General features: G+C 60.6%; 38 protein-coding genes and 2 pseudogenes. 20 read left to right on the plus strand and 20 right to left on the minus strand.

Annotated features, from left to right (window positions below; genetic code table 11):
* Positions 1-15: 15 nt before the first annotated feature.
* The 4 genes from AO268_RS11020 to AO268_RS11035 all read right to left on the minus strand — a co-directional run bounded on the left by AO268_RS11020 (position 16) and on the right by AO268_RS11035 (position 4,223).
* A complete protein-coding gene (locus AO268_RS11020; RefSeq protein WP_099168675.1) occupies positions 16-984 on the minus strand; it encodes a FecR domain-containing protein in 969 nt (322 codons plus the stop codon).
* The gene (locus AO268_RS11025; RefSeq protein WP_099168676.1) at positions 981-1,499 is read right to left on the minus strand and encodes an RNA polymerase sigma factor; all 519 of its coding nucleotides are present in this window, start codon (positions 1,497-1,499) and stop codon (positions 981-983) included. Before AO268_RS11025 ends, AO268_RS11020 begins: the two co-directional genes overlap by 4 nt.
* A 97-nt stretch (positions 1,500-1,596) precedes the next feature.
* Complete coding sequence (locus AO268_RS11030) at positions 1,597-2,304, minus strand: 3'-5' exonuclease (protein ID WP_076962275.1); 708 nt, start codon at positions 2,302-2,304, stop codon at positions 1,597-1,599.
* Positions 2,301-4,223 carry a putative nucleotidyltransferase substrate binding domain-containing protein gene (locus tag AO268_RS11035; RefSeq protein WP_099168677.1) on the minus strand — a complete coding sequence of 641 codons (1,923 nt, stop codon included), beginning with the start codon at positions 4,221-4,223 and terminating at the stop codon, positions 2,301-2,303. Before AO268_RS11035 ends, AO268_RS11030 begins: the two co-directional genes overlap by 4 nt.
* Before the next feature lie 248 nt (positions 4,224-4,471).
* On the opposite strand from AO268_RS11035, the gene AO268_RS11040 reads away from it, so the two are divergent.
* A complete protein-coding gene (locus AO268_RS11040; protein WP_076962273.1) occupies positions 4,472-4,918 on the plus strand; it encodes a response regulator in 447 nt (148 codons plus the stop codon).
* Positions 4,919-5,050: 132 nt separating this feature from the next.
* A complete protein-coding gene (locus tag AO268_RS11045) occupies positions 5,051-5,440 on the plus strand; it encodes a hypothetical protein (protein WP_099168678.1) in 390 nt (129 codons plus the stop codon).
* Positions 5,441-5,506: 66 nt separating this feature from the next.
* On the opposite strand, the gene AO268_RS11050 is transcribed toward AO268_RS11045, so the two are convergent.
* Positions 5,507-7,684, minus strand: a complete 2,178-nt coding sequence (locus AO268_RS11050) for a malate synthase G (RefSeq protein ID WP_099168679.1) — start codon at positions 7,682-7,684, stop codon at positions 5,507-5,509.
* 445 nt (positions 7,685-8,129) lie between these two features.
* On the opposite strand from AO268_RS11050, the gene AO268_RS11055 reads away from it, so the two are divergent.
* The gene (locus AO268_RS11055; RefSeq protein WP_076962270.1) at positions 8,130-8,648 is read left to right on the plus strand and encodes a glycine cleavage system protein R; all 519 of its coding nucleotides are present in this window, start codon (positions 8,130-8,132) and stop codon (positions 8,646-8,648) included.
* A gap of 110 nt (positions 8,649-8,758) precedes the next feature.
* Here AO268_RS11055 and rarD read toward each other — a convergent pair whose 3' ends face one another.
* From rarD to AO268_RS11075, 4 genes are all read right to left on the minus strand, one after another.
* Positions 8,759-9,643, minus strand: a complete 885-nt coding sequence (gene rarD, locus AO268_RS11060; protein ID WP_076962269.1) for an EamA family transporter RarD — start codon at positions 9,641-9,643, stop codon at positions 8,759-8,761.
* A gap of 122 nt (positions 9,644-9,765) precedes the next feature.
* Positions 9,766-10,740, minus strand: coding sequence for a serine/threonine protein kinase (locus AO268_RS11065; RefSeq protein ID WP_076962268.1), 975 nt, complete (start codon positions 10,738-10,740; stop codon positions 9,766-9,768).
* 128 nt (positions 10,741-10,868) lie between these two features.
* Complete coding sequence (locus AO268_RS11070) at positions 10,869-11,633, minus strand: TOBE domain-containing protein (RefSeq protein WP_099168701.1); 765 nt, start codon at positions 11,631-11,633, stop codon at positions 10,869-10,871.
* A gap of 65 nt (positions 11,634-11,698) precedes the next feature.
* The gene (locus AO268_RS11075; RefSeq protein WP_076962267.1) at positions 11,699-12,436 is read right to left on the minus strand and encodes a ComF family protein; all 738 of its coding nucleotides are present in this window, start codon (positions 12,434-12,436) and stop codon (positions 11,699-11,701) included.
* Between the two features lie 91 nt (positions 12,437-12,527).
* On the opposite strand from AO268_RS11075, the gene bioB reads away from it, so the two are divergent.
* From bioB to AO268_RS11125, 10 genes and pseudogenes are all read left to right on the plus strand, one after another.
* Entirely contained in the window at positions 12,528-13,583 is a 1,056-nt protein-coding gene (gene bioB, locus AO268_RS11080) for a biotin synthase BioB (RefSeq protein WP_099168680.1), read from the plus strand.
* Positions 13,584-13,739: 156 nt separating this feature from the next.
* Entirely contained in the window at positions 13,740-14,918 is a 1,179-nt protein-coding gene (gene bioF / locus AO268_RS11085) for an 8-amino-7-oxononanoate synthase (protein ID WP_099168681.1), read from the plus strand.
* On the plus strand, positions 14,911-15,642 hold the full coding sequence (locus tag AO268_RS11090) for an alpha/beta fold hydrolase (protein WP_099168682.1): 732 nt from the start codon (positions 14,911-14,913) through the stop codon (positions 15,640-15,642). Before bioF ends, AO268_RS11090 begins: the two co-directional genes overlap by 8 nt.
* Positions 15,635-16,447: a malonyl-ACP O-methyltransferase BioC gene (bioC, locus tag AO268_RS11095; RefSeq protein ID WP_099168683.1), complete on the plus strand. Its 813-nt coding sequence runs from the start codon at positions 15,635-15,637 to the stop codon at positions 16,445-16,447. Before AO268_RS11090 ends, bioC begins: the two co-directional genes overlap by 8 nt.
* Positions 16,444-17,124 carry a dethiobiotin synthase gene (bioD, locus tag AO268_RS11100; protein ID WP_076962262.1) on the plus strand — a complete coding sequence of 227 codons (681 nt, stop codon included), beginning with the start codon at positions 16,444-16,446 and terminating at the stop codon, positions 17,122-17,124. Before bioC ends, bioD begins: the two co-directional genes overlap by 4 nt.
* 107 nt (positions 17,125-17,231) lie before the next feature.
* The gene (locus AO268_RS11105; protein ID WP_076962261.1) at positions 17,232-17,513 is read left to right on the plus strand and encodes a pyrroloquinoline quinone biosynthesis protein PqqE; all 282 of its coding nucleotides are present in this window, start codon (positions 17,232-17,234) and stop codon (positions 17,511-17,513) included.
* A 241-nt stretch (positions 17,514-17,754) separates the two neighbouring features.
* The gene (locus tag AO268_RS11110) at positions 17,755-19,560 is read left to right on the plus strand and encodes a phenylacyl-CoA dehydrogenase (RefSeq protein ID WP_029296902.1); all 1,806 of its coding nucleotides are present in this window, start codon (positions 17,755-17,757) and stop codon (positions 19,558-19,560) included.
* 222 nt (positions 19,561-19,782) lie between these two features.
* A complete protein-coding gene (locus AO268_RS11115; protein WP_099168684.1) occupies positions 19,783-21,075 on the plus strand; it encodes a GGDEF domain-containing protein in 1,293 nt (430 codons plus the stop codon).
* 91 nt (positions 21,076-21,166) lie between these two features.
* Positions 21,167-21,348 (plus strand): annotated as a pseudogene (locus tag AO268_RS11120) (acyl-CoA dehydrogenase); the annotation flags it as partial.
* A gap of 210 nt (positions 21,349-21,558) precedes the next feature.
* Positions 21,559-23,337 (plus strand): acyl-CoA dehydrogenase C-terminal domain-containing protein, encoded by a 1,779-nt coding sequence (locus AO268_RS11125; protein WP_099168685.1) that lies wholly within the window; start codon positions 21,559-21,561, stop codon positions 23,335-23,337.
* Positions 23,338-23,564: 227 nt separating this feature from the next.
* Here AO268_RS11125 and AO268_RS11130 read toward each other — a convergent pair whose 3' ends face one another.
* The gene (locus AO268_RS11130) at positions 23,565-24,485 is read right to left on the minus strand and encodes a LysR family transcriptional regulator (protein ID WP_099168686.1); all 921 of its coding nucleotides are present in this window, start codon (positions 24,483-24,485) and stop codon (positions 23,565-23,567) included.
* Positions 24,486-24,691: 206 nt separating this feature from the next.
* On the opposite strand from AO268_RS11130, the gene AO268_RS11135 reads away from it, so the two are divergent.
* The 4 genes from AO268_RS11135 to AO268_RS11150 all read left to right on the plus strand — a co-directional run bounded on the left by AO268_RS11135 (position 24,692) and on the right by AO268_RS11150 (position 27,123).
* Entirely contained in the window at positions 24,692-25,963 is a 1,272-nt protein-coding gene (locus AO268_RS11135; protein WP_099168687.1) for an aspartate aminotransferase family protein, read from the plus strand.
* Between the two features lie 234 nt (positions 25,964-26,197).
* Positions 26,198-26,563, plus strand: coding sequence for a type II toxin-antitoxin system RelE/ParE family toxin (locus tag AO268_RS11140; protein WP_076962256.1), 366 nt, complete (start codon positions 26,198-26,200; stop codon positions 26,561-26,563).
* Complete coding sequence (locus tag AO268_RS11145) at positions 26,547-26,867, plus strand: helix-turn-helix domain-containing protein (RefSeq protein ID WP_076962255.1); 321 nt, start codon at positions 26,547-26,549, stop codon at positions 26,865-26,867. Before AO268_RS11140 ends, AO268_RS11145 begins: the two co-directional genes overlap by 17 nt.
* A 97-nt stretch (positions 26,868-26,964) precedes the next feature.
* Positions 26,965-27,123, plus strand: coding sequence for a YqaE/Pmp3 family membrane protein (locus AO268_RS11150; protein WP_076962254.1), 159 nt, complete (start codon positions 26,965-26,967; stop codon positions 27,121-27,123).
* 4 nt (positions 27,124-27,127) lie between these two features.
* Here AO268_RS11150 and pqqE read toward each other — a convergent pair whose 3' ends face one another.
* The 10 genes from pqqE to AO268_RS11200 form a co-directional block, all read right to left on the minus strand.
* Positions 27,128-28,279, minus strand: a complete 1,152-nt coding sequence (gene pqqE, locus AO268_RS11155; protein WP_099168688.1) for a pyrroloquinoline quinone biosynthesis protein PqqE — start codon at positions 28,277-28,279, stop codon at positions 27,128-27,130.
* Positions 28,251-28,526, minus strand: a complete 276-nt coding sequence (gene pqqD / locus AO268_RS11160; protein ID WP_099168689.1) for a pyrroloquinoline quinone biosynthesis peptide chaperone PqqD — start codon at positions 28,524-28,526, stop codon at positions 28,251-28,253. The genes pqqE and pqqD overlap by 29 nt, the downstream gene beginning before the upstream one ends.
* Positions 28,523-29,275, minus strand: coding sequence for a pyrroloquinoline-quinone synthase PqqC (gene pqqC, locus AO268_RS11165; protein WP_076962251.1), 753 nt, complete (start codon positions 29,273-29,275; stop codon positions 28,523-28,525). Before pqqC ends, pqqD begins: the two co-directional genes overlap by 4 nt.
* Before the next feature lie 10 nt (positions 29,276-29,285).
* A complete protein-coding gene (gene pqqB / locus AO268_RS11170; protein WP_099168690.1) occupies positions 29,286-30,197 on the minus strand; it encodes a pyrroloquinoline quinone biosynthesis protein PqqB in 912 nt (303 codons plus the stop codon).
* 75 nt (positions 30,198-30,272) lie between these two features.
* On the minus strand, positions 30,273-30,347 hold the full coding sequence (pqqA, locus tag AO268_RS11175; protein ID WP_003194766.1) for a pyrroloquinoline quinone precursor peptide PqqA: 75 nt from the start codon (positions 30,345-30,347) through the stop codon (positions 30,273-30,275).
* Positions 30,348-30,515: 168 nt separating this feature from the next.
* Positions 30,516-32,900: a pyrroloquinoline quinone biosynthesis protein PqqF gene (gene pqqF / locus AO268_RS11180; RefSeq protein ID WP_099168691.1), complete on the minus strand. Its 2,385-nt coding sequence runs from the start codon at positions 32,898-32,900 to the stop codon at positions 30,516-30,518.
* Positions 32,901-32,950: 50 nt separating this feature from the next.
* Positions 32,951-33,745: a carbon-nitrogen hydrolase family protein gene (locus tag AO268_RS11185; protein WP_099168692.1), complete on the minus strand. Its 795-nt coding sequence runs from the start codon at positions 33,743-33,745 to the stop codon at positions 32,951-32,953.
* An 11-nt stretch (positions 33,746-33,756) separates the two neighbouring features.
* Entirely contained in the window at positions 33,757-35,448 is a 1,692-nt protein-coding gene (locus tag AO268_RS11190) for a flavin monoamine oxidase family protein (protein WP_099168693.1), read from the minus strand.
* A 146-nt stretch (positions 35,449-35,594) separates the two neighbouring features.
* A complete protein-coding gene (locus AO268_RS11195) occupies positions 35,595-36,056 on the minus strand; it encodes an Lrp/AsnC family transcriptional regulator (protein ID WP_076962246.1) in 462 nt (153 codons plus the stop codon).
* A 423-nt stretch (positions 36,057-36,479) separates the two neighbouring features.
* Positions 36,480-37,109 carry a hypothetical protein gene (locus AO268_RS11200; RefSeq protein WP_034139560.1) on the minus strand — a complete coding sequence of 210 codons (630 nt, stop codon included), beginning with the start codon at positions 37,107-37,109 and terminating at the stop codon, positions 36,480-36,482.
* Positions 37,110-37,438: 329 nt separating this feature from the next.
* Here AO268_RS11200 and AO268_RS11205 point away from each other — a divergent pair, with 329 nt between their 5' ends.
* The 3 genes and pseudogenes from AO268_RS11205 to AO268_RS11215 form a co-directional block, all read left to right on the plus strand.
* Complete coding sequence (locus tag AO268_RS11205; RefSeq protein ID WP_038443875.1) at positions 37,439-38,425, plus strand: nucleoid-associated protein; 987 nt, start codon at positions 37,439-37,441, stop codon at positions 38,423-38,425.
* The gene (locus AO268_RS11210; protein WP_044271727.1) at positions 38,422-39,861 is read left to right on the plus strand and encodes a hypothetical protein; all 1,440 of its coding nucleotides are present in this window, start codon (positions 38,422-38,424) and stop codon (positions 39,859-39,861) included. Before AO268_RS11205 ends, AO268_RS11210 begins: the two co-directional genes overlap by 4 nt.
* Before the next feature lie 418 nt (positions 39,862-40,279).
* Positions 40,280-40,608 (plus strand): annotated as a pseudogene (locus AO268_RS11215) (transposase); the annotation flags it as partial.

Below are 40,608 nucleotides of genomic sequence, written 5' to 3' on the forward strand. Positions count from 1 at the left end.
CAGGCACCTCAGAACCTAAGGCTTGGCCTTGACCGTCACCCACCACGGCGTACGCTGGCGGATCTGTACTGGCAAGGTTGGCAGCAGCGCATTCAAGGCCAGGTTGGTGTCCTGCAGCGGAAAACTGCCGGTGATGCGCAGGTCGGCCACTTGCGGGTCCACGCCCAGGTAGCCGGTGCGGTAGCGCCCGAGTTCCCCGATCACATCCCCCAGGCGCGCGTTATCGACCACCAACATGCCACGGGTCCAGGCGTCGGTGCCGGGGGTAACGGCCAGCAGCGGGCCAAGGCCGTCACGGCGCATCAGCACCTGCTGGCCTTCCTTGAACACCTGCTCCTGCTGCAAGGCCCCGGGCTGCGCCGCCACGGCCGACCGCAACACGCTGAGCCGCGTGCCGTCTGCCTCGCGCTTGACGATAAAGCGCGTACCCAGGGCGCGCAGGCTGCCTTCGCGGGTCTCGACGACAAAGGGGCGGGCATCGTTGTGGCCGGTTTCGACGAGGATCTCGCCTTCCTGCAACACGATCACCCGGCGCTTTTCATCGAAGCGCACATCAATGGCGCTGTGGGTGTTGAGGTTGACCAGGGTGCCATCGGCCAGTTTCAGCGTGCGCTGTTCACCGGTGGCGGTGCGTTGATCGGCCAGCCAATAGTGGATCGGCACGTAGCGCTGGCCGGCGAACAGCGCCAGGCCGCAGACCAGCACCACACTGGCCAGGCCGCTGCCGAGCTTGCGCACCCGGCGCCGAATGCCTTCGCGCGATTGCAGCAACGCCGCCCGTGCCGGGCCGTTGGCCACGCTGAAGCGCTGGTCGAGCATGCCCAGCTGGCGCCAGGCGCGGGCGTGTTCTTCGCTGCTGGCCAGCCATTGATTGAAGGCTTCATGCTCGACGGCGCCGCCGTCCCCGGAGTCCAGGGACAGTTGCCAGGCAATCGCCGCATCCAGCACCCGCGCGCTGACCGGCCTGGAACTGACCTGGCTCACAGCGGCTGGCCATACAGGGCGATATAGCACTGGCGAATGCCCTGGGCCAGGTACTGCCGCACACGGGGCACGGAAACCCCCAGGCGCTGGGCGATTTCGGCATGGCCCAGGCCGTCGAGGCGGTTATAGAGGAAGGCGGCGCGGGCCTTGCTGGAGAGTTTGCCGAGCAGGCGGTCGATGGCCTTGAGGTCTTCGAGGATCAGGTGCTGCGCTTCTGGGGACGGGTGTTCGCTTTCCGGGAGCAGCATCAGTTCGCTGAGGTATGCCTGTTCCAGCGCGGCGCGGCGGAAATAGTCGAATAACAGGCCCTTGGCGATGGCCACCAGGAATGCCCGGGGTTCGCGGGGTTCGCGCAGTTCTTCACGGCCCAGCAGGCGCATGAAGGTGTCCTGGCTCAGGTCCTCGGCCCGGCTGGGGCAGGCTACGTTGCGCCGCAGCCACGCCAGCAGCCAGCCGCGATGGTCACGGTACAACGTGCCAACGAGCTCACGGTGGGGACTTTGGGCTGACGACAAGGCATCACCAATCGAGATGTTTAAACTAACGAGAATTATTCGCGATTGTGGCAGAGGCAGCGCATGGGTGCAATTGGCGTTGGTCGGCTGATGCTGCCTATAGGGAGGGGGCCTGCTTGCGACGTTTCCACTGGCCCAGGCGCTGCTGCAACGCGCCTGGGCTGTCCAGCCCTTGCTGGCGGGCGCGGCTGAACAGAATCAACATCAGCTCGGCAGTGGCCAGGGCATCGGCGCTGGCATGATGGCGCTCACCCACCTGCAGGTTGAAATGGGCGAGCCAGTCATCCAGGCCCGCTTCGCGGATATGCGCTTGCGGGCACAGCAGCGGCGCCAGGTCCGCCACGTCGAGGAATGGATGAGCCAGGCGATAACCCAGGCTGTCCTTGAGCGCGCGCCCAAGCATGTGTTGGTCGAACGGCGCATGGAACGCCAGCAGCGGGCTGTCGCCGACAAAGGCCATGAAGTCCAGCAACGCCTCGACCGGATCGCACCCGGCGGCGATTGCACTGGGGCCGAGGCCGTGGATCAGTACGCTGGGGCTGAGTTTGGTTTCCGCCCGCTGCAGGGTCCGTTCAAATTGCTGGGAAAAGTCGATGGCGCCGTCTTCGATCACCACCGCGCCAATCGACAGTACCTGGTCGCGATTAAGGTTCAGGCCGCTGGTTTCCAGGTCCAGCACCACCCAGCGCTGCTCGCGCAGACTGTGCTCACCGAGCGCCTTGGGGGCGGCCAGCTGTTGCAGGCGCGCCTGTTGCCGGGCATCCAGGCCTGGCCGGGCAGGGCGCAGCCAATTGAACAGGCTCACAGCTGATACCTCAGGGCCAGGCTGCTTTGCAGGCGTTGGGCCTGGCGCAGGGATTCGCGCAGGATGCGCCGGTCCAGGTGGTTGAGGCTGTCGGGATCGACCCGATTGGAGTACGGCAGGTTCTCGCGGGTCTGCAACTGGTGCTGCTGCATGCGGGTTTGCTGGATAAAGTGGTAGGCCTCTTCATAGGCCGCGCCGTCCAGGCGTTCGATCACCGCGTGATCCACCAGTTGGCGCAAGCGCTCCAGGGTGTTGTTGGCGGCGATGCCATTGGCCAGGGCCAGCAGGCGGGCGCCATCGACGAAGGGCGTGAGGCCTTGCACCTTAAGGTCGAGGGTGGCCTTGTCCGAGCCCTTACGCGTCAGCACAAAGTCGCGGAAACGCCCCACCGGCGGGCGCTGGCGCAAGGCGTTCTCGGCCAGCATCCGTTGGAACAGACGGTTGTCCGCCACCTGCTCAAGAATGCCCTGGCGCAGTTGCTCACAGCCTTGCTCATCGCCCCACACCACCCGCAGGTCGAAGTAGATGCTGGATTTGAGCAGGTTCTCTGGCGTCGCCTCGCGGATCATCGCGGCAAAGCGCCGGGCCCATTCGGCACGGGACAGGCACAGCTCGGGGTTGCCGGCCATGATATTGCCTTTGCACAGGGTAAAGCCGCACAGCGCCAGGCTCTGGTTGATCTGCTGCGCCAGGGGCAGCAGCAGGCCGCGAATCTCGGCGGCATGGGCGGCGTCGCGGGCCTCGAACAGGATGCCGTTGTCCTGGTCGGTATGCAGGGTTTGCTCGCGGCGGCCTTCGCTGCCGAAACACAGCCAGCTGAAGGGCACACCGGGGTCGCCTTTGTCGGCGATGCTCAGTTCGATGACCCGGCACACCGTGTGATCGTTGAGCAACGTGATGATATGGGTGATCTGGGTCGAGGACGCGCCATGGGCCAGCATGCGTTCGACCAACTGGCCGATCTCACCCCGGATCGCCACCAGGTTGTCCACCCGGGGCGCATTACGGATGGTGCGCGCCAGGTGCACCAGGTCGACCCGTTGCAGGGAAAACAGATCGCGCTCGGACACCACGCCACACAGGCGCTGATCCTTGACCAGGCACACATGGGCGATATGCCGTTCGGTCATGGCAATCGCCGCGTCGAAGGCACTGTGATCCGGGCTGAGGAAGAACGGTGCCTGGGTCATATGCTGTGCGATGGCCTGGGTGAAGTCACTAGTGCCGTCGGCCACTACATGGCGCAGGTCACGCAGGGTGAAAATCCCCAGGGGCGCCTTGTGCTCATCGACCACCACAATGCTGCCGACCTGCTGCTCATGCATCTGCGTGACCGCCTCACGCAGCGGCGTCAGCGGGCCGCATGTCACCGGATGGCGCATGGCCAATTCGCCGAGGCGGGTGTTCAGCGAATACTGGGTGCCGAGATTTTCCACGGCTTTCTGCTGGACTTGCTGGTTGACCTGGTCCAACAGGCTGCTGACCCCGCGCAAGGCAAAGTCACGGAACGGGCCGGACAGGGCAAACAGCTTGATAAACGCCGGCTTGTTCAATTGCAGGCAGAAGGTGTCTTCGGCGGCCTTGTGTTCGGTGCGGGTCGCCCGCTCCCCCAGCAGCGCGGCCAGGGGGAAGCATTCGCCGGTGGTGATCTCGAAGGTGGTTTGCGCCGAGTCCGGCCGTTCACCGATCACGCGCCCCTGCTTAACTATATAGAAGTGCTCCACCGGGCCTGCCGATGGCTTGAGAATGCTCTCGCCGGGGCCGTAGAAGCGCAATTGGCACTGCTCCACCAGAAACGCCAGGTGGGCGTTTTCCATCTGGTTGAAGGGCGGGAAGCGTTGCAGGAACTGCAGGGTGCCGTGAATGTTCTGCAACACCGCAGTTTTCCCTGCCTGGGTGAAAGCGTCAGCTTTACTCATAACCATGACCGCAGTTTTTTTGTCGTTATCGTCCCTCATGGTCGGTCCCTACGCGGCGGGTGCCCATTGGACGTAAGTCTAGGTAGCTATCCGGCCTTCAAAAACTAGGGAAAAACCTTACATGAAAATCGTCCCGAACCCGTAGAACGCCCACTAGGAAAACTTTCCGACGAAGTGCACATTGTTCGCCCTTCCGGCGATGTCTGACTTCTGTGCCGGGAGAGTGATAAAAATGACCTGAGAAACGTATGTCCGACGACGATATTTTGAGTGAGGCCGAGCGCGAGGCGCTGAGCGCCGTGATGCTGGAGCCTGATTTGCCGCCGCAACGGGTATTGATCGTGGACGACGATAAAGACTCCTGTGAACTGCTGGCGCAAATTCTCGGGATGGATGGTATTCGTTGCATGACGGCGGCCAGTGGCCAGGCCGCGTGGGATTTGTTGAGCGCCAACACGTCCATCGGTTTATTGATCACCGATCTGCGCATGGCACCCAGCAATGGCCTGGAATTGATTCGCCAGGTGCGCAACTCTCCCCGGGCGGCATTGCCGATCATCATCATGTCGGGGGACGCCGACGCACCGGATGTGATCGACGCCATGCATTTGAGCGTGGTGGACTTTTTGCTCAAGCCGATTGATAGCGTGAAGTTGGCGAAGATGGTCAAGCGTGAGTTGGGGATGGCGCAGTAGGCGGGGGTTGACCGTTGGTCGGCACTGTCAGATTTCACAGTATCGGCGGTTTTGGGGGGGCCTGTTTAATCGTTGGGAGGGTGCTGGTTTGGAATCAGCGCCTCTACTAAATGCAGCGAACAGGAGTTCACCATGACTAATGAATGTAACGGCGTTACAACAGTCGAAGCTAACATCACGGCGCGTGTCGATAAGCAAGATCAACGTTTTTTTCCGGATCAGTTTTCTGGCACTCCATCTGGGGTCTCGCTGGTCGCCAGTAGTGATAGCACGCACCTGAATATTGGCTACGGCCAGCCCCTTGGGCAGGGCACTCACAACTTAACGCACACGCAGTTTCGTATAAATTATCTGGACCCTGCAGGGCGCACTTTTACTCATTCGGTTGCAGGCGCCATCCAGGTGAAAGTTGTCGGTAACGTGCATACGGGCACATTGACCGGCGTAAAAGTTGACGGAACTGGCTCTGGGGCTGGGTCTCAGGCTGAGCTTTCGGGCAATTATGTGATTATTGTCAGTTAAGTCTTGCTACACACCATATAAAAAGCCCCGGCCATATGACCGGGGCTTTTTCATTTCAATGACCCGTTACAAACTATTCCTGGCCTTGAACTCCCGCCGCCGCCGATGCAACACCGGCTCAGTATAACCATTGGGCTGTTTGGTCCCTTCAATCACCAACTCCACCGCGGCCTGGAACGCGATATTGCTGTCGAAATCCGGAGCCAGCGGGCGGTACAGCGCATCACCGGCATTCTGCCGATCCACCACCGGCGCCATGCGCTTGAGGCTTTCCAGCACCTGGGCTTCGTTGACGACGCCATGGCGCAGCCAGTTGGCAATGTGCTGGCTGGAGATACGCAGGGTAGCGCGGTCTTCCATCAGGCCCACATCGTGGATGTCCGGCACTTTCGAGCAACCCACGCCCTGGTCGATCCAGCGCACCACATAACCGAGGATGCCCTGGGCGTTGTTGTCCAGTTCGTTGCGGATTTCTTCCTCGGACCAGTCGGTGTTCTGCGCCAGCGGGATGGTCAGGATATCGTCCACCGAAGCCCGTGCGCGCGTGGCCAGTTCGGCCTGGCGGGCAAACACGTCGACCTTGTGGTAATGCAACGCGTGCAAGGCCGCGGCGGTCGGCGACGGCACCCACGCGGTGTTGGCGCCGGCCAGCGGGTGTGCGATTTTCTGTTCGAGCATGGCCGCCATCAGGTCGGGCATGGCCCACATGCCTTTACCGATCTGCGCGCGGCCTTGCAGGCCGGTGCTCAGGCCGATATCGACGTTCCAGTTCTCGTAGGCGCCAATCCATTTTTCGGCCTTCATCGCGGCTTTGCGCACCATCGCGCCGGCTTCCATGGAGGTGTGGATTTCGTCGCCGGTACGGTCGAGGAAGCCGGTGTTGATAAACACCACGCGCTCGCTGGCCGCCTTGATGCAGGCCTTGAGGTTGACCGTGGTGCGGCGCTCCTCGTCCATGATCCCGACCTTGAGGGTGTTGCGCGGCAGGTTCAGCACGTCTTCGATGCGGCCGAACAACTCGTTGGTGAACGCCGCTTCTTCCGGGCCGTGCATTTTCGGTTTAACGATGTACACCGAGCCGGTGCGGCTGTTCTTGCGGCTGTTGTTGCCATTGAGGCTGTGGATCGCGGCCAGGCTGGTGATCAGGCCATCGAGGATGCCTTCGGGCACTTCATTGCCCTGGGCGTCGAGGATCGCGTCGATGGTCATCAGGTGGCCAACGTTGCGCACGAACAACAGCGAACGACCGTGCAAGGTCACGGCATTGCCATCGACACCGGTGTAGGTGCGGTCGGCGTTCATGGTGCGGGTGAAGGTCTTGCCGCCCTTGGCCACTTCTTCGGCCAGGTCGCCCTTCATCAGGCCGAGCCAGTTGCGGTAGATCACCACTTTGTCATCGGCATCGACGGCGGCCACCGAGTCTTCGCAGTCCATGATGGTGGTCAGCGCGGCTTCCATCAGGATGTCTTTGACGCCGGCGGCGTCGGTCTGGCCGACCGGGGTGCTGGCATCGACCTGGATTTCAAAATGCAGGCCGTTGTGCTTCAACAAGATGGCGATGGGCTGGGCGGCATCGCCCTGGTAGCCGATCAACTGGGCGTCGCTGCGCAGGCCGCTGTTGCTGCCGCCCTTGAGGCTGACCACCAGCTTGCCTTCGACGATCTTGTAGGCGGTGGAATCGACATGGCTGCCGGCGGCGAGCGGGGCGGCTTCGTCGAGGAAGGCACGGGCGAAGGCGATGACTTTGTCGCCACGCACCTTGTTGTAGCCCTGGCCTTTCTCGGCGCCGTTGGCTTCGCTGATGGCGTCGGTGCCATATAGCGCGTCGTACAGCGAGCCCCAGCGCGCGTTGGAGGCGTTGAGGGCGAACCGCGCATTCATCACCGGCACCACCAGCTGTGGGCCGGCCATGCGGGCGATTTCGTCATCGACGTTTTGGGTGGTCGCCTGGAAATCCGCCACTTCTGGCAGCAGATAGCCAATATCTTGCAGGAAGGCTTTGTAGGCCACCGCGTCGTGGGCCTGGCCGGCGTGGGTCTGGTGCCAGGCATCGATCCGCGCTTGGAAATCGTCGCGTTTGGCGAGTAGGGCTTTGTTCTTCGGTGCCAGGTCGTGGATGACCTTGTCGGCGCCGGCCCAGAACTGGTCGGCGGTCAGGCCGGTACCGGGAATGGCTTCGTTGTTCACGAAGTCGAACAGGACTTTGGCGACCTGCAGGCCACCGACTTGAACGTGTTCAGTCATTGCTTGCCTCACTCTGCGGAGCTAATTCGCTTTTCAGCTTTTCAATTTACCAATGAAGCCTCTGGCCATTTAAACCACAAACCCGGCACCAGTACATGCCATCACGGCGGCTGGGTGGTTCCAATCAACGGCGCAAGGCTGGTTGACGGGGTGTTCGGGGTTGCGACGGCGCCTGGGCAGACATCGACCTAACGTTATGTAGTGCGCGCCGAGGCATACTACATGATGAGTTGCGGTTGTGAAAATTAGACTAAATACGTCGTTTAGCGACCCACTTTGGCTGTACGGTCACAGCGGGGTACGGGATGTTCTCAAAAAACCAATGGATTGTTCCAGATAAATATAAAAATGGTACACGATTTGTTTTTCTTCACCGGCCTGCGGTCAAGGTGGGAGCCGGCGTATCTGCCTATACTGGCTAGTCCACAACAAGAGGGCTGTCGCCATGGAGCATCTCGTACTCACTGTTATCGCCGCCGACAAACCCGGCGTGGTTGAACGTGTCGCCCACTGCATTGCCGAGCGCGGTGGCAACTGGCTGGAAAGTCGCATGGCCCATATGGCCGGGCAATTTGCCGGGATCCTGCGGGTCAGTGTGCCGATGGAGAACCGCAGTGAGCTGGTCAGCGCCCTGGAGGACCTGTCCACCCATGGCATCCGGGTGCTGGTGGGCGAGAGCAGCGGCACGCAGGCGTCGGCCAGCAAGCCGATCCTGATGACCCTGGTGGGCAATGACCGACCCGGCATCGTGCGTGAGATCACCGCGCTATTGAGCAAGCAAGGGGTCAACCTGGAGCGCCTGAGCACCGACGTGCGTCCGGCGCCCATGAGCAGTGACCCGTTGTTTCACGCCGAAGCCGCGCTGGCGGTGCCTTCCAGCCTGGCATTGGATGAGTTGCAGGCGGCCCTGGAAACCCTGGCCGATGATTTGATGGTGGAACTGCAACTGCGCAGCGAGGAATAACCCTCCACAGGGTTGTTCATGGAAATCTTGCATGGGCCTGTGGATAAACTGTAGAGAGCCGGCGCCAGGCCACGGCAGCCGTGGCCTGCAAAGCTTTGTACATTATTTGATCAGCGTTTGCGCAGACTGAGCCACGCATCGATGCTGTACACCGCCAGCCCTGCCCAGATAAACACAAAGGCCACCAGGCTGGCGGGGCTCATGTGTTCATCGAACAGCAGCACCGCCTGCAGCAGCACCAGGGTCGGCGCCAAGTACTGTAGGAAGCCGAGGGTGGTGTAGGGCAAATGCCGCGCTGCGGCGTTGAAACACACCAGCGGAATCAATGTCACCGGGCCTGCGGCCACCAGCCACCAGGCCTCGGACGTGCTCCAGAACGCCATATTGGCGCTATGGGCGGCGGGGTTGAGCAGCAGCCATGCCAGGGCAATTGGCACCAGCATCCAGGTTTCCACCACCAGCCCGGGCAGCGCCTTGACCGGCGCCTGCTTGCGGATCAAGCCATAGAAGCCAAAGGTCAGCGCCAGCACCAGCGACACCCACGGCAAACTGCCGACCTGCCACACCTGTTGCATCACCCCCACGGCGGCCAGCCCGACGGCCACCCATTGCAGGCGCCGCAGGCGTTCGCCGAGGATCAGCATGCCCAGCAGCACGTTGACCAGCGGGTTGATGTAGTAACCCAGGCTGGCTTCGAGCATGCGCCCACTGTTGACCGACCACACATAGGTCAGCCAGTTGCCGGCGATCAGCGAGCCGCTCAACGCCAGGATCGCCAGGCGCTTGGGGTTGTCCCGCAGTTCGCGCCACCAGCCGGGATGTTTCCACACCAGCAGCAGCAAACCGCCGAACAGCGCCGACCACAACACGCGGTGGACGATGATTTCGGCGGCCGGCACGCTGGCGATGGCTTTGAAGTAGAGGGGGAACAGGCCCCAGATGATGTAGGCACTGAGGCCCAGGATATACCCGCGACGCGGGTTGGCGGCTTGCATGCAGAATCCTTGCTTAGGCAGCTAACAATGCTGCGATTGTAAGGATGTTTATCAGCAAATGTGTGCTGAAAACGTAATCACCGCAAAACGTGTATGAGCCGGCTTGCCGGCTCATACAAGGGTCAGAAGAGTTTCAGGGGCTCTTCGTTAAGCGCCGACAATTGCTCGCGCAGGGCCAGAACCTGATCGCCCCAATACCGCTCGCTGCCAAACCACGGGAAGCTGTGGGGGAACGCCGGGTCATCCCAGCGCCGCGCCAGCCACGCGCTGTAGTGCATCAGGCGCAGGGCGCGCAGGGGTTCGATCAGGGCCAGTTCGCGGGGATCGAAGTCGTGGAACTCCTGGTAGCCGTCCATCAACTCTGACAGCTGCCCCAGGCATTCCTGGCGATCGCCGGCGAGCATCATCCACAAATCCTGCACCGCCGGGCCCATGCGGCAGTCGTCGAGGTCGACGATATGGAACATCTCGTCGCGGCACATCATGTTGCCGGGGTGGCAGTCGCCATGCATGCGAATGTTCTTGTGCGGCGTGGCGCTGTACACATCCTCCACGCGCTTGAGCAGGTCGCGGGCCACGGATTCGTAGGCGGGCAACAGGCTCTTGGGGATGAAATTGCCGTCGAGCAAGGTGTTCAGGGAGTCATGGCCGAAGTTCTTCACGCCCAGGGCTTCGCGGTGCTCGAAGGGGCGGGTGGCGCCCACCGCATGCAAGCGCCCGAGCAATTGCCCAAGGCGGTACAACTGATCGAGGTTGCCCGGCTCCGGCGCCCGCCCACCACGGCGGGGGAACAGGGTAAAACGAAAGCCCGCGTGCTCGAACAGGCTTGCGCCGTTATGGATCATCGGGGCCACGACCGGCACGTCGCACTCGGCCAGTTCAAAGGTGAAGCGGTGTTCTTCGAGGATCGCCTCGTTGGTCCAGCGCTGGGGCCGGTAGAACTTGGCGATCAGCGGCTCGCTGTCTTCGATGCCGACTTGATAGACACGGTTTTCGTAGCTATTGAGCGCCAATACGCGAGCATCGCTGAGGAAACCGATGCTTTCGACTGCGTCGAGAACCAGGTCGGGGGTCAATGTTTCAAACGGGTGGGCCATGCGAACTCCTGCGCGCAGCAGGTCGCCGCGTCCGGCCGGGTATGGTAGCGCACCGGGCCCTGGATAGGTGGTGTGTGTGCCATCGCCTGTGGGAGCGGGCTTGCCCGCGATGAGTCCCTCAAGATCACCTACACCGGCGTGCCCAACAGCACATTGCTCGGCGCAAACTGCACCTGGACCTGCTTCCCCTCACCGGCCCCCTGCGCCTTGAGTTGCTCGGGCGCCACCAGCGCGCACAGCACCAGGCCACTGGGCAAGGCGATGCGCACCTCGCTGGGGCCATCATCGGCCTCAAGAACCGCCTCGACCTGGCCGCCCATGCAGTTGAACCCAGGCGTCGGCGCCTGGTCGGCAGCAATCAGCTCCAGCCACCCGGCCTTGATCAATGCCACCACCTGCGTGCCGATTTCCAGCTCCAGGCGCAGGGTGCTGTCATGGGTGATCTGCGCATCGAGGGTCAAGCCGCCGGCCAGTTCCAGGCGCACCCGATCATTGCGGCCGTGGCAGTTGATGGCGATCACCTGGCCATGCAATTGGTTGCGCGCGCTGGTGCGCAGCATCAGGCGGCCCAGCAGGTTGAAGTCGCTGGCGTCTTCGGCTGCCGCCAGCACCTGGGCTTGCAGGGTTTGCAGGCGTTGATACAGGCGCAGCACCCGTTCGCCCTCTGCCGATAACCGCGCACCGCCGCCGCCCTTGCCGCCCACACTGCGTTCGACCAGGGGCTTTTGCGCCAGGTTGTTCAATTCATCGATGGCATCCCAGGCCGCCTTGTAACTCAAGCCGGCGCTTTTCGCGGCACGGGTGATGGAGCCCTGCTCGGCGATATGTTGCAGCAAGGCGATGCGCTGCGGGCGGCGGACAATATGTTGGCTCAACAGGGACGGTAAAGGCATGGCGAACGGCTGCACACTGGCTTGGAATACCCGGGACGTTGCGGGCACGCGCCGCCAGAGTCAAGTCATGTGCCGGGCTTGGGCGTGCGCGCCAGGCAATACACGTCGACCTGGCGCGCACCGGCATGCAGCAGTAAGCGGGCCAGGCTGTGGGCGGTGGCGCCGGTGGTCAGCACATCGTCTACCAGCGCCAGGTGCTGGCCCTGCACCTGTGCGCCAGGGGCCAGGGCAAAGGCCTTGAGCAGGTTGCGCTGGCGTTGTTTGGCGTCCAGTTGTTGCTGGGCGATGGTGGCATGGGGGCGCAACAGCAGGTGTTCATCCAGGGGCAGGTCGAGGTCCCGGCTCAGCCAGCGGGCGAGCATGGCGGCCTGGTTATAGCCGCGTTGGCGCAGGCGTTTGGCGGCCATCGGCACCGCAAGCAAGCGGTCGGGCCGCGTCAGTTCGGCGTTGTCGAAGCGGTCTTGCAGGCATTGCCCCAACAGGCTCGCCAGCAGGTGGCCCAGGGGCCATTTGCCCTGGTGCTTGAAGCGGCTGATCAGGCTGTCCAGCGGAAAACTGTAGCGCCAGGGCGCAACCACCTGTTTGAACGCAGGTGGCGACCGCACGCATTGGCCGCAGATCAGGCCGCTCGCCGGCAAGGGCAGGGCACACACCTGGCAGCCGTGCGTCAGCCACGGCAGGTCGATTTCGCAGGCGTTACACACGGTCGAAGATGAATCCGTGGCTTCATCGCAGATCAAGCAGGTTTGATTGCTTTTTAACCAAATGTAAACTTCGTGTTTGTAGTCAGGTTGACAGTGCATGAATCTTCCTTAAATATGCCGAACATCCGTGTCGTGCCTGTGGGTATTCCCTCCCCACAGCGCTTGCCCAAGCATAAACAAGGAATCGCCCATGAGCGCCAGCCTCACTGCCACCTTGCGTCATGACTGGTCTTTGGCCGAAGTCAAAGCCCTGTTCGTCCAGCCGTTCAATGACCTGCTGTTCCAGGCGCAGACCGTGCACCGCGCGCATTTCGATGCCAACCGCGTGCAGGTGTCCACCTTGTTGTCGATCAAGACCGGCGCCTGCCCGGAAGATTGCAAATATTGTCCGCAGTCGGGCCACTACAACACCGGCCTGGAAAAAGAAAAGTTGATGGAGGTGCAGAAAGTCCTCGAAGAGGCGGCGCGCGCCAAGGCCATCGGCTCGACCCGCTTCTGCATGGGCGCCGCCTGGAAGCACCCGTCGGCCAAAGACATGCCCTACGTGTTGCAGATGGTCAAGGGCGTGAAGGCCATGGGCCTGGAAACCTGCATGACCCTCGGCCGTCTCGACCAGGACCAGACCGAGGCCCTGGCCCAGGCCGGCCTGGACTACTACAACCACAACCTGGATACCTCGCCGGAGTTCTACGGCTCGATCATCACCACCCGCACCTACAGCGAACGCCTGCAGACCCTGGCGTATGTGCGTGACTCGGGGATGAAGATCTGCTCGGGCGGCATCCTCGGCATGGGCGAGTCCCTGGACGACCGCGCCAACCTGCTGATCCAACTGGCCAACCTGCCGGAGCATCCCGAATCGGTGCCGATCAACATGCTGGTCAAGGTGGCCGGTACGCCGCTTGAGAATGCCGAGGATATCGACCCGTTCGACTTTATCCGCATGCTTGCCGTGGCCCGTATCCTGATGCCGCAATCCCATGTGCGCCTGTCTGCCGGCCGCGAGGCGATGAACGAGCAGATGCAGGCCCTGGCGTTCTTTGCCGGTGCCAACTCGATCTTCTACGGCGACAAATTGCTGACCACCGCCAACCCGCAGGCGGACAAGGACATGCAACTGTTCTCGCGCCTGGGCATCCTGCCCGAAGCCCGCGAAGAACATGCCGATGAAGTGCACCAGGCGGCGATTGAGCAGGCGTTGGTCGAGCAGAAAAGCAGCGAGCAGTTCTACAACGCGGCCGTCTGACCCCCATCCCCCTATTGGAATGCAATCCAAATGTGGGAGCTGGCTTGCCTGCGATAGCGACCTATCAGTCACCTCATGTATTGGCTGACCCACCGCTATCGCAGGCAAGCCAGCTCCCACAGTGGGTCGAGTTCAACCTGATCTACCGAGGCCAGCATGTCTTTCGATCTCGCCGCGCGCCTCGCTGCCCGCCGTACAGAGCATCTCTATCGCCAGCGCCCACTGCTGCAAAGCCCCCAGGGCCCGCAAGTGGTGGTGGACGGCCAGCCGCTATTGGCCTTTTGCAATAACGACTACCTGGGCCTGGCCAATCACCCACAAGTGATCGAGGCCTGGCAGGCCGGGGCTGCCCGTTGGGGCGTGGGCGGTGGTGCCTCACACTTGGTGGTTGGCCACAGCACCCCGCACCATGAGTTAGAGGAAGCGCTGGCCGAATTCACCGGCCGCCCGCGTGCCTTGCTGTTCACCACCGGCTATATGGCCAACCTTGGAGCTGTCACCGCCTTGGTGGGGCAGGGCGATACGGTGCTCGAAGACCGGCTCAACCACGCGTCCCTGCTGGATGCGGGTTTACTCTCTGGCGCACGCTTCAATCGTTATCTGCACAACGATGCGGTCAGCCTGGCCAAGCGCCTGGAAAAGGCCTGCGGCAATACCCTGGTGGTCACCGACGGTGTGTTCAGCATGGACGGCAACCTGGCGGACCTGCCGGCGCTGGCCCGCGAGACCCGGGCCAAGGGCGCCTGGCTGATGGTGGATGACGCCCATGGCTTTGGGCCGCTGGGCGCCACGGGCGGCGGGATTGTCGAGCATTTCGGCCTGAGCCAGGAGGATGTGCCGGTATTGGTCGGCACCCTGGGCAAGGCCTTCGGCACCGCCGGGGCGTTTGTGGCTGGCAGTGAGGACCTGATCGAAAGCCTGATTCAGTTCGCCCGCCCATACATTTACACCACCAGCCAACCGCCGGCGCAGGCCTGCGCCACCCTGAAAAGCCTGGAGCTGCTGCGCAGCGAGCACTGGCGGCGCGAGCATCTGCACGCGCTGATCCGCCAGTTCCGTCAGGGCGCGGAGCAGATCGGTCTGGCGCTGATGGACAGCTTCACGCCGATCCAGCCGATCATGATTGGCGACAGTGGCCGGGCGATGCGCCTGTCACAGATGCTGCGCGAGCGCGGGATCATGGTCACGGCCATCCGCCCGCCCACGGTGCCGGCTGGCAGCGCGCGCTTGCGCGTGACCTTGACCGCTGCCCACAGCGAGGCGCAGGTACGGCTATTGTTAGAGGCATTGGACGAGTGTTTCCGCTTGTCAGGCCGGGAGTCCGACCATGCGTGACCGACTGATATTGCTTCCCGGCTGGGGCCTGGGGGTCTCGCCGCTGGAACCCTTGGCCGCCGCCTTGCGCGGCCTGGACGAGCGCCTGCGGGTGGATATCGAGCCGTTGCCGGCGCTGGTGGGCAGCGACCTCGACGAATGGCTCGACGAACTCGACGCCACCTTGCCCGATAACGCCTGGCTGGGCGGCTGGTCGTTGGGCGGGATGCTTGCGTCCGAGTTGGCGGCACGGCGCGGCGAGCGCTGCTGCGGCCTGCTGACCTTGGCCAGCAACCCCTGTTTTGTAGCGCATGAGGGCTGGCCCAGCGCGATGCCAGCGCAGGCGTTCGATGGGTTCCTGGCCGGCTGCCATGCCGACTCGCAAGTCACCCTCAAACGCTTCGGCCTGCTGTGCGCCAAGGGTACGCACGACCCACGGGGCATTGCGCGGCTGCTGGTCAGCAGCGCGCCGGCGGCCCCTTCCAGGGTGCTGATGAGCGGCCTTGAGCTGCTCGCGCAACTGGACACCCGCGAGGCCTTGCAGGCCTTTCGTGGCCCGCAGTTGCACCTGTTTGCCGGCCTGGATGAGTTGGTGCCCTGTGAGGCGGCTATTGAGTTGTTGAAGTTGCTGCCAGATGTCGAGATCGGCCTGATTGAACAGGCCGGCCACGCTTTCCTACTGGACAACCCCCACGGAGTGGCGGGGGCGATCCAGGCTTTTTTGCATGAGTGCGGTGATGACTGATTTGTCCCATCCTCCCCTGCCGGGCGCCTTGCCCGACAAGCGCCAGGTCGCGGCGTCGTTTTCCAGGGCGGCGGCCAGTTATGACAGTGTGGCCGCGTTGCAGCGTGACGTGGGCGGCGCGCTGATCCAGCGCCTGCCGCCGGCGCTGATACCCGGGCGCTGGCTCGACCTGGGTTGCGGCACCGGGTTTTTCAGCCGCGCATTGAACACCGTGTTTCCCCAGGGCCAAGGCCTGGCGCTGGATATCGCCGAAGGCATGCTCAACCACGCACGGCCCCTGGGCGGTGCCGAGCACTTTATCGCCGGGGATGCCGAGCGCTTGCCGCTACGCGATGCAAGCTGCGGGTTGATCTTCTCCAGTCTGGCGGTGCAGTGGTGTGCCGATTTTGCCGCGGTGCTCAGTGAAGCCCGGCGCGTGCTGCAGCCTGGCGGGGTGCTGGCGTTTGCCAGCCTGTGCGTCGGCACGCTGGATGAGCTGCGCGAAAGCTGGCGGGCGGCGGACGGGATGGTGCACGTCAATCGCTTTCGCCTGTTCAGCACGTATCAACAGCTGTGCGCGGCCAGTGGTTTGCGCGTGGTGAGCCTGGAGCAGCGCCCCCATGTGTTGCATTACCCGGATGTACGCAGCCTGACCCACGAATTGAAAGCCTTGGGGGCGCACAATCTGAACCCGGGGCGCCCTGGAGGCTTGACGGGCCGGGCACGGATTGTTGCACTGGTGCAGGCCTACGAGCAGTTCCGTCAGGCCCGGGGGCTGCCGGCCACTTATCAAGTCGTGTACGCCGTATTGGAGAAACCATTATGAGCGCTGCCTATTTCATCACCGGCACCGACACCGATGTCGGCAAGACCACCGTTGCGGCCGGCCTGCTGCACGCCGCGCGGCAAGCGGGCAAGAGTACCGCCGCCGGCAAGCCTGTGGCGTCGGGCTGTGAAGTGACCCCCCGCGGCTTGCGTAACGCCGATGCCCTGGCCTTGCTGGCCGAGTGCTCGTTGCCGCTGGCCTATGCGGAAGTCAATCCACTGGCCTTCGAGCCAGCCATTGCGCCGCACCTGGCGGCCCGCGAAGCCGGTGTGGCGTTGACCGTGCAGGCCCTGCTCAAGCCGATGCAGCACATCCTTGGGCAACACGCGGACTTCACGTTGATCGAAGGTGCAGGCGGCTGGCGCGTGCCACTGGCCGGCCAGGACAACCTGTCGGACTTGGCCAAGGCCTTGCAATTGCCGGTGATTCTGGTGGTGGGCGTGCGCCTGGGCTGCATCAATCATGCGTTGTTGAGCGCCGAAGCCATCGCCCGGGACGGGTTGCCGCTGGCCGGGTGGGTGGCCAATATCATCGACCCGAAGACCTCCCGTCTGGAAGAGAACCTCGCCACCTTGGCCGAACGCCTGCCGGCGCCGTGCCTGGGCCGAGTGCCAAGGCTCAAGCAGGCCACGGCCGAAGCGGTGGCCGAGTACCTGCAGCTGGACTTGCTTGATTAGTTTTGGCTACCGTTAAGGCATTATGCCATTAGTGTTATTGACGGGCCTTTTGCAAGATTGTCTGCTTCAATAAGAGTTCACGATTGATTACAAGGCAGGTGCACGCCATGGACATCTCTGGAAGCAGTGCGTTTTATTCAGGCCTGAGCACTATCCAGGCCGGGCAGAACCGCGTCGACCAGGCCGCCGGTAACATTGCCAGTGCCGCCACCGGCCAGCCTTCGGATGCGCAGAATGACCGCTTGCAGGCGGTCAATCGCGGCCAGCCGACCGACTCGGCGAGCAATATGGTGGAACTGGCCGAGGGCAAGTTTCAGGTGGAGCTGGGGGCGAAAGTTGCCAAGGCTTCCGACGAAATGCTCGGCACGCTGATCGACACCTACGCCTGATCCTCCCTCCGACTCTCCTGTAGGCGCCAGCCGGCGCCTACCTTTATCCCCCCTTGGAATTTGTGCGGCATCACGCTGCAGGCCTCGTCGCGCCTGGTGTTGACCTGCGTCATGACAAACGGCAGCCGCTGGGCGCTTGACAAGGATTGGGCGTAAACGTATGTTTCAAACAGCTGTTTGACCGCTACAACAAATCCACGCGGTTGTTCATTCCAGGATTCATCAGCAGAGGTTTATCGCTATGCCTGACTACAAGGCCCCCTTGCGTGATATTCGCTTCGTTCGTGACGAACTGCTCGGCTACGAAGCGCACTATCAGAGTCTGCCGGCTTGCCAGGACGCTACCCCAGACATGGTTGACGCCATTCTTGAAGAAGGCGCCAAGTTTTGTGAGCAAGTGCTGGCCCCGTTGAACCGCGTCGGTGACATCGAAGGGTGCACCTGGAGCGAGTCAGGCGTTAAAACCCCTACTGGTTTCAAAGAAGCCTACAAGCAATTCGTCGAAGGCGGCTGGCCGAGCCTGGCCCACGACGTCGCGCACGGCGGCCAAGGCCTGCCGGAATCCCTGGGCCTGGCCGTCAGCGAGATGGTCGGTGAAGCCAACTGGTCGTGGGGCATGTACCCAGGACTGTCCCATGGCGCGATGAATACCATTTCCGAGCACGGCACCCCCGAGCAGCAAGATGCCTACCTGACCAAACTGGTCTCGGGCGAGTGGACCGGCACCATGTGCCTGACCGAACCGCACTGCGGCACCGACCTGGGCATGCTGCGCACCAAGGCCGAGCCTCAGGCCGACGGTTCCTACAAAGTCTCCGGGACCAAGATCTTTATCTCGGCCGGTGAGCACGACATGGCCGACAACATCGTCCACATCGTACTGGCCCGCCTGCCGGATGCTCCGGCTGGCACCAAAGGCATTTCGCTGTTTATCGTGCCTAAGTTCCTACCCAACGCCGATGGTTCGGTGGGTGAGCGCAACGCGGTGTCCTGTGGCTCCCTGGAACACAAGATGGGCATCCACGGCAACGCCACTTGCGTGATGAACTTCGACGCGGCCACCGGTTACCTGATCGGCCCAGCGAACAAAGGCCTGAACTGCATGTTCACCTTTATGAATACCGCTCGCCTGGGGACCGCGCTGCAAGGCCTGTCCCACGCCGAGATCGGTTTCCAGGGTGGCCTCAAATATGCCCGTGACCGCCTGCAAATGCGTTCCCTGACGGGCCCGAAAGCGCCGGACAAGGCCGCCGACCCGATCATCGTGCACCCTGATGTACGCCGCATGCTGTTGACCATGAAAGCCTTCGCCGAAGGCAACCGTGCGATGGTGTACTTCACCGCCAAGCAAGTGGACATCGTCAAGTACGGCACCGACGACGAAGCCAAGAAACAGGCGGATGGCCTGCTGGCCTTCATGACCCCAATCGCCAAGGCGTTCATGACCGAAGTCGGTTTTGAATCCGCCAACCACGGCGTACAGATCTACGGCGGCCACGGTTTTATCGCCGAGTGGGGCATGGAGCAGAACGTTCGCGACAGCCGCATCTCGATGCTGTACGAAGGCACCACCGGTATCCAGGCCCTGGACCTGCTCGGTCGTAAAGTGCTGATGACCCAGGGCGAAGCGCTCAAGGGTTTCACCAAGATCGTGCACAAGTTCTGCCAGGCCAACGAAGGCAACGCAGCGGTCAGCGAGTTCGTCGCACCGCTGGCGGCACTGAACAAGGAATGGGGCGAGTTGACCATGAAGGTCGGCATGGCCGCCATGAAGGACCGTGAAGAAGTCGGTGCCGCGTCGGTGGACTACCTGATGTACTCCGGTTATGCCTGCCTGGCGTACTTCTGGGCCGACATGGCGCGCCTGGCTGCCGAAAAACTGGCTGCCGGCACCAGCGAAGAAGGCTTCTACACCGCCAAGCTGCAGACCGCGCGCTTCTACTTCCAGCGCATCCTGCCGCGTACCCGCACCCACGTCGCTACCATGTTGTCGGGCGCCAACAACCTGATGGACATGAAAGAAGAGAACTTCGACCTGGGCTACTAAGCCTCGGCGGGTTCCCTGCCAAGCCGCCGCTCTTTCGGGAGCGGCGGCTTTTTTGTGGGGGGGGGGAAAAANGAGGGTGAAAAAACCTGAGTGGCGCGCTCAGGGATTGCGCCTTGCTGCCGTTACAGTGATGGCAATGTGACGTAGGTCACATTGAGTGTGCTTAACTGTGAGCAGCGAAGGCACTGTGCCATCTTTTTTTTGTGGGTCGGAGCTTTACCCTTGTCGCGCGCGTCTGCTGTACGTTTCAGTCATTTCCTACCATCGTTGCTGTTATTGCTGGCGGGGTTGTCGGCTGCTTACGTCAAGGACCTCAGCGTCTTCTTCACCTCGCTGTTCAATGTCCTGCCGACCCTGGTGCTGTTGCTGGGCGGTGCCTATTGCGCGGTGTACCGCCGCCAGCGTGAGCTGTTCCTGATGGTGACGGTGTACGTTGCCTACTTCCTGCTGGACACCCAGACCGATTTCTATCGTGACCATGGCCGCGTGCGCGAAGACGCCGCCGTGGTGTTCCATCTGGTGTGCCTGCTGTTGCCGATGTTGTTCAGCATCTATGCCCTATGGCAGGAAAAAACCCACTTGTTCCGCGACTTTATCGCACGCTGTGCGGTGCTGCTCGCCGTAGGCAGCGTGGCCCTGGGCCTGGAGCAGAGTTACCCGGAGCCGTTGCTCAACTGGCTGGCGGAAATTCGCTGGCCGGCACTGCATGGGGCGTGGATGAGCTTGATCCAGCTGTCATACCCGGTGTTCCTGCTGGGCTTTGTTGCACTGGCGGCGCAGTACTGGCGCGAGCCTCGGCCGTTGCATGCCGCGCAACTGGTGGGGTTGCTGGGGATATTCTGGATGTTGCCGCAGACCTTTATCCTGCCGTTCACCCTGAACATCATGTGCAGCCAGGTGATGTTAATGATTGCCGCGGGGGTGTCCCATGAGGCCTATCAGATGGCCTTTCGCGATGAACTCACCGGCCTGCCGGGACGCCGCGCCCTCAATGAGCGCATGCAGCGCCTGGGCCGCAACTATGTGCTGGCGATGAGCGACGTCGACCACTTCAAGCGGTTCAATGACACCCACGGCCATGACGTCGGCGACCAGGTGCTGCGGTTGGTGGCCAGCAAACTGTCGAAAGTCGGCGGCGGCGGCCGGGCCTATCGGTATGGTGGCGAAGAGTTTGCCGTGGTGTTTGCCGGCAAGACCCTGGACGAATGCCTGCCGCACCTGGAAGCAATCCGCGAGATCATTGCCAACTACCACATCAAGTTGCGCAACCCGGACAGCCGCCCTCAGGACGATCAGCAGGGGCGCCAGCGCCGTTCGGGCACGGGGGCGTCCAGTGTGTCGGTGACGGTGAGCATCGGCGTCGCCGAGCGCCAGGCCGAGCAGCGCACCCCGGAAGAGGTGCTCAAGTGCGCTGACCAGGCGCTGTACAACGCCAAGGGCGCCGGGCGTAACTGCGTGGTTGCCGCCGGGCAGAACCGCCGTGGCGCGGTGCGCATGCAGGGCGCTGCCGGTTGAGTGATGGCGGTGTATTCAGCGCCTGTACAGTGATTGTCCGGGGCCACCGGCGCCAGTAGGTTTAAGCCATCTGCTGCCGGAGACCTCCCCATGCCTGGGGGAGGCGAGCTTCCAGGGTGCGATCAAATATGCCAACGAGCGCCTGCAAATGCGCTCCCTGAGCGGCGCCAAGGCCCCGGACAAACCGGCAGACCTGATCATCGTGCACGGCGCATGTTGCTGACCATGAAAGCCTTCAACGAAGGCAACCGCGCCCTGACGTACTTCACCGCGCACCAGTGCCCATCGTGCGGCGGTGGAGGCGGGCAGTGATTGCCTGATGAGTTTGCCCGCCGAGCTGTTCGCCTTGTAGCTGTCGGTGTGACTGTGAAATACCAATTGGTCACAAGCAGACCCTATGTGTCACAAAAGTTGTTCGGTTACACTCAGGGTCTGTGAAACCGATCCTACCGAATCACTTTTAACGTTCCTACGAGGTTTGCCATGGCTGACTACAAAGCGCCGCTGCGCGATATGCGCTTCGTCCTCAACGAAGTATTCGAGGTTGCCAAGCTGTGGGCGCAACTGCCGGCCCTGGCCGAGACCGTGGATGCGCAAACGGTCGAGGCGATCCTTGAGGAAGCCGGCAAAGTCACCGCCAAGACCATCGCCCCGTTGAGCCGCAGCGGCGACGAGGAAGGTTGCCGCTGGGACAATGGCGTGGTCACCACCCCGGCCGGGTTCCCCGAAGCCTACAAGACCTATGCCGAAGGCGGCTGGGTGGGCGTGGGTGGCGACCCGGCCTACGGCGGCATGGGCATGCCCAAGGCGGTCTCGGCCCAGGTCGAAGAAATGATCAACTCCTCGGGCCTGGCGTTTGGCTTGTACCCAATGCTGACGTCCGGCGCCTGCGTGTCGATCAACACCCACGCCAGCGACGAACTTAAAGCCACCTACCTGCCGAATATGTACGCGGGCGTGTGGGCCGGTTCCATGTGCCTGACCGAGCCCCATGCCGGCACCGACCTGGGGATTATCCGCACCAAGGCCGAGCCGCAGGCGGACGGTTCCTACAAGGTCAGCGGCACCAAGATTTTTATCACCGGTGGCGAACACGACCTCACCGAGAACATCATCCACCTGGTGCTGGCCAAGTTGCCGGACGCCCCGGCCGGTCCCAAGGGCATCTCGTTGTTCCTGGTGCCCAAGTTCATGGTCAATGCCGATGGCAGCCTGGGCGCGCGCAACCCGGTGAGCTGTGGCTCGATCGAACACAAGATGGGGATCCAGGCCTCTGCGACCTGTGTAATGAACTTCGACGAAGCCGTTGGCTACCTGGTCGGCGAGCCGAACCGTGGCCTGGCGGCGATGTTCACCATGATGAACTATGAGCGCCTGGGTGTCGGTATCCAGGGCCTGGCGACCGGCGAGCGCTCTTATCAGAACGCTGTTGAGTATGCCCGTGACCGTCTGCAAAGCCGTTCGCCGACCGGCCCCAAGGCCAAGGACAAGATCGCCGACCCGATCATCAACCACCCCGACGTACGTCGCATGTTGCTGACCATGAAGGCGGCAAACGAAGGCGGCCGGGCATTTTCCACTTATGTGGCGATGCAACTGGACACCGCCAAGTTCAGCGAAGACGCCGCGACCCGCAAGCGCGCGGATGACCTGGTGGCGCTGCTGACCCCGGTCTCCAAGGCGTTCCTCACCGACCTGGGTTTGGAAACCACTGTGCACGGCCAGCAGATTTTCGGCGGCCATGGCTATATCCGCGAGTGGGGCCAGGAGCAGTTGGTGCGGGATGTGCGCATCACCCAAATCTACGAAGGCACCAACGGTATCCAGGCGCTGGACTTGATGGGGCGCAAGATCGTTGGCAGCGGCGGGGCGTTCTACACCCTGTTTGCCGATGAGATCCGCCATTTCATCGCCACTGCCAGCAGTGACCTGGCCGAGTTCACCCAGCCGCTGAGTGCGGCGGTGGACGAGCTCGACACCTTGACTGCCTGGGTCCTGGACCGCGCCAAGACCAACCCGAATGAAATCGGCGCGGCCTCGGTGGAGTATCTGCATGCCTTTGGCTATATGGCCTATGCCTATATGTGGGCGCTGATGGCCAAGGCTGCCTTGGGCAAAGAGGCCGAGGAAGACTTCTACGCCAGCAAGCTGGGGACGGCGCGCTTCTACTTTGCCCGCCTGTTGCCGCGCATCCACTCCCTGAGCGCCTCGGTGAAGGCCGGTAGTGAATCGCTATTCCTGCTGGATGAAGCGCAGTTCTAATCCAAGGAGGGCGTGTAAGCATTCTCTTACATGACGTGCTGCTAATCGTCCTCTATCGCCAGATTGGATCCACAGCTAATCTACTTCACATGGACGTCGCGCAGGAAGCGCAAAGCAACAACAGGGACACGTAGGATTCTGCCAGGATGGCGGAGTGAAATGGATGTCAGGGAAACAGTCTGCAAAGCCCCGCTTCGGCGGGGTTTTCTTATTGGGCGCGAAAAAGTTCAGGCCAGCCCGTCTACCGTGGCGGCCGGCCCATGTGGACCATTCATCACGTCTTCGAGCAAGGTGCGCAGCAACGCCAGCGTCGCTTGTTGGCGTTGTACATCGCGGCACACCAACCCCACTTTCAGCGGCACCCGTGGCTCACTCAAGGGCTTCCATAGCAGCGCCTGGCTGCTGTGTTCGTCCTGCGAGCGGCCGGGCAGTACCGTCGCCAGTTTGGTATGGGGCAGGCTGTCGAGAATCCCCACCATGGTGTTCAGCTCCGCTTGCACCTGTGGCCGACGCCCCAGGTTCGCCAGCTGCGCCTGCCAGATCTGCCGGACCTGGAACTCTTCCCCCAACAGCAGCATGGGCAGCTCCGCCGCTTGCTTGAGGGAGACCTTCTTGAATTCACGCAAGGGATGGTCAGCCGGGATGACCACTTTCAGTTCATCTTCATACAGCAGCACACCGTGCAAACCGGGCTGGCGTGCCGGCAAGTAACTGATGCCAATGTCCAGCGAGCCATTGAGCAGGCGGCGTTCGATCTCCAGGCCCGTCAACTCGTAGATCTGCACCACCAGGTGCGGCTGGGCTTTGCGTACCCGCTCCAGCATTTGCGGCACCAGGCTGGTATGCACGGTTTGCAGCACGCCGATGGCCAGAGTACGCAGGGCCTGGCCCTTGAAGTGGCGCAGGGCCTCGATGGCTTGCTGCATGCCATCGAGCAATGGCAGAGCGTGGTTGTACAAGGTGTGCGCGGCCAGGGTTGGCAGCAGGCGCTTGCTGCTGCGCTCGAACAGGCTCACGTCCAGGTGCTGCTCCAACTGGCGGATCTGCTGCGACAGCGCCGGCTGGGAGATCGACAGACGTTCAGCGGCCCGGCCGACATGACCTTCCTCGTACACCGCGACGAAATAACGCAGTTGCTTAAAATCCATAAGTAACGCTTATCGAAAAAGCTGCAAAATCGAAATGGCTGAACGCCCCCAAGGCGCCTAGTCTAGCGCCTATTCACAAGGCTTACAGGGCCAGAAAGCGCGATGAATACCGTTTACAGCGATGGTGTTTACATAGGCAAGGCAAAAAACGACAGGCCGGACTCCCGGCAACCCGGAGTTGCCAACACCCTGCGGGGTGTGCAGGCATGAACCTGTTCAACCTGCGCCGCCCGGCACCGAGCCTGGATGATCTGCTCCTGGGCGCGAAAACCCCGATGCTGTGCGATGAGTTTTCCAGCCAATCCCTGATGCCCACCGTGGCCCGGCCACCTCAGGTCTTCGTTCGTGGCCAGGGTTCCTGGTTGTGGGACAGCGAAGGCCGTGCCTACCTGGACTTTACCCAGGGTGGCGCTGCCAACAGCCTTGGCCACAGCCCTTCGGTGCTGGTGCGCGCGCTGGCCGACCAGGCGCAGGCGCTGATCAACCCTGGCATAGGGCTGCACAACCGCAGCCAACTAAACCTGGTAGACCGCCTGTGCCACAGCACCGGCAGCGACCAGGCCTACCTGCTTAACAGCGGGGCAGAAGCCTGCGAGGCGGCCATCAAGCTGGCGCGCAAGTGGGGCCAACGGCATCGTGGCGGCGCCTATCGCATCATTACCGCCAGCCACGCTTGCCACGGCCGCAGCCTGGCGACACGGGCGGCTTCTGGTGACAATTGTTTCGAGCCGCAACTGCCGGGCTTCTGCCACGTACCGTTCAACGATCTGCCGGCCTTGCATGCCGCCGTCGACGCGCAAACCGTGGCGATTATGCTGGAGCCGATCCAGGGCGACGCCGGCGTCATTCCGGCCACCGAGCATTACCTCAAGGGGGTGGAGCGGCTGTGCCGAGAGCTGGGCATTCTGCTGATCCTTGACGAAGTGCAGACCGGGATGGGCCGTTGCGCTACCTTGCTGGCCGAACAACACTACGGCGTGCGCGCCGACATCGTGGCCCTGGGCAAAGGCCTGGGCGGCGGAGTGCCATTGGCTGCGCTGCTGGCCCGCGGCACAGCCTGCTGCTTTGAACCCGGTGAGCTGGAAGGCACCCATCACGGCAATGCCCTGATGGCGGCAGCCGGCGTTGCCGTGCTCGATAGCGTGCTGGGTCACGGCTTCCTCGAACACGTGCGTGATACCGGCCAGTACCTGGGCGAAGGCCTGGCGCGCCTTGCCCACCGCTATGGCCAGGGCGAGCTGCGGGGCCAGGGCCTGTTGTGGGGCCTGAGTTTGTCAGATGATTCGGCGGATGCCGTGGTAAAGGCGGCACTGTATGAAGGCCTGATCCTTAATGCCCCCCAACCCGACTGCCTGCGCTTTACCCCGGCGCTGACGTTAAGCAAGAGCAATATTGACGAAATGCTACTGCGTCTGGCCCGTGCCTTTTCCCGCGTGCACACCGCTCAATTGCAATGCCGCAAGGGCATCGCTGTTTAACCCTTATTTCTGAACCGTCTCGCGGTATACGCGGCGCCTCCAGCCTGATTCTTTTGGCTGGGGGCGTTTTTTTGTGTGTCATTTTTGGATTGAAAAGGAGGCTTGAGATCCGTCGAAAAAAATGGCTTTTTAGCGGGCGCCGGCAGGGAGTGCCGGTAGGGTGCAGAGATTTTTGTGTGTGCCCTATTTCTAATATCTACCACTGAGTGGTATGTTTATGGGGAAGGGATGCCTATGAAGCTCAGACTGTTCAAAAGCCGGCATTTTGCTGATGCCGCCAGCAAAGCCTGGATCTGCGATTCGGAGTTGGGAGAGGCATTTGGCGAAATGCTCAGGGGCCAAGCGGATAACTTGGGCGGTGGCGTCTGGAAGAAACGCCTCAATCACAACCGGCATCGTTCCATCGTTTTGGCAAAGGGCAGGCATTACTGGGTTTATCAGTTTCTGTTCGCCAAGCAAGATCAAAGCAATATCAGCCACAAGGAATTGGCTGGGTTTAGGGCATTGGCAAAGGCCTATGAAGGCTTGAACGAAATACAGATCCAGCAATTACTGGATCTCAGGGAGTTTGTGGAGATACATCATGAGCAAAAAATATGAAAGTGAAGCGCTGGAATCCATTCACCAATCGGCCAGCGCGCTGCATTCGATCGGTGCCATCAGCAAGACCACCCTTCGGGAGTTCGATGAGCTATGCATTGCGCCTGTGCCGGCGCAGATACCTGCCGCCCAGATCAAGCAGCTGCGCGAACGTAGCCATGTCAGCCAGCCAGTGTTCGCCCGCTACCTGAACACCAGCGCCTCGACAGTCAAGCAATGGGAATCCGGCGAGAAGCAGCCCAGCGGCATGGCGCTCAAGTTGCTGAGCATCGTGCAAAAGCACGGGTTGGAGATCCTCGCCTGAGGAGGATGGCCCGGTGCCAGATTCCACTGAACCCTCACGCGCGGCCAGGGTCGATTAGCTGTACGGCTCACACGAGCCGATTTTTTGGAGCTGACCCATGGACTTCATTCGTATCATCATCGCCATCCTGGTCCCGCCATTGGGTGTGTTCCTGCAAGTGGGCTTCGCCGGCGCGTTCTGGCTGAATCTCCTGTTGACCCTGTGCGGCTACATCCCGGGCATCGTGCATGCGGTGTACATCATCGCCAAGCGCTGAGCCGTCAGCCTTTGGCGATCAGCCGCGAGTTGCGCTCATTGCGAAAGGCCAGTTGCTCGATGGTCTGTGTGGCGTGCTCGGCTTCGAGCCGGGCATTGAGGATGATGCCGTGATCGGCGGATTTGCTGCACACCGGGTCGGCGTTGCTGGCGTCGCCGGTCAGCATGAACGCCTGGCAGCGGCAGCCGCCGAAGTCCTTTTCTTTCTCGTCGCATGAGCGGCACGGCTCGGGCATCCAGTCGTAGCCGCGAAAGCGGTTGAAGCCAAACGAGTCGTACCAGATGTGCTGCATGCTGTGGTCGCGCACATTGGGAAACTGCACCGGCATCTGTCGGGCACCGTGACAAGGTAGGGCGGTGCCGTCTGGAGTGACTGTCAGAAAGATACTGCCCCAGCCATTCATACAGGCCTTCGGGCGTTCCTCGTAGTAGTCCGGTGTGACAAAGATCAGCTTGCAGGGGTGGCCTTCGGCTTGCAGCTTGGCGCGGTATTCGTTGGTGATGCGCTCGGCGCGGGTCAGTTGTGCCTGGGTGGGTAGCAGGCCGACGCGGTTGAGCTGGGCCCAGCCATAGAACTGGCAGGTGGCGAGCTCGACAAAGTCTGCTTCCAGGGCGATACACAGCTCGATGATGCGGTCGATCTGGTCGATATTGTGTCGATGAGTGACGAAGTTCAGCACCATCGGATAGCCATGGGCTTTGACCGCCCGGGCCATTTCCAGCTTCTGCGCGAAGGCTTTTTTGGAGCCGGCCAGCAGGTTGTTCACCTGTTCGTCGCTGGCCTGGAAGCTGATCTGGATATGGTCCAGGCCGGCTTTCTTGAAGTCGCTGATCTTCTGCTCGGTCAGGCCGATGCCGGAGGTGATCAGGTTGGTATAGAACCCCAGCTTGCGGGCTTCACTGATCAGCTCGGCAAGGTCCTGGCGCACCAGCGGCTCACCGCCGGAAAACCCCAGTTGTGCCGCACCCATCTCCCGGGCCTCGCGAAACACCTTGATCCACTGTTCGGTGCTCAACTCCTTGCCTTGTTCGGCGAAGTCCAGCGGGTTGGAGCAATACGGGCACTGCAGCGGGCAGCGGTAGGTCAGCTCGGCGAGCAACCAGAGCGGCAGGCCAATCTCGGGCTTGTCAGGCAAGTTCGATCCAGTGCTGTGCACGTGCGACCTCCATGAATTGCTCGATGTCTTCCCCGAGTTCGGGCACGCCGGGGAATTGCCGCTCCAGCTCGCCAATGATCGCCGCCACACTGCGCTCACCGTCGATCAAGCCACTAATCAATGCGGCACTGTCGTTGAGCTTGATCATGCCTTCGGGGTACAGCAGCACGTGGCCCTTTTGCGCCGGCTCGTACTGGTAGCGATAGCCCTGGCGCCACGTCGGTTTTTTGCTGCGATCGAAACTCATAGGGTGATCCCTTTATGCCAGACCCGCTGCGCGGTCACGCTGTGATAAGGCGGGCGGTTCAGTTCGTAGGCCATGCTCATGGCATCGAGCATGCTCCACAGGATGTCCAGTTTGAACTGGAGAATCTCCAGCATCCGCTCCTGGCCGGCGCGGGTGGTGTAGTGCGCCAAGGTGATCGCCAGCCCGTGCTCGACATCACGCCGGGCCTGGCCCAGGCGGGTGCGGAAATACTCGTAGCCGGCGGGGTCGATCCACGGGTAATGCTGGGGCCAGCTGTCGAGGCGAGATTGGTGGATCTGCGGGGCGAACAGCTCAGTCAGTGAGCTGCTGGCGGCTTCCTGCCAACTGGCCCGGCGGGCGAAATTGACGTAGGCATCGACGGCAAACCGCACGCCGGGTAGCACCAGTTCCTGGGAGCGCAGTTGATCCGGGTCCAGGCCCACGGCCTGGCCCAGGCGCAGCCAGGCTTCGATGCCGCCGTCTTCGCCGGGGGCGCCGTCATGGTCGAGCAGGCGCTGGATCCACTCGCGGCGGATTTCCCGGTCCGGGCAGTTGGCCAGGATCGCGGCGTCCTTCAGCGGAATGTTCACCTGGTAGTAGAAGCGGTTGGCGACCCAGCCCTGGATCTGCTCGCGGGTGGCCCGGCCGTCATACATCGCCACGTGGTAGGGGTGATGGATATGGTAGAAGGCGCCCTTGGCCCGCAAGGCCTGTTCAAAGTCGGCGGGGCTCAGCGGTGTATCGGTCATTGGGGCTCTCCTACAGTTCAATGCTCATGCCGTCGTAGGCTACTTCTACATTGCGCCGCGCCAACTCGGCGCGCTCGGCGGAGTCTTCGTCGAGGATCGGGTTGGTGTTGTTGATGTGGATAAGCACTTTGCGCTGCCGGGGCAGTTGCTCCAGCACTTCCAGCATGCCGCCGGGGCCGTTCTGTGCCAGGTGGCCCATTTCGCGGCCGGTGCGGGTGCCGACGCCACGGCGCTGCATTTCATCGTCATCCCACATCGTACCGTCCACCAGCAGGCAGTCGCTGTCGGCCATGATTTCCAACAGCGGCGCGTCCACCTTGCCCAGGCCGGGGGCGTAGAACAGTTTGCCGCCGGTGCGTAGGTCTTCGACGATCAGGCCGATATTGTCACCGGGGTGCGGGTCGAACCGATGGGGCGAGTAGGGTGGCGCGGCACTGCGCAGGGGCAGCGGGGTGAAGCGCAGGTTGGGGCAGGCGGGAATGGTGAAGCTGGTATCCAGCTCGATGCGCTGCCAATTCAGGCCGCCATTCCAGTGGGCCAACATGCTAAACAACGGGAAACCGGTGCTCAGGTCTTCATGGACCATATCGGTGCACCATACCTGGTGCGGGCAGCCTTCGCGCAAGCTGAGCAGGCCGGTGGTGTGGTCGATCTGGCTGTCCATCAAGATGATTGCATTGATCCCGCTATCGCGCAGTGCGCGGCCGGGTTGCATCGGTGCAAAACCTTGCAGTTGCGCGCGGATATCCGGCGAGGCGTTGCACAGCACCCAGTTCACGCCATCGTCGGACAGGGCGATGGACGATTGGGTGCGGGCCTGGGCCCGCAGGCTGCCATCGCGAAAACCGGCGCAGTTCACGCAGTTGCAGTTCCACTGCGGGAAACCACCACCGGCGGCAGAACCTAGAATCTGGACAAACATCGCCGCTCCTTCACACAAGACTCAAAATAAAAACGCCCCGGCGAGCCGAGGCGTTGCATTGCAATACAAAAGCAATCAGCGGCTGGCGAAGTACATGGTGACTTCAAAACCGATACGCAGATCAGTGTAAGCAGGTTTGGACCAGGTCATATTCAAACTCCTACGAAGGGATGGGACGTTTACTACCAAGTAATACATATAGTCCACCTCCAGGCGGAGATGTTCAGATGTGTGGTGCAATATTACGCATTTCTCCTCAAGCTAGCGCTGTCTTGGTGGAAAAAGCCTGTTGCAACATCGGCAACGATCAACGCTGTCTTACTGGAAAGCGCCCACTGCTGCGCCATTGGCCAGGCATTGCCAGCCGCCAGCGGCCTGGTTGAGGCGCTGCGCCGCATCGATCAGGTGCTGGCGTGTGCGGGTCTGGATCAACTGTTGCAGTGGCTCAAGATAGTCCGCGCCATGCCCGGCCAAGTGCGCCTGCCAGAGCAGTTCGGCAGCTTGGGTGGTGGGCAGTGTCTGTGGCGAAAACTGCTGGGCCAGGGTCGTATTGCCCAGGTCTTCGCTGCCCTTGATCAAGGCGGGCAGTTGCTTGAGAAAGGCCAGGATAGAGTCGAGCACTCCTGCAAGCGCCACATTGGGCGACTGCACGCCAAACAGTAGGCCGGTTTGCCCATTGAGTTGTCGGATACCGCTGAATACGGCGTAGCCCACTTGCAACTCGACGCGTAGGCGCTGGTAAAACGGGGTCTGGGCCAGGTGTGCGAGCAATCGCCAGTCGGCCTCGTCGGCGAGGGACTGGCTCGGTGCCGGGCAAAACAGCAGCAAGGCGGCTTCGTTGCCGTCGGTTGCTACGGTTTGCCAGCGATGCTGGCCGTTGATGGGCTGGGTTTTATGTCCACTCTCGGCACATTGTCCGGGCAGACGTGCCGCCGCATTGTTGATCGCCATTTCGCACGCCGCCGGCAGGCCCATGCCCAGGCCTTGCCAGCGGGCGGTGGCCCAGAGATCGGGTGACGCGTTGACATCCGCGCTGCGCCCGGTGTCGGCCATGCAGGTTGGCAATGCCTTGAGCAACTCGCGAATGGCCATCTGTGGCGGCGGACTGCTGGGCGCCTGTTGCCAAAGGTCGGGTTGGGCCAGGTCGCGTGCCAGTTGCTCGACGATGGCGGGCATCGGTTCATGCAGCCCGCTCATTTTCAGCAGCCAGTCATTGCCTGCGGCTTCAAAGGATAATTCCACGCCGGCCTGACGGGCGTTGGTCTGCAGCGCTTGCAGGGGGTTGCCCAGGCAAGGCGCGGGCGAGTTCAGTTGCCAGCGTAGGTAAAGGGCGCCTTCGTCGCTATCGGCGGGCAACGCTTGGCTGAACGACAGGCCTGGCAGTTCGCGCCGGCCACGGGAGCGATCCTGGGCAAAGGTCCGCAAGCCGCGATGGGCGCTGGTCTGGCCGCGAATCAGTCCGGGGCGCTGTTTCTGGGGGGCTTGTTGCAGGAATGGATTACCCGGCGGCAGTTGCCAGGCCTGTTGCGTGGGCGCCGATTGCAGCGTGTTCAGCAGGTTCTTGAGGGCTTGGCAATGCGGCTCGGACACCTGCGTTGCGAGGTTTTCACTGTCCTGGCGGGCCAGGGCCAAGGCGCCACTGATTTGCCGCTGGCGGTCGATCAGAAGGGCATACTCTTCGCGCAGCCCAGTCCAGTCGCTGTCGGCGAAAAAGCGCAACCAGTCATTTAAGAGCCCTTCGATTGCTTGGGGCTGCTGCGAACCCTGGGGTTGCAGGGTGAATCCGATATCCAGCAGCGCCTGCCCGGCGAACAGGTACAGCACCCTGGCGTGCAGCGCGCTTGCCCAGCCCCGTGCTTGCAACTCGGCGAGCAAACCACCGGGGGCCGTGGCATTCAGCCAGGTGCAGAGGAACTCCAGGGCTTCGCGGGGCGCGTTGCAGGCAATGAGGTGATGCAGTTGCTGCTTATGGAGGTATTGATAGCGATGGTTATCGTCGCCCATCAATGCCGGCGGTGCCTGTTGCAGGCGTCGCGGGCCTGCCCGCAGGCTATCGGCAAAGTGCTGGGCCAAGGCTTGCAGCTCTTGCAACGACTGGGGGCCGGCAAGGCTCAAGGTCATTTGCCCGCTTTGATAGAAGTCCTGATAGAACCCTCGCAGCCCTTGTTGGAAGTCCTCCCGTGGCACCGGCAGGCTGTCACGATTGCCCGCATGAAACCCCCGCAACGGATGCCCGGCAGCGAGGCCTTGGAGGATCGCCACCTGATGCTGTGCCTCGGCATCCTGGGACCAGGCGATAAACTCTGCTTGTAACACCTCACGCTCGCGCAGTTGCTCGTCCATGGCCAGGCGCGGATGAGCAAGCATATCGCCCAGGCGCTGCAGCGCGTCGCCAAACACCGGGGTGGGCACTTCAAAGAAGAAGTCGGTGGTGCGTTCGCGCGTGCTGGCGTTGACCTGCCCACCGTGGCGCTGCACGTAGGCCATCAAACCGTCCGTTGCAGGAAAAGCCTCGGTGCCGAGAAACAGCAGGTGCTCAAGAAAATGTGCCAGCCCCGGCCAGGCCAACGGCGCGTCATGGCTGCCGGCCGCTACCCGCAAGGCCGCTGCACAGCGCTTGAGACGTGGGGCATGACGCAGGGAAACCCGCAGGCCATTGGCCAGGGTCAGTTGCAAATGATGAGGGTGGGCCGGCACAGGCATGAGCACTTCCAGAACGTAGGAAGTGCCTATGCTAGCGCAAAGCGCGCTGATCAGTGCTTATGCAGCGCTGCGTAAAGCTCGGGGCGCCGGTCTGCCAGGTAGTGATTGGCCGCTTGCGCGTTGTGTATCACCTGGCGGTCGAGGGTGGCGACGATCAGCGCCTCATCCAGCCCCGCCTGGGCAACGCGTTGGCCATTCGGCGCGGCGATGCTGCTTTGCCCGCAATACTGGATCTGGTCTTCATGCCCGCAATAGTTGGCGTAGGCCACATAACACTGGTTTTCAAAGGCCCGTGCCCGCACGGTGACATCGGCGACGAAGTCGAAGGGCACCATGTTGGCCGTCGGCACCAGGATCAGCTCGGCACCGGCCAGGGCCAGGCGCCGGGTGTTTTCCGGGAACTCCAGGTCGTAGCAGATAAGGAACCCCAGCTTCCAGCCGTTCAACTCGACGATGGGGAATTCATCGCCGCCAGCGCTGAACATCGAGTGATCAAGGTCGCCGAACAGGTGCGTCTTGCGGTAGTTGCACAGGCGCTGGCCCCTGGCGTCGATCAGTTGCACGGCATTGTAGATCTGCCCATCCTCGGCCCGTTCCGGGTAGCCGTACAGAATTGCCAGGCCCGCGTTCTGAGCCAGTTCGGCAATGGTTTGTGCCGATTGCCCATCCTGCGCTTCGGCCAACGCGCCCACGGCTTCAACACCGATGTTGTAGCCGGTGAGGAACATCTCCGGCAGCACCAGCACATCTGCGTCGGACGCCTCATGGGCGACGGTATGCAGGCGCTTGAGATTGCCGGCCACATCCAGCGGCAATGGCGGGCATTGGTACAGGGCGACACGCATGGCTTGGCTCCTTATTCGGCCAGGGCGATAGGGCCGATCTCATCGAACACATCCCCAGGCCCCGGGTTTTGCGGGTGGGTGCTACCACCGAAGTGGGTCATGATGCCCCAAACTGCGTTCAGCGAGGTCTGCACTGCGCCTTCGACCCAGGCTGGGGTCCAGGATACGTCGTCGCCAGCGATGAAAATCCCGCGCTGCTCGGCTGGCATATCCTTTTGCATAAAGTGCGCGTACATGCGCTGGTTATAGCGGTAGTGGCCCGGCAACGCGCCCTTGAACGCGCCGAGGAAGTGCGGGTCGGCCTCCCAGGAAACCGTGATCGGGTCGCCAATGATGCGCGCCTTGATATCGACTTTCGGGTAGATTTTTTTCAGCGCATCAAGGGCCAGCTTCACCCGTTTATCGATGGGCTGCGGCAGCATTTTCAGGGCGTCGCTCATCCACGAGTAAGACAGGCAAATGACCCCCGGCTTGTCGTCGCCGTTGTCGAACAGGTAGGTGCCGCGGGTCAGGCGGTCGGTGAGGGTCATGCTCATCAGGTCGCGGCCGGTTTCCGGGTCTTTGTCCTTCCAGAAAGGCCGGTCGACCATGACAAAGGTTTTCGACGACTGCATATAGCGCGTGCGGTCCAGGGCCATCCACATTTTTTGCGAGAACAGGCTTTCGTCGCATTCGATCTGGGTAGTCAGCAGCCAGCTCTGGCAGGTGGTCAGCACGGCGGCGTATTCCCGGGTGTCGCCGTAGTTGTCGGTGACCGCAAAACGCCCGTCGGCGGCATGGGCTATACGCTTGACCCCGGCCCGTGGCGCGCCATGGTGCAGGGAGCTGAGGCTGGTGCCGGCTGGCCAATGGGCGCAACGCTCTGGCACATGGCGCCAGATACCCATGGGCACCTGGGCCACGCCACCGACTACCAGGTGCTGGTGGTCGTCGCAGTTGGTCATCACCACGCGGAAGATTTCCAGCATCGAGTTGGGGAAGTCCGAGTCCCAGCCACCGGTGCCGAAGCCCACCTGGCCGAACACTTCGCGGTGATGGAACGACAGCTTGGCGAACGCCTTGGACGTGGCGACGAAGTCGTAGAACGTGCGGTCGTCCCACAGCGGCACCAGGGTGTTCCACAGCGCCTTGAGGCGTGGCACATCGCGGTCGCGGATGGCTTGCTGGATATCGCTGAACTGCGAGCCGGCTTCCAGGGCATCGGCCCAGGCGTCAGCCACTTCCTGGAACAGTGCAGGAAGGTCGGCGAGTTTCTGTGCGTAATGGGTCTGGCCTTCCAGGTCGATCACGGTACTGCCGGAGGCCGGCGTCAACGGGTTGGGGAAGGGCTTGGTCTCCAGGCCCAGCTTATCCACATAGTGGTAGAACGCCGTCGACGACACCGGGAAGCGCATGCCGCCCAGTTCGGCGATGATGCCTTCGGCCCCTTCAAAAGCCTGGGAGCGCAGGCGCCCGCCCATTTTCGAGGCCTCGTACACCACTGGCTTGAGGCCCAGCTTCATCAGCTCGTAGGCGGCCACCAGCCCGGCAATACCCGCCCCGACAATCGCCACTTCGGCCCCATGGCTGGCGGCAGGAATACTGCCCAGCCCGGCGGGGTGCTCGATCCAGTCATCGAAGGCGAACGGGAAATCCGGGCCAAAGATGGTGATGGGTTTTTTACCGTCTGCAGGGTGGCGATTGTTCTTGTGGGTGGCGTTCATGGCTGACCTTGCTGGCAACTGCACGGGGCACGGCCCGTGAAGTATAGGAAAAGATGGCAGCCATTCTAGGGAGCGTAGCGCTCGTTAATAAGACGCAATGTGTCGTCGAATTGAATTGTTTTTAGTCGAAATGACGAAATTGGCGGTCAGATTGGCTGGCCGCGATCCAATTTGTTACTGAGGATGATCGAGGTGGTGGTCTTTTCTACCCCATCGACACTGCCAATCTGGTCCAGCAGTTGATCCAACTGCTCCGGCGAATCGGTGCGCAGCCAGGCCACATAGTCAAACTCCCCACTGACCGCACACAACTGCTGGACCTGGGCCATGGCGCTGAGGCGACGCAGCACTTCCTTGCCGGAGCGCGGTTGCACCGTGATCCCCACATACGCCTGCAACCCCCCATCCACCACGCGCTGGCCAAGACGCACGCCATAGCCAGTGATCACCTGGGTCTTTTCCAGGCGCGCCAGGCGCGAGGTCACGGTGGTGCGGGCAATCCCCAGTTGGCGAGCGAGCATGGCCACGCTTTCGCGGGCGTTGAGCTGCAAGGCGGCGATCAACTGGCGGTCGATTTCATCAAGGACGGGAGGGCGGGTAGCGGACAAGTTGGGCTCCGGCGCGGATGGCAGTGGGGGAGCATGTTACAGGCTCATGGCCAGTGGTGCCTGGGGTGACTGGCAGAAACGCAAAAGCCGCGCAGTGCGCGGCTTTCAGAGATGGTGGGCCCAGTAGGACTCGAACCGTTATGTGGTGCGTGAATTGTTCGTCCGGATACTGTCCGTCCGGTCTTGATCTTGTCAATCGTCAGTAGACACTGGGGAATGCTGGCGTTCATTTATTGTCGTGTCATATTTCTATAAATACAACCCGAGTGTTGTATTTATACGACTTCCTATCATTCCATCCTTCAGAGATGGGCTGAGCGGACTTAGGGAGAGATTGAGCCTGTGCGGTTGGCTACCCCTGCAGCGTACTGAGCCGATCCTAGCCCCTGTTGGGATGGTTGTTTTGACTACGCCCACCAGGCTTCATGCGGAGCGCTTTTGGATCAGATTCAGCAGCAATTGGCCATCGGGCATGGGAGACATCGTGCGCAAGAAGACGACATTTTTCTGTACCGCTTTCTTGATCTCCGCAGCCGAAATCGGCTTATCCAAGATGGTGAAATCCATCAGTCGCTGAAAATGGCACTCTTCGAGATAGCCGTGATGCTCACGTTTTTCAGTTTCGCCAGTACCTTGGCCGAAGGCGACGATCCCCTTGCCATTTTCGTACAAGAAGACCACGTCACCTTTCTTTATACGGTCAATGTTGTACTTCCAAGGGGCATAAAAAGCTGCTGCGCTACCCTCGCTCAGCATACGGTCATGGTCTTCCAATGAGTGACGCTTGTTCGTATTCAGAAGGTGGAAGCTCGACGGTTCGAGTAACTCGATGTCTACTGCCGCCTGCTCTTTGTCATCAAGCTTCAGAGCCGCCTTGGCAGCTTCAACCCCCTTCTCTAGCAGTTTCAGCATTGTCTCCTGGCGACTCAGATCGAGCTGATCAGCCAGACCTTCGATAAATGAGTAGAGCTCCTTGGGCATGCGGATAGATGCGGACGCCAGGTCATTCTTCGTCTTTGCTGCGTTTTCGATGAGCGAAATAATGTCGTTCATGGGATGGATCTCCTGTCAGATGCTAAGAAGCATCCCATAGCAATAAAATAAAAGCAATTATTGCTTTTCTATAAAAGCATAAAAAGATTCTCGAAAAATGTAACCCAGTGCTCAGCGTTCATGCACGCTTAAACACGCTTACCAGTGAGCCTTCCATCGGACAAGTGATCCTGGGTGGGGCCAAACGGCAGCCAGCCGCTTTCTGTAGGTGTATATTCATACAGTGATTCGTATGCTATGCCCTGCGGGGGACGCTAGGCATAACGCTGAAAAGGTGCTTACATCAATGCTTAATGTCATGTCGCCACCAGCAAGGATGAGGATTTAACTTGGCCACTCTTACGGATAAAGAAATCGAAGCCCTGAAAATCGAGAATTTCATTTTTCACGTGGTGCATCATCGAGCCGATGATCCGATCCTTTTTGACGACACCCCCTTAAGCACCTTCGAGCCGTTCTTCATTGACCGCATCAAAGAAACCCTCAAGGGCAATAAATTCTCTTTCGCTGAAATATCTCAAGTAAAGGCCAAATTGAATAGTTGGGAAAAGGGCGAGTCGAATTTTGTCGATATCTCCAAGAGCTTGGCGCGGCAATTTCATCGCCTTGGTGATAAACGGATGAAGTCAGGCGTGTTGATTGTAATTGGTTTAATTACAGGGGCTAAAAAGTTTTATTCCTTAATCAAGTACGACTCTGAAAAAGTCGTGACATTTGAAACTAAGGGCGCCCAGGCAATACTTCAGGCAGTTACTAACAACTTTACTGAATCACCAAAAGCGTTGCAGAAATCAGCTCTTATTGATTTGGATTCCAAAGACTCAGAAGTAGTGATCATTGATAAAATGAGCCGCTCAGGAATCAGTGATTTCTTCAAAGAATTCCTGGGAGTAGAGCGCCTCCGGAACTCAAAGGAAATGACGGTAGATTTGGTTAAGGCAATCAAAAAAACTGTAAGGACACATCTGGGTGATCTGCCGCCTGCTATCACATCGAAGGTCGCTGAGAAAGTCGTTGAGATTGCGAAAAAGCGTAAAGACTTTGAAGTCGACGAATTCTTCACAGATTTTTTTGGCATCAATGGCCAAGATGAAATCCGAGCGACCTTTGACAAAGAATTGGAAAGCCTAAATTTGACTGGTGAGGTGTTCTCCTATGATGAGGAAGAGCTACCTACCAATGAGGCAAAGAAATACGTAACAAGTGAAGGCATAACCATCAATATGCCTGCGCGGGCAAAGGGAAGCTTAACTATAGAAAATGGAAAGGATGAAACTGTTATTACTATTCGTACAAGTCGCTTGCGTGAATCATGAAACAGCTAGCGCTGGAACTTCGCAGCTTCTTTGAGCGACTTACGGCGTCAGGTGGTTCTGCGCAGGTTGAAACTACGCATATTTTTCGAATTGATGAAGTAAGCGTTACATCTTCCGGGTTTGTTCGAGAATTGAAAGATCTTGCCCAGCGTGTTTGTTCTGTGGGCATCGGAAAGATGGAGCTTTTTGGAGAAGTTTCCGACAGCATCGAGATCAAAGATTTCGATTTGGAGGATGTGGAAAATGACAGACTGACAGTCATCTTGGAGAAGCCAACGGATGATGACTGGTGTTATTTCCTAACTTTAAAAGGTTTCGAAAACTGGTTGAGGACAAACCAATTTTCAGCACAGAACTCACAGAAAAAAATGTGCGTGTGGGTTGCAGGTGAAACCTTTGAATTTTCCACTCATCAGTTCCTAGTGAAAGAAATGGGTGGAGATAGAAATTTACCGACCGCCACTCAACATCCTGAAAAACCTTGGAAAATGGTACGGGATCTTACCCACTCCCTTACCCCCCCGTCGCTTGAGCCATGGCTGCTGACTGCTGAGCCAATTGCTGAAAGCGAACCTTTTACAGCCTGGAAACGCGTGGCGGTGGAAAAGCTTTCCTTTTGCTTGCCAGCCGAGATTCGCAAGGAAGATGATGAGGCTCATGTAATATTTCGAGGCGGGCGCTCACTCCCCATAGCTATAGACCAGCCTATTAACTGGGCTGATATCAATTTTGAGATGCTTCACGACACCTGCCAGTGGATCTACTCCACCCCTAGGGAGTGTGAAACGAAATTCCAACTTTTCAACAACCACATTGCTATCAACTGGAACAGTGGGACGACGTGGCCCTCTGGCTCAACGCCACTCTTAAAAAATAGCCTCTCGGGGGCCAAGGAAGCGTTCGCCTTTCATCTCCAGGATCAAAGCAAGGAGGCTGTCAAAAGCTTAGGGGATCTGCGCAAGGGTTTGCAGGACGAGGTTAATAAGACACAAACTGCGACAAGGGATTTAATATCAGCTCTTTGGCGTGATTTCGCGGTTGCGGGTGTTGTTTTAGCTCTCAAGACTCCGATAGCGACTGCAGGCGTGGCCGATACAGCTACCACGATTCTGTATCTTGGTGTCTCTGCACTTCTCATATTGAGCATAGTTATCAACACTCTATCAACCTTGCGTTTTAACAGTCTTGCTGACAGCAGTAGAGAAGGGTGGCGGAAGAAGATCTACAACTTTATGTCTGCCGAAGACTGGAAGCGCTTGGTTGAAAAACCTATATCGTCCGGACGCACCGTTTACTGGCTCGCTTGGACTGTGTGTTTCTGTCTATACGCAGCCATTGTTCACTACTTCCTATCGCTTGCGGCACCTAACTTTGTAGCGAATCACATCGATTATTATTTTTTCTGCGTCTGGAACTACATCGCCGCTTTTTTTTAGTAAAACTATAAATGCACCTACGGTTGAATCTTTATGGTGCAGTATTACTACGCGGATATTTAGAAGCTATGCCAGGAACCATTAGGGGCTTGCTTCCAAATCAGAAGATAGTCGGGTGAGGTAGGGGGCTATAGCCATCATTGTCCGCATTCCTTTGCTCAGTTTAATGTCCCCAAATAGGGCCATTAAGCCTAAAAATGATGGTTAATGTGCCTTATTGGGGACATTAAATATGTATCTCAGAGCAACATACCACTAGGGAAACTCTGAAAAAGACTTTCTGATTTGGCAAAATACCGCGACCCCACCCACCGAGTTTCCCGATGAAGCAGATGACCTTCGCCGACGCCGAGAGGAAACTCTGAAAAAGACTTTCTGATTTGGCAAAATACCGCGACCCCACCCACCGAGTTTCCCGATGAAGCAGATGACCTTCGCCGACGCCGAGTACGCTGGCAAGCGCAAGCAACCCCGCAAGGAGTTGTTCCTGATCGAGATGGATCGGGTGGTGCCGTGGAAGGGCTTGATTGCTTTGATCGAGCCACATTATCCGAAAGGACCCGCAAGGAGTTGTTCCTGATCGAGATGGATCGGGTGGTGCCGTGGAAGGGCTTGATTGCTTTGATCGAGCCACATTATCCGAAAGGTGAAGGGGGCCGTCCGGCCTACCCGTTGATGGCGATGCTGCGTGTGCATCTGCTGCAGAACTGGTTCGGCTACAGCGATCCAGCGATGGAGGAAGCGCTG

It is taken from the genome of Pseudomonas sp. ICMP 8385 (assembly GCF_002699915.1).
Classification (GTDB): domain Bacteria; phylum Pseudomonadota; class Gammaproteobacteria; order Pseudomonadales; family Pseudomonadaceae; genus Aquipseudomonas; species Aquipseudomonas gessardii.

Excerpts from the sequence above, each read along its gene's own strand:
- AO268_RS11035 (WP_099168677.1), bottom strand. The coding sequence starts at position 4,223 with ATGAGTAAAGCTGACGCTTTCACCCAGGCAGGGAAAACTGCGGTGTTG.
- AO268_RS11040 (WP_076962273.1), top strand. The coding sequence starts at position 4,472 with ATGTCCGACGACGATATTTTGAGTGAGGCCGAGCGCGAGGCGCTGAGC.
- AO268_RS11045 (WP_099168678.1), top strand. The coding sequence starts at position 5,051 with ATGACTAATGAATGTAACGGCGTTACAACAGTCGAAGCTAACATCACG.
- AO268_RS11050 (WP_099168679.1), bottom strand. The coding sequence starts at position 7,684 with ATGACTGAACACGTTCAAGTCGGTGGCCTGCAGGTCGCCAAAGTCCTG.
- AO268_RS11055 (WP_076962270.1), top strand. The coding sequence starts at position 8,130 with ATGGAGCATCTCGTACTCACTGTTATCGCCGCCGACAAACCCGGCGTG.
- rarD (WP_076962269.1), bottom strand. The coding sequence starts at position 9,643 with ATGCAAGCCGCCAACCCGCGTCGCGGGTATATCCTGGGCCTCAGTGCC.
- AO268_RS11065 (WP_076962268.1), bottom strand. The coding sequence starts at position 10,740 with ATGGCCCACCCGTTTGAAACATTGACCCCCGACCTGGTTCTCGACGCA.
- AO268_RS11070 (WP_099168701.1), bottom strand. The coding sequence starts at position 11,633 with ATGCCTTTACCGTCCCTGTTGAGCCAACATATTGTCCGCCGCCCGCAG.
- AO268_RS11075 (WP_076962267.1), bottom strand. The coding sequence starts at position 12,436 with ATGCACTGTCAACCTGACTACAAACACGAAGTTTACATTTGGTTAAAA.
- bioB (WP_099168680.1), top strand. The coding sequence starts at position 12,528 with ATGAGCGCCAGCCTCACTGCCACCTTGCGTCATGACTGGTCTTTGGCC.
- bioF (WP_099168681.1), top strand. The coding sequence starts at position 13,740 with ATGTCTTTCGATCTCGCCGCGCGCCTCGCTGCCCGCCGTACAGAGCAT.
- AO268_RS11090 (WP_099168682.1), top strand. The coding sequence starts at position 14,911 with ATGCGTGACCGACTGATATTGCTTCCCGGCTGGGGCCTGGGGGTCTCG.
- bioC (WP_099168683.1), top strand. The coding sequence starts at position 15,635 with ATGACTGATTTGTCCCATCCTCCCCTGCCGGGCGCCTTGCCCGACAAG.
- bioD (WP_076962262.1), top strand. The coding sequence starts at position 16,444 with ATGAGCGCTGCCTATTTCATCACCGGCACCGACACCGATGTCGGCAAG.
- AO268_RS11105 (WP_076962261.1), top strand. The coding sequence starts at position 17,232 with ATGGACATCTCTGGAAGCAGTGCGTTTTATTCAGGCCTGAGCACTATC.
- AO268_RS11110 (WP_029296902.1), top strand. The coding sequence starts at position 17,755 with ATGCCTGACTACAAGGCCCCCTTGCGTGATATTCGCTTCGTTCGTGAC.
- AO268_RS11125 (WP_099168685.1), top strand. The coding sequence starts at position 21,559 with ATGGCTGACTACAAAGCGCCGCTGCGCGATATGCGCTTCGTCCTCAAC.
- AO268_RS11130 (WP_099168686.1), bottom strand. The coding sequence starts at position 24,485 with ATGGATTTTAAGCAACTGCGTTATTTCGTCGCGGTGTACGAGGAAGGT.
- AO268_RS11135 (WP_099168687.1), top strand. The coding sequence starts at position 24,692 with ATGAACCTGTTCAACCTGCGCCGCCCGGCACCGAGCCTGGATGATCTG.
- AO268_RS11140 (WP_076962256.1), top strand. The coding sequence starts at position 26,198 with ATGAAGCTCAGACTGTTCAAAAGCCGGCATTTTGCTGATGCCGCCAGC.
- AO268_RS11145 (WP_076962255.1), top strand. The coding sequence starts at position 26,547 with ATGAGCAAAAAATATGAAAGTGAAGCGCTGGAATCCATTCACCAATCG.
- AO268_RS11150 (WP_076962254.1), top strand. The coding sequence starts at position 26,965 with ATGGACTTCATTCGTATCATCATCGCCATCCTGGTCCCGCCATTGGGT.
- pqqD (WP_099168689.1), bottom strand. The coding sequence starts at position 28,526 with ATGAGTTTCGATCGCAGCAAAAAACCGACGTGGCGCCAGGGCTATCGC.
- pqqC (WP_076962251.1), bottom strand. The coding sequence starts at position 29,275 with ATGACCGATACACCGCTGAGCCCCGCCGACTTTGAACAGGCCTTGCGG.
- pqqB (WP_099168690.1), bottom strand. The coding sequence starts at position 30,197 with ATGTTTGTCCAGATTCTAGGTTCTGCCGCCGGTGGTGGTTTCCCGCAG.
- pqqF (WP_099168691.1), bottom strand. The coding sequence starts at position 32,900 with ATGCCTGTGCCGGCCCACCCTCATCATTTGCAACTGACCCTGGCCAAT.
- AO268_RS11185 (WP_099168692.1), bottom strand. The coding sequence starts at position 33,745 with ATGCGTGTCGCCCTGTACCAATGCCCGCCATTGCCGCTGGATGTGGCC.
- AO268_RS11190 (WP_099168693.1), bottom strand. The coding sequence starts at position 35,448 with ATGAACGCCACCCACAAGAACAATCGCCACCCTGCAGACGGTAAAAAA.
- AO268_RS11200 (WP_034139560.1), bottom strand. The coding sequence starts at position 37,109 with ATGAACGACATTATTTCGCTCATCGAAAACGCAGCAAAGACGAAGAAT.
- AO268_RS11210 (WP_044271727.1), top strand. The coding sequence starts at position 38,422 with ATGAAACAGCTAGCGCTGGAACTTCGCAGCTTCTTTGAGCGACTTACG.